Source organism: Oceanobacillus halophilus, assembly GCF_003628505.1.
Classification (GTDB): Bacteria; Bacillota; Bacilli; order Bacillales; family Amphibacillaceae; genus Oceanobacillus; species Oceanobacillus halophilus.
In genome coordinates, this window is the sequence record NZ_RBZP01000019.1 from 1 (window position 1) to 57,671 (window position 57,671).

Consider the following 57,671-nt stretch of genomic DNA (forward strand, 5'->3'; position numbering starts at 1 on the left):
TCTATCAACCGCACCAATCCTTCTATCAACCGCACCAATCCTTCTATCAACCGCACCAATCCTTCTATCAACCGCACCAATCCTTCTATCAACCGCACCAATCCTTCTATCAACCGCACCAATCCTTCTATCAACCGCACCAATCCTTCTATCAACCGCACCAATCCTTCTATCAACCGCACCAATCCTTCTATCAACCGCACCTCTCCTTCTATCAACCGCACCTCTCCTTCTATCAACCGCACCAATCCTTCTATCAACCACACCTCTCCTTCTATCAATCGCCTCCAAGCTTCCACCCATAAACAACCCTTTGCCCCATTCTATTCTAAGCAAAATATCCGTTAGCGCTTATGCAAATAAAAAAATACAGCACCCTATGACACAGGGTGCTGTATTTTCTCGACCTTCTATGAGAGAACGAAGGGAAAATTTCCTCCTCGTCCCACTATTTAATTGATTTCGCTAAATCATTTGCTGAAATATCACTCTTGGAATATCCACTTAAATGAATAGTAAAATGGAAATCATCATTTAATAATTGGTATTTCTCCAATACACCTGGTCCACAGCTTGTTGAGCCAAGGCCATTTTGCTGGTGGTCTATATTAAACACAACATAGTCTTGTTCTACTAAGTCTGTTGTATGACGCGCATTTTCTAGATTTTCCGTTGTATAGTGATGGGCACTAAAATTGAATAAATCTCCAGCCGCTAATAGTCCAGCGCCTGATGGATTGGTTAGCGATACCCATTTTACATCCGTACGGTTTCCGTTTTCCTGTGGTACCACGTAAGGTGTGAACAATTCCTTAACCGTTCTGGACCATTTGCCGAATCGATTGGCTAGTTTGCTGTCTGCATATGATTCACCAGGTCCGCGACCGTACCAATCTACTTGATTAAATGAGTTTTTCACATTCATTTGTAACCCAACTTTCGGCAAGGTAATCGAACCTTTTCCTAACTTCTTGCCAGTTACATCTAAGGTTACAAAGCCATTTTTGGATACGTGATACGTAAGCGTTGTTTCAAATCCCCAATCAAATCCTGCTGGGGCGATTTTTTTCTTCACGGTTATAATCACTGCATCTTTCGCTGGTGTAAACTCGTAGTTAAAATCAGTCAAACGTTGTTGCATCCGGTGCACACCATGGTCTTCCCACTCTTTTTTCTCCATTCGTGTGCTGAATTCCTCTTGGCCAATCCGGTCATTATCGGTTGTTGCCCGCCAGAAATTCATAGAAGGACCTTTTTCAAGAATTTCTAACCCTTGATATTTCCAGGAGTCGATTTCTCCATTCGTTTGATTAAATAGTAATTGGAAAGAATCTCCTAAAATTTGTAATTGATTGGTGTCTTTCATCGTTTCGACACGTACTGGTGAACTAGTGTCCGCTCGCAACGACGCATCCCCCTGCCCTAAGGAAGAGACTGGTAACAAGAACTGTTCCCAAGCTACTTCATGTCCTGCTTTTGCCCATTTTGTATCTGCCTTTTCGATAAGGCTTATGGTTAGCCAATAATCAGTTTTCGGCTCCGGTTCTACAGAAACAGGAAGTTCAACCACTTTGCTTGTCCCTGCTTGTATTTCTGGTAAATCAAATGTTCCGGAATACGCTAATTCCCCATCTTTATGGACAGACCAAGTGCCTGCCAAATGACGTAAATCAGAGAAATCATAGTTATTTTGAATGTTAATGATTCCTTTTTCAAGGTCCGTAGCTTCCATCTTCACTGGCTCAATGACCTTTTTGTACTCCGTCAATGCAGGTGATGGCGTGCGGTCTGGCATCACCATTCCATCAATGACAAAGTTCGAATCATGTGGAATTTCTCCAAAGTCACCCCCATAGGCGAAGTACTCCTCCCCTTCAGCAGTATAACTTCGAATTCCATGATCCATCCATTCCCAAACAAAACCACCTTGCAAACGGTCATATTTGTAGAAAGTATCAAAGTATTCCTTAAAGCCTCCAGGGCCATTTCCCATCGCATGAGCAAATTCACATAGGATATGCGGCTGTTTCAAATCATTTCTATCACCGAGTGGCTCTAAAATATCCACGGATGTATACATGGTCGAGAACATATCCGCTGCCACATGTAATTCCTGAGGATTATTATCCGTCTTCGTCATGATGGCACGGGTTTCGCCCTCATAATGAATTAATCTTGTGTCATCTCTTTGTTTGGCCCATTCTGACATTTTCACTAGATTAGGACCGAAACCAGATTCATTTCCCAAGGACCAGATGATAATGGAAGCATGATTCTTATCGCGCTCCACCATCCGCTTCATTCGATCTAAGTATGCCTCTTCCCAGTCAGGGTCTTCACTTAACTGATTCCAATTATCTGTTAATGAAAAACCATGACATTCTAAATCTGCTTCATCAATTACGTATAATCCATATTCATCACAAAGTTCATAGAAACGAGGGTCATCTGTATAATGAGCTGTCCGTACCGCATTAAGATTATGCTGTTTCATCAATTCAATATCTTTTCTCATCCAATCGATCGGTACGGCTCTTCCTAAATCCGGGTGATGTTCATGACGATTCACCCCTTTAAATAGGATAGGTACACCATTCACTTGAATTAAACCATCTTTTAATTCTACTTGCCTGAATCCAACTTTTGTTGGGATAGCTTCTATTAGCTCATCCTTTTCATCTTTTAATAGGATGAGCAGATGGTATAGATATGGTGTTTCTGCCGTCCATTTGTTTGGTGCTGTAACAGGAATACTTGCAGTTAGCTTCTGTTCGTCCTTATCCACAACCACTTCTACGCTTGACTCCGTTACAGCTTGATAATTAGCATCTAATAGTTGATACTCTAGATTATAGTGGAAAGCATCATCTAGTTTAGAATGAACTTCCGTTTCCACTTGCAACATTGCATTTTCATAGCTCTCATCAAATATTGTTTTTACAAAATAATCGTACACATGAACATTTGGTCTTCTTAATAAATAAACATCGCGAAAGATTCCACTTAACCACCACATGTCCTGATCTTCAATATAGCTTGTAGCTGACCATTGGTACACTCGAACAGAGATCGTATTTTTCCCTTCACGTAGATAGGAAGTAACGTCAAATTCACTGGCTAACCTGCTGCCGGTGCTATATCCAACAAGTTCTCCATTCACCCAAACGTGAAAAGCACTATCTACCCCTTCAAAACGGAGGATTGTTAACTCATCCAGCAGCTCTTTGGTTACATAAAACTCTCTGCGATAAGACCCTGTCGGATTTTCACTAGGAATATGTGGGGGATCTACTGGAAACGGATATTTAACATTTGTATAATGCGGGTTTCCATACCCATTCATTTGCCAGTTGGATGGTACTTGAAGTTCATCCCACCCACTCACATCATACGTATCTTCATAAAAACCATCGGGTGCTAATTCTGGAGTTTCCGCGTAATGGAACTTCCATAGTCCATTTAGTAATTGGAATCCATAAGCAGATCCTCTCTGGTACGTGAGTGCATCTTGTTTTGTAGCATATGACATAAAATAAGAACGTTCTTTTAATCGATTCTTTTCTAATACTGATAATAATTGAAAATCATTTAGATGTGACATAATAACCTCCATATCCTTCTCTATGATGATAACGCAACCATTTATATTTTTAATCACCCCTATTGCGTAATTAAAAGATTAATAGTAAACTAATATTAACTTAATTAAATTAATTAATAAAGGTGATTTGTTTATTTATTATACTATCAATCGTACGAATTATCAATACTAATGAACAACTAGGAGGTCCAAATGAAAACGGAATCAAAATTAATAAAAGAATTTCAATCTATTTTTCATACAACACAATCACCAAGAGTCTTCTTTGCTCCCGGCAGAATAAACCTAATCGGGGAACACACGGATTACAATGGCGGTCATGTATTCCCTGCGTCCATTTCTTATGGCACATACGCTCTTGGAGCCACACGGAATGATCAAAAGTTGCGTTTTTACTCCCTTAATTTTCCTGAAAAAGGGATAATTGAATGCGACCTGCAAGACTTAGATTATAAGGAAGAAAATGACTGGGCGAACTATCCAAAAGGCATGTTTTTACTGTTAAAACAGGCTGGGTACACGATTTCAAATGGAGCTGATATCTTATTTCACGGTAATATTCCTAATGGCGCTGGGCTATCATCTTCTGCCTCCATTGAACTTGTTACCGGTGCTCTTGTGGAAGGGTTGTACAACCAAACAATCGATAGCCTGGAAATGATAAAACTTGGACAAAAGGTGGAGAATGATTATATTGGTGTTAACAGTGGCATTATGGATCAATTTGCCATCGGAATGGGAAAAAAGGATCATGCCATTTTGCTGAACTGTGACACACTCGACTATCATTACGCCCCTATTAACTTAGCTGATCATGTCATCATGATTATTAATACGAATAAAAAACGCTCATTAGCCGGTTCCAAATATAATGAACGGCGCCGTGAATGTGAAGCAGCATTAACCGATTTACAAAAAGAATTAAACATTCATAGTTTAGGAGAATTATCCAAAGGAGAATTTGAACGTAAGAAGCATTTGATCACGAATAAAGTAAACCAGAAACGAGCAAAACATGCCGTTTATGAAAACGCCCGTACACTGGAAGCGTTTGATAAATTACAACAAGGTGACTTAGATGCCTTTGGAAAACTAATGAATTGTTCTCACATTTCTTTAAGAGATGATTATGAAGTAACAGGAAAAGAACTCGACACGATAGCGGAAGCGGCTTGGGACCAGGAGGGTGTTTTAGGTGCGCGCATGACAGGTGCTGGTTTCGGAGGATGTGCCATTGCCATCGTTGAAAGAGACAAGGCAGAAGCATTTGAGAAAAATGTGAATGCCATTTATAGAGAAGAAGTTGGTTATGAAGCAACCTTTTATACTGCTGCTATTGGAGATGGAACAAAGGAAATTACGGAAGCAACTGGAGGTTTGTTACAATGAGTATTCTCGTTTTAGGCGGGGCTGGTTATATCGGATCCCACGCGGTTTATCAATTGATTGATCAAGGGGAACATGTATTTGTCATCGATAACTTGGAAACCGGACATAAAGAAGCCCTTCATCCGGATGCAAGCTTTTATGAAGGGGATATTCGCGATATCGACTTTGTTCGCTCTGTATTTGCCAAAGAATCGATTGATGCAGTCATCCACTTTGCAGCAAATTCCCTTGTAGGCGAGTCGATGCAAAAGCCACTCCAATACTTTGACAATAATGTTTATGGAACACAAGTACTGCTGCAAGCGATGGTGGAAGCAGGAGTAAAACACATTGTCTTCTCCTCCACTGCTGCAACATATGGGGAACCAGAATCCGTACCGATAATGGAAAGCCTACCAACGAAACCGACTAGTACGTATGGTGAAACCAAACTTACCATGGAAAAAATGATGAAATGGACCGAACAAGCACACGGTATCAAGTACGTTTCCTTACGTTATTTTAATGTTGCCGGTGCGAGGGGAACAGCCGAAATTGGTGAAGACCATCGCCCGGAATCGCATCTCGTTCCCATTATTTTGCAAACTGCCTTACAGCAGCGAAAAGAAATGACGATTTTCGGTGAGGATTATGACACACCCGATGGTACCTGTATTCGTGATTATGTCCATGTGGAAGATTTAATCGATGCCCATCTGTTAGCATTAACATATTTAAGAAACGGTGGAACCAGTAACATCTTTAACCTTGGAAGCAACCAAGGGTTCTCCGTGAAAGAAATGATTCAAACCGCTGAAAAAGTAACTGGTAAAGAAATTCCCGTACAAATTGGCAAGCGTCGCCCAGGTGATCCAAGCACATTAATCGCAAGTTCAGAAAAAGCGAAACAGATTCTTGGTTGGAATCCAACACGCACATCTATAACGAAAATTATAGAAGATGCCTGGAACTGGCATTCTTCACATCCAACAGGATACGGAAGGAATGACTTATCATGATTTATTCCTATTTGGAAGGGCTCATTTTGCAAGGATTAGAGAAGAAATTAATTGAAAAAGCGGATATATATTATGTCCGAAATCAAGTGATGTCTCTATTAGAATTAACATCCTATCCAGATACAGTCGAGAATCCAGTGATAGACACCATCCCCAATCTCCTGGAACACATCATTGGGTATGCAACCGAACAAGGGATTTTTGAAGAAGTTTTGGATGACAAGGAAATCTTAACTGCCAATATCATGAATTGTTTTGTTGCCAGACCATCTGTGATCAATGAACAATTCTATCAAAAATACAAAGCATCTCCGAAAGAAGCAACGGATTATTTTTATGAGCTAAGTAAAAATAGCAACTATATTCAAATGAACCGAATCGCGAAAAATATCTCCTATAAAGCAGAAACGCCGTATGGGGAAATGGATATTACGATCAATCTGTCAAAACCAGAAAAAGATCCGGAACAAATCAAGCGGGAACGCGAAGTAAAACAAACGGTGAAATACCCAAAATGCTTGCTTTGCAAAGAAAACGAAGGATATACAGGCAGAACCGGTCATCCAGCAAGGGCCAATCATCGAATCATTCAGGTAGAACTTTTAGGGGAGAATTGGTATTTACAGTATTCCCCCTATGTATACTACAACGAACATAGTATTTTACTTTCAGAAAAACATCGTAACATGAAGATTGACCGGTCCGCATTTGAAAGACTGCTCACATTTACCGATAAATTTCCACATTATTTTATCGGTTCCAATGCAGACCTGCCCATTGTGGGCGGATCGATTTTAAGTCATGACCATTACCAAAGCGGAAGATATGAATTTGCGATGACCAAAGCAGAAGATGCCTTTCCTTTTAAATTAAATAACTTTCCTGAAGTTACGGCATCTGTGGTGAAGTGGCCGATGTCTGTTGTTCGGCTCAAGAGTGTGGAGATAACAGATCTAGTAAATGCAGCCGATCATGTTTTAAACATATGGAGAGATTATTCTGATCCAGAAGCGGACGTACTCGCATCTACAGATGGCACAGCTCATAACACCATCACCCCGATTGGCAGATTTCGAGATGGCAAATTCGAGCTTGACCTTGTTTTAAGGAATAACCGAACATCGCAGGAACATCCTATGGGAATTTTCCATCCACACGCGGATGTCCATCATATTAAGAAGGAAAATATCGGATTGATAGAGGTCATGGGACTAGCGGTATTACCTCCTAGATTAAAAGACGAGTTAGAGGAAATCAGGAAATATTTGTTAGGAGAAGCAAGCAATGTAGCCGACTATCATCAAGATTGGGCAGTACAGCTGAAGGATAAATACAGGGTTATTCCTAACGAACAAGAAGCAAGTGAAATCCTAAAGAAAGAACTCGGAAGCAAATTTGTAAAAGTATTGGAAGACGCTGGCGTATTTAAAGACAATAAAGCCTTCGAAAGATTTATTGATAGATTAAACTAGATTAATCTATCAGAAAAACGAAAAGCAGTCAAACCTCTTATCCTACAGGTTCAACTGCTTTTCGTTTTTCGTACATTTAAACCGAAACAGACTGCTGATCAAACAATTCTACTAACAGCAGAGAGACTGCACCAAGTAATGTGGCATCATCGCCAAGACTCGAAACCCTGACCTCTGTCTTTTTCGCCTCTGACGTCAATGCCCTTTCTTCGATAGTTTGACATATTTTTGGATACATAAACTCCTGACTCTTCATCACCCCACCACCGAGCACAATTCTGCTTGGATTAAATAAATGAATAATATTGGTTAAGCCAATCCCAATAATTTCACCGGTTTGCTGTAAGAATCTTACAGCATCCTTGTTTTCCGCTTTAGCCATTTCATAAATCTTTTCTCCAGCCAAACCGTCTTTCAGGTTTGCCTGCTTTTTAAATCTCTCCGCAATGGCTTCTCCACTCACAAATGTCTGCAGGCAGCCTGGGTTTCCGCATTCACACTTCTCCCCGTGCAAATCAATGGTCATATGACCGAATTCGCCAGCGATATCCTGTGCTCCGTGATATAACTTCCCATTCATGACAACACCTGCACCGACACCAGTACCAAAATTAACGGCAACCATATTATCCACATCACTATTTCCGCCAAACCATGATTCACCAAGGGCCATAGCACGAGCGTCATTTTCCACTTTGACCGTTAAATCAAACGCATCTTCCAGGGTATCCTTAATAGGAATATCTTTCAAATCTAAGTTTGGTGCAACTAGGGATGTTCCTGTTTCTACTTCTATCACCCCGTGCATCGCAATCCCTATCCCTATGATTTTTTCACTAATTCCTTCAACAAGGTCCATAATAGATTCGATGCATTCTATTAAAATAGAAAGAAATTGCTCATTCGTAATTGGTTTCGTTAAAGGATACGATGCCGACCTTGCAAGAATTTTCCCCGCTAAATCAGTTAGCACGCATTCAACTGATCCAGGACCAGCGTCAACTCCAATCACATAATAAGCTTCACTGTTGATGTGAAGCATCGTTGGTTTACGTCCACCGTTCGATTCTCCAAGCTTGCTTTCCCTTACCAAGCCTTCTTCCAACAGTTCTTTTACAATACTACTCACTGTTGGAGGAGTTAACCTTGACTCCTTCGCAATTTGCGCTCTGGATATTGGTTCAGAAGTACGAATTTTATTCAAAACGATCGATTTATTCACTGATTTCATTAATTGAAAAGAACCACGTTGCATGGCCAGTCCTCCATTATTTTCATTTACTATAAACTATTATAACACCGTCCGTCATACGCATGAAAACATTCTGCCAATAACGAACGATGTGATAAAGAATTATTTTCTTTTATGGTAAAGCTCTTTTTGTATTGGTTGTTTCATTTTTACCTTGACAGTTGATAGAAACTGTTTATAATCTGAATTCAGATTAATATGCTTAACTCTCGCTACGGAAATACACTACGCTTTCCGCGGGGAGCTGGTGAGCCTCCTTCGTGCTGACGCACTACGTAGTCTCACCGATGCTCTTCTTCCCGCAGGAGTCTCCGTGTATTTCCTCCGCTTAGTTCCTGCTCTGCTTGGTTTCAACTTGGAAATTTCTTTTTTTACGGCAAAACTCCCCTAAACGTGACATTATGGACTATAGTTTTAAAAATATTTAGAGCATGTAACATAGCGGAGGCAGAATACGGAGACTCCTGTGGGAATAGCACGTGTCCGAAGACCCCGCAGGAAGTGGTTTTCTTCCGAGGAGGCTGAGGCCGTGCCCACGGAAAGCGAAGTATTCTGCCGGAGCGAATGATCGCACAAATCAATCATAAGTGTAAGCGAGAGCTACATTACTCTGATTTAAAGATATCAACAGTCTATACAAAATCTGAAATAACGTCACCTTACAAACAACAATCTGTTAGAAAAGAGCCTATGGCAAAGAACTCTTTACCCTTTAACAGAACCTGTCATTCCTTCCACAAAGTATTTTTGCAGGAAGAAGAATATTAAAGCTGTCGGAATCGTACCAATAACAATCGCTGTATAAATAATACCGAAATCTGGAGAATACCCTGAACCTAGATTGGAAATTAACAGTGGTATTGTCTGAACATCCGGGGATTGTAAGATAACCAACGGCCACAAGAAATTATTCCAGTTGTTCATGAAGGAGATAATCCCAGCAGCAGCAAACGTATTCTTCATCGAAGGCATGTAAATTCGGAAAAATATCCCAATCTCACTCAACCCATCTATTCTTCCCGCTTCGATTAAATCCTTCGTAAACATTTTTGTATTTTGTCTAAAGAAGAATATAAAGAAGGCGGTCGATACATAAGGCAGAATAACAGCATACAATGTGTCGATTCCGAATGCCGGAAATACTTGAGATACATCTCCAAACAACCTAAATAAAGGTACCATTAAGGCTGCGAAAGGTATCATCATAGAAAGCAATAAGATATTAAATACAATATCTTTTCCTTTACTTCTATAAATTTCAAATCCATAACCTGCTAAAGAAGAGACTACTAAACATAAAACCGTAGCAACAATAGCAATAAAGAATGAATTAAATAAGGCAGAGCCAACATTATAACTTTCAAAGAGATTACGAAGATTTTCTAATAGATTGGAACCAGGTAATAAGCGGCCTTGTGAGATATCAGACGATTTATTGGTCATACTTATTAACATCCACGCAAACGGGAAAAGGGAAACGATTGCCGCAATACTTAAGATTCCATATGTGAAAATAGACTTTAATTTATTCATTTTCTTTCACCACCCAGTCTAAATTGAATAACAGCAAATATTACTGTCAGAACAACAATAATAAACGAAACTGCTGCTGCATACCCAAAGTCTGGTGTATACTCAAAGGAAAGATTATATATATATTGCGAAATAGTTAATGTTTCGTTCCCCGGACCACCTTTGGTAATATTCATTGGTTCATCAAATAGTTGAAGGGTTCCAATCGTAGATGTAATCCCTGTAAAGAGAATGATAGGCTTCAACATAGGAACGGTAATGTAAAAGAATTGTTGGATTGGGTTTGCCCCGTCAATTTTAGCTGCTTCATAAACGGAATTATCCACGTTCTGCAGACCAGCCAAATAGAAAATCATATTATAGCCTGTCCAACGCCATGTTATCGCAATGATAATAAGTACTTTTGCCCAAAACGGATCCATTAACCACTCGATGGGTTCTGAAATAAATGATAGATTTAATAAAAATTGATTCACTAAACCATCGGTAGAAAATAAGTATTTAAATATAACAGAATAGGCTACCAGTGAAATAACACTAGGTAGGAAAATAGCCGTTCTAAAAAACCCTTTAAATTTCAATTTAGGATTATTAAGTAAAACAGAAAAGAACATTGCCAATAAGATCATGATTGGAACTTGGAAAATCAAATAGATAAACGTATTTCTAATTGCAATTAGTGCCACTGGGTCGTTGAATAATCGAATATAGTTATCCAAACCAATGAATTGCAAATTTGCTCCCATCCCTGATTTAAAAGATAGAATAAAAGCCTGTATCATCGGATAAAAGTAAAATAGAGTAATAAATATAGTAGCAATAAGGATAAATACCCAACCTATGATACTTTTACTCTTTCTTAGATTCATGTTGTCTCACTCCAAACCTTTCAAATTAAATAAAGTCTTGAGCACCATCCATCTTAGTCTTAAGGTACCCAAGACAATATTTGAAACATTAATTTAACTGAGCTTCTGCTTGTTTCTGGGCATCTTCTAAAACTTCTTCTAACGCTTTACCACTTCTGTAATTTTGCAACTCTCCGATAAGGATATCTGTGCTCGCATACGTATGCATTCCATAATTGACATTTGGAATTTCCATCATCCATTTCACAAAATCAGCATTTATATTTTGTCCTGCAAAGAACTCATCTTCCTGATTAAATGCTTCTCCTTCTAATGCTGGTAAATAAGTACCAATAGCTCCAATCTCAGTAACTAAATCTTGGTAAAGAGCTGTATCGGAACCAAAAGTGCTAGCCAAAAATTCTGCTGCCTGTTCTTTACCAGGGATATTTAACACATAGAAAGAACTTCCACCTACGTTAGACGCATTTACTGCACCATCAACAGAAAGTCGTGGAATAGGAACAACGGTCCAGTTCCCAGATTGAGATTCTTCCGCTTTGACACTTGGAGTCATCCAGTTCCCAGTTGCCACACTGACTATATCTCCACTATTAAATGCAGCAATTCTGGAGCTCCAATCACTATTAGTATGGGCAATATCTTCGTCTAGCATGGTTTTGAATACACGAAGAGCCTCCCCTACCGCTTCATTTCCAGCCATATTAACGGTTTCACCATCTTCATCCGTAAACCAAGTACCTGCTGTTTGAATCATATGTCTGAGATGATCCGGATCATTTGGATTCAAAGAAATCATTTTTTTGCCAGTCTTTTCTGTTATGTCTTTGCCAATTTCGATATACTCATCCCACGTGATATTCGTTAAATCTTCTGGAGTATATCCCGCTTCTTCTAAATAATCGGTTCTCAAGTATAACCCAGTGACACCTGTGTCAAATGGAATTCCATACTGTTTCCCATCAAAACTTGTCGGTGCTTTTTTATATTCTGCAAAATCATCTATGTTCACGTGTTCAGACATGTCATAAAAAGCATCTGGATACGCTTGTAAAAAGCTTTGCGCCCGATAATCTTCAATTAAAACAATGTTAGGCATACCATTCATTGTTCCCGAACTTAAGCCTGTATTTAATTTCTGAACGATATCTTTTTGTGCATTATCAATGATATCCAATTGAAAATCTCCAGCTTCTTGTACATATTGCTCCTCCGCTAATTCTAATGCAGCAATATTAAATAATGGATCCCATGCCCAAGCCGTTATTGCATCAGGATCACCTCCATCATCACTAGCGCCATCTGCACTTCCACCTGAACAAGCTGACAAAACCATTGTTAATAAAACCGCAGCGAACAAAATTTTCCACTTTTTCATATAAAAACCCCCTAAATTTTAAAATTGTAATATATCAAATTATTTAACTATCTAATAGAAAATCTTCTCTAGTTCCTACACCTCCAACATTCAAATCTATTACCAGAAACATTCATCTCCAAAACATATAGCAAACGGTTTCAACAAATCCGAAAATTAACAAATAGTTTGCGTTAAGAGATTGTTAATTAATTTAATTAACTTTTATATTACCGATAAAATCCCAGAATGTCAATACTGTTAATAGCAAAATTTATATTAAAATTTTAATGTTTTTTGGGGACGCGGGGACAGGTTCCTCGTCCCATATTTGTAGTGCTATTTGCGCTTTCTATTATGCCGCTCGCTCTTTCTATCAACCGACCCACTCCCTCTATCAACCGCACCGATCCCTCTATCAACCGACTCACTCGCTCTATCAACCGACTCACTCGCTCTATCAACCGACCCGCTCCCTCTATCAACCGCCTCACTCGCTCTATCAACCGACTCACTCGCTCTATCAACCGACTCGCTCGCTCTATCAACCGCCTCACTCTCTATATCAACCGCCTCACTCTCTATATCAACCGCCTCACTCTCTATATCAACCGACTCACTCTCTATATCAACCGCCTCACTCTCTATATCAACCGCCTCACTCTCTATATCAACCGCCTCACTCTCTATATCAACCGACTCACTCTCTATATCAACCGACTCGTTCCCTCTATCAACCGCCTCGATCCCTCTATCAACCGCCCAGCTCTCTCTATCAACCGCCCAGCTCTCTCTATCAACCGCCCAGCTCTCTCTATCAACCGCCCAGCTCTCTCTATCAACCGCCCAGCTCTCTCTATCAACCGCCTCGATCCCTCTATCAACCGCCCCAACCTCGGGACGACTAACCTGTCCCCGCGTCCCAACTCACACCATATTTTAAAAAAATTATTTAAAATACACCATTGACACTCTGTTAAGTTTTTGGTAAATTAAAAATTAACAGAAAACAAGCTGACTGCTTAATCTAATTGACTCTATTGCTGAAATAGAGCAATCCCTTAGATAAAACCAGTTGTATTTTCAGGAGGACGCTCTACGACTCTCCTGTTTATATTGCTGGTTTTTTTAAGGAAAAAATACGAGGAGGTAATGACAATGGAACATTTATTGGAGTTAGACAAGAAGCATTTTATTCATCCAACATCATCTATTCAGCAGCAACAGGAAAAGGGTGCGAAGATTATTGTAGAGAAAGGGGAAGGGATTTATTTAACGGATAAAAATGGTAGCGTTTACATGGACGTGATGTCGTCTTTATGGAATGTGAATGTTGGTCATGGAAGAGAAGAACTTGCAGAAGCCGCTGCGGAGCAAATGAAAAAGCTTGCTTTCAGTTCTGCTTTTTCAACGTTCAGCCATGAGCCTGCCATAAAGCTCGCGGAAAAAATTGCCTCTCTTGCTCCCAAAGGCTTGAATGCGGTGTTTTTCACATCTGGTGGGTCAGAGTCCAATGATACGGCATTTAAACTGGTCCGTCATTATTGGAGAATACAGGATCAACCAAATCGCAGAAAGATTATCTCATTGAAACGGGGATATCATGGTGTTGCTGCTGCTTCGACAAGTGCTACTGGTATTCCTGAGTTTTGGAATATGGCAGGACAGATGATGACAGATTTTCACCATGCGGATACACCGTATGAAAACGGGACAGATAAAGCGATTGTTTCTCTTCGTCAGTTAATTGAAGCAGAAGGACCTGAGACAATTGCTGCCTTTATTGCTGAACCTGTGCAAGGTGCTGGCGGTGTCTTAATTCCTCCTTCCGATTTCTTTAAAGAAGTCCGAAACGTTTGTGATGAATACGGAATTTTGCTTATTGCGGATGAAGTCATTACCGGATTTGGCCGTACCGGGAAAATGTTTGGCGTGGAAAACTGGGGTGTTACACCAGACTTAATGTCCTTTGCAAAAGGGGTAACAAGTGGGTATGTGCCACTGGGAGGCGTCATCGTTTCCAATCATATCCATGACGTTTTAAAGGAAAAGTCAAAAGGGACATTATTTCATGGCTATACCTATAGCGGACATCCAACCGCAGCCGCTGTGGCATTAAAAAATTTGGAGATCATTGAAAAGGAAGAACTAGTGGAAAACTCCAGAAAAATGGGAGAGGAATTGCTAAAGGGCTTTCAGAAACTGAAAGAAGAAATTGACATAGTGGGTAATGTTCGGACGATCGGTCTATTAGGTGCTGTCGAACTGGTTCAAGACCCTAAAACAAATAAACGTTTCTCTCCCGACTATCAAGTGGCTGCGAAAGTGATAGAGGCACTTCACCAACGAGGCGTTATCTGCAGGGCAGTAACTTATGAAGGGACCGATATTATTTGCTTTTCACCGCCATTAATTATCAATCCATCACAAATCGATTCACTGCTAGAGAGATTAAAAGGAGCAATTAAAGAAGTAAAAGAAGGGCTTACAACCGTTTAAACCATAAAAATTTAAAATGGAGGGAACCGGATGAGAGAGGATCAAAAATTATTAAAAATCCTTGGTAATAAAGATGTAATTGCACTGGCTTTTGGTGCGATGATTGGTTGGGGATGGGTTGTAACAACAGGATTGTGGATCACAGAAGCTGGATCACTTGGTGCCATTTTAGCATTTGTCATTGGCGGTATTCTTGTATTACTAGTTGGGCTTACTTATGCGGAGCTTGCTTCGGCACTTCCGCTTGCTGGCGGAGAACATGTATATACATTCAAGGCAATGGGAAGAGTTGCCTCATTTATCGCTACATGGGCCATTATATTCGGATACGTATCGGTTATTGCATTCGAGGCCGTTGCATTGCCAACAGTTTTTGAGTATTTGGTACCTAACTTTAGTCAGGGGTATTTATACACGATTGCCGGTTGGGATGTAACGATTACTTGGGCCGGGGCTGGTATTTTAGGATCGATTATCATTGCCTGGATTAATTATCGTGGAATAAAATTCACCTCTGCAATTACGATGATTTTTACCTTAATGATTTTATTAGCCGGTGTCATGCTGATTACCGGAAGCACTGTTTCAGGAACCACAGAGAATATGCAACCATTATTTGAAAATGGGATGGCAGGTATTTTAACTGTCGTAATCATGACCCCTTTTATGTTTGTTGGATTTGATGTTATTCCACAAGCAGCAGAAGAAATTAATTTACCGCAAAAGCGGATCGGACAGTTGTTACTTTTCGCTGTTTCTTTAGCCGTCGTTTGGTATATTGCCATTATATTTGGTGTTTCACGAGTTTTAAGTCCTGCCCAGCTTGGGGAATCAGAATTAGTAACGGCTGATGCCATGGCGACTGCTTTTGGTGGAAGTCAAATGATGGGCAATGTCCTTGTTCTTGGTGGAATTGGCGGGATTTTAACTAGTTGGTTAGGGTTTTATGTAGGCGGAAGTCGAGCAATATATGCACTTGCTAGAGCTGGAATGCTTCCTAAATCACTAGGAGAGCTTCACCCGAGATACAAAACCCCACATAAAGCGATTCTTTTAATCGCCGTTTTATCCACTGCTGCTCCATTATTAGGTCGACCTGCCCTTGTATGGTTTGTTGACGCAGGAGGACTTGGCTTAGTAGTTGCATGGGCAATGGTTGCTATTTCGTTTATCATATTGCGGAAAAAAGCGCCAGACATGAAACGGCCATTTAAACTTCCAGGCGGCAGCCTTCTCGGTTGGATTGCAGCCATTATGGCCATCGGAGTAACCACCCTTTATTTACCAGGCATGCCATCTTCCTTAGGCGGCCCAGAATGGATCATCGTCGGCCTTTGGGTCATTCTCGGAATAATTCTATACAATATATCCATGGCGAAATATGGAAGATCACACGCCGACAAACACATGAAAGATGAAATTGACCGGATTGCTTAGGGACACGGGGACAGGTTCCTCGTCCCATCTGTTCTTAGCTCTGAAGCAAACTTACACAATTAAGTGCAGCCCGCATTAATATGCATCGGCTGCACTTTTTGTTTGACTATCTTTATCCAAAAACAGGGGCGGTTCTCAAAAAATTAACCAACAAGAACCGTCCCTACTCACCACGTTTGCTAATTAATGTTGTTATCATAAAATTTCACCATACTGTTCATAAGTTCTTCGTCAAGATCAAACAAAATTTTTTTATCTAGGTTATCATTCAAATATGATTCCTTTAATTCACTAGTAAACTCTTCATCTAAAGAATTAAAATATTCATCGGATTTTCTATTAAACTCCTCCTTATATTCACGTGATCTATCAGAGTAATAAATATAATCATGTCCTCTATCTTCATATTTCACAAAACTAAATCTATGATTGTTCTTATAATGGTCATAAAAAACGTCAAAGCCCTTTTCTTGTGAAATCATCTCATCATCTGCACTGTGTATAATCATCACCCCTGCCTCTGTGTTTTCAAATCCATTAATACAGTTATAGGAGGCATACCTTCCAAGCTTAATTTTCTCATATAAAGAAATGTATGGTAGAAGAATACTAATTCCATCACCAGCAATTTTTTTACCTTCTTCCTCAATTATATCCATAGATTTGTTAAAGCCCGCGACCATAACAATTGCTTTCACATCTGGATGAAGATTTAAAACACTTCCATCAGAATATCCGCCCCAACTATGCCCAAACAGCATGATGGGTAAATCATCAAAGTCAGATGTTTGTTTCACGTATTGAATTGCATAATCTAAATCTATTAAACCTTGTGGAATTCCTTTTACAGAACTCCCCTCACTTTCATCATTTCCTGTTGCATCGTAAGCAAAAACAACATATCCATTAGAAGCAAAGTAGTCTGCTACATCCATATATGAGTTATGCCCTCCGCCGCCCAGACCATGCGAGATAACTACAACGCCTTTGATATTCTCAAGGTTTCTATAATATTTATAACCAACAAGTTTCTGCTCTCGATTTGATGTAAATGTATGTTTTTGCATATTTAACCCAACAAATTCATCAATGCTTCTAGCCATTGGCGCATATGTTTCATAGCGATCACCAAAATTATCTTCATATATCATTGCTGCAAGACCAAAGGGTATTAAAAACAGTAGGACAATTATGACTACAATAAAAGTAACAATAAATTTTCGTTTCCTAGTATGCATTTATTCTTACCTCCTTCTAGTATAATCTCAACTACAAATTTCTGATTATCTACGTGTTACATTAACCCTCACTTCACAACACTTTAAATACTTCTAATTTAATTTTACAATAAATGTACATTTAATTTACTTTCCTTATGTGACTTCTTATTGAACAAAAGGGACACGGGGACAGGTTCCTCGTCCCCCTCCTTGCCTTAACATTTTTGATAAAAAATAAAAATTCAATTACATAAAAAAACTGCAGCACTCAATATTTTAGAGTGCTGCTTATTTACATCACACATGATAAATCCCACTACTGGGACAAGGAACCTGTCCCTCCGTCCCCCTTATAATTAACTCCACTACCGGGACAAGGAACCTGTCCCTCCGTCCCCCAGTTATCACGTACCTCTAGCGATAGTTAAAATAGTTGAAGTCGGCGTGGTGTTTTTGCCCACTAAGGTCTTGTGCTGCGATTCCTACAAATGTTCCGGTGAATCGGATGTAGTCTGCGTCGTCATCGGAGAGATGACTGATGTCGATTTTAGGTCCGATTTCTTGAAATGGCCCATTTCCATCGGCAAACGAGAACTGAAGGTACTGATTCTCAATATTGGCTTTTAATTTGGTGGATGGAGCAGTTAGAGCAATATCCTTCTCTAACAGTTCATCGTATTTTCCATGTTTGGTTTCGATAATTCCGATACATTTACCATGTTCCTCATGATCCGTAACTCGAAGGTACACGTAATCATCGGTATCATAATAAACCATCAGACCTGCCATTTGTTGAAAATGTTCGGGATTATACTCCACTTCTGTTTCTACATCAGCGGAAAAGCTTTCTAGCCTGCGCGCGAGAAGACTTTGATGGTGGGTAGATTGCATCGATTCCCCACCTTTTAGTCGTAAATAACCAGGACGTTCAGAAAGCGAAATCCAGTCTTCTGAGAATGTTCTTCTCAATGAATTCCAGTATTTTTTCAAACTTGTTTCACTAAAGTCATCATAATTACTTTCCGGTTCCCATGGATGTGCCGGTAAATCGGGCGCCTCTACTTCCATTTGTGGGTGCGGGCCACCTTCTACTCGAAGCCAGTCATCCTCTGTCCAATAACATTTTTGAATGGCTGTTTCCCGACCTAAGATACATTTATTATCAACAACTGGTCGTCCGACTAAATGAGCCATATACCACTCGCCATTCTGTGTTTCTACTAAACTTCCATGGCCAGCTTTTTGCAATTCACTCCTATCATCCTGATCAGATGTCAGAACTGGATTGGTTGGATCAATTTCATAGGCACCGAATAGAGATTTAGACCTCGCTACCGTAGCTGCATGTGTGTACCAAGTTCCACCCTCTGCAGTGATTAAATAATAGTAGCCATTTCGTTTGTAAATATGCGGAGCCTCTGTTAACCCTAAACTGGACCCCTTGAAAATATTTTTCACCGGACCTACCAGTTTCTTCTCTTCTACAGAAAACTCCTGGATGGCAATACCAGCAAAGGAATTGGTTCCTTTTCGGTGATCCCAAATCATATTCAGTAACCACTTGCTGCCATCGTCTTCGTGAAATAGAGATGGATCAAACCCACTGCTATTTAAGTAGACCGGTTCCGACCATGGACCTTCTATATTTTCAGCTGTAACCAGGTAATTATGGGTATCTTTAAAAGCTCCCATTCTGCTTTTTACATCGGTATAAATTAGATAAAAAATTCCATCCGAATAACTTAGACAAGGAGCCCAAACCCCACCCGAATCAATATTTCCAATCATATTTAATTGTGACTCACGTGTCAGTGGATAGGTTAGAAGTCTCCAGTTCACCATATCCTTAGAATGATAGATTTGTACTCCAGGAAACCATTCAAACGTGGAAACAGCGATGTAATAGTCATCTCCTACCCGTAAAATAGATGGATCTGGATGATAGCCCGGAAGTACCGGATTGATGATTTTCCCCATGAATATCTTCCTTTCTATGGAAGGCCTGGAGATTTAAAGAACAAGAAAATTTCCAGGCCTAGTTAAAATGATTTCTATCTTTGCTTAAGCATTTTGTGCATGACGTGCTTGTAAATCTTTAATGATTTGAGGATATCTCTTATCTAAATCATAGAATAACATCATTACTAGGATTAAGATGGTGATACCTAGTGGAATGTAGACAAAAATAGATTGGATAGATAAGATTGCTGCATCGGTTTGAACAGCACTACCACCAACATAGCCACCAAAGGCAAGTACCCAACCGATGATTGCTGTACCTAGACCACTACCAAGTTTTATCCCCATACTACCTCCACTGTATACCATTCCTTCGTTACGAATACCTGTTTTCCATTCGCCGTACTCGATGGTATCTCCAAGTAAAGCAAACATACTTCCATTAATCGGTGCTTTCCCGATACCTCTAATAATCGTTCCAGCTACGATAAGGGTAACACTAGTCAAATCGATTAACATAACTAAATAACCAACAATGGTAATTAATTCTCCGACAATAATAGCATTCTTTTTACCAAATCGTTTCGTAATCGGGGCAACCACAACCATACCTACCAGGATGAAAACAGTGTAAGCTGTTGTAACTAAACCAACCAATAACGTATTATCCAAAATATACTCTGCGTAATAAACAACTGCACCTGAGTTTAGCGCATTGAAAATATAAGTAAGTAAAATAAACGCTGTTGCAAGACCCCAATATTTATTTTTTCCAAGTGTTTTCAAACTGTCTTTCAATGGAACGGCTTGAACCTGTTGTTTCTTATCTACTGGTTTCACTCGCTCTTTCGTGGTTTTAAAACAGAAAATGAATAAAGAACTACCAATCACACCAAAGATTAGGAAAGTTAGAACCCAGCCAAACTGTTGTCCGCCAAATAGATTAGCCATTGGCAATGTTAAGTTACTAACAATTAACGTACCAACTAATGCAAGACTCATACGAAATACATTTAACACGGAACGTTGATACTGGTCCTGAGTGATTAAGGAATTCATCGTACCATACGGAACATTTAATCCAGTATAAACAAGGCAGACAATATTGTATGTAACCGCAATATAAATAACTTGCCAAAGTGTGCTAACATTAGGAACCATAAACAATAGTACTGCTGAAATAGCAAACGGAATAGCTAGCCATAACAGCCACGGACGAGCTTTCCCGTGTTTGGATTTCGTTTTATCAATGACATATCCCATCAACACATCGGAAACACCATCAAAAACACGAGAGAATAGCATAATTGAACCGACAATCCCTGCTGCAATTCCAATAATATCTGTGTAATAGTATACGATAAAGGTCGTCATCGCTGTCCAAATAAAGTTACTCGCTAAGTCACCTGTACCGTACCCAATTTTTTCCTTGAGCCCGATATTTTCGCCCACGACTTTTGGTGCTTGTTCGGGGATGGAATCCACTTGCAAATTTTTAGCCATCTTGTTTCCTCCTCAATTGTTGTAGAGTTTGTTTTTCTTTGCTACATTTATTTCAAAACTTTTTCACCGGCTTCTTCTGCCAGCGCTTTCTTACCTGCTTCCAACGTCTCTATAATCCGGTCGACATCATAGATACTCCCGCGCCATGTTCCTCCACTTGCGGATTGCAAGGCCGCCCATAGACGGGTATCATCAGGAAGATTTGGGTCTGGCTGCAGTTCCGGATGCTTGCTCCGTTGATTTAACTGTTTTGTCGCTTCTTCTATGGAAACTCGATTGTTTTCCGTTCCAACAAAATTAACGGTACCAACCAATTCCTGGCAATCGACAACGATTTCAATGACGTCGCCATCCCGCAGTTTTCCAATTGGACCATCATCCAACGCTTCTGGTCCTACATGTCCAATACACGCTCCGGTCGAAACACCTGAGAACCGAGCATCGGTAATCAGAGATACATGTTTTCCGAATGGTAAATATTTTAGTGCGGATGTCAGCTGGTACGTCTCTTCCATACCTGTTCCAGAAGGGCCGCCTCCCATGACAACCATGATGTCACCAGCTTCAATTCCGCCTGTTTTTATCGCTTTAATCGCTGCTTTTTCTGAGTTAAAGACTTTGGCAACGCCTGTATGACGATACACTCCATCTTCCCCAATCACAGATGGATCAATGGAAGTAGATTTAATGACAGAACCCTCCGGCGCAATATTTCCAGTTGGGAATGTAACCGTTGACGTTAATCCTCTTTCTTTTGCTCGTTCCGGATTCATAATCACCTCATCTGGATTGACTCCGTCTGCGTCGATTAAACGTTTTCTCATTTGCGTACGACGTTCCGATTGTTCCCACCAGTCTAAGTTTTCCCCAAGCGTATTTCCAGTCACTGTTAGTACATCTTCATGCAGAAGACCTAACTTGCGCAAGTGAAGCATAACTTCCGGAACACCTCCAGCTAGGAATACGCGAACGGTTGGATGTGGATCAGGTCCATTTGGCAGTACGTTGACCAATCGTGGCGTTTTCTTGTTAATTCGTACCCAATCTTCTACAGTAGGAATGGTGCAATTTGCAGCATGTGCAATCGCTGGTATATGAAGCAATAGATTCGTAGACCCTCCAAATGCCGCATGAAGAACCATGGCATTTTCTATCGCTTTATCTGTCAAAATATCCTTCGTCGTAATTCCGTTTTTCTCCATTTCAAGCGTAGCACGTGCAGATTGTCTTGCCATTTCGGCCCATATTTGCTGACCAGACGGGGCTAGCGCGGCGTGTGTCACGGACATTCCAAGTGCTTCTGCCACTACTTGCGAGGTGGCTGCCGTACCTAGAAATTGACATCCACCACCTGGAGTAGCACACGCCACACAGCCAAGTTCTGCTGCTTCTTTCAAAGTAAGTTCATTATTCGAAAATCTGGCACCAATGGTTTGAACTTTCCCAGCGTCCTCCCCATTAGTTGGTGGCAAGGTTACGCCACCAGGGACGATAATCGTTGGCAAATCATGCATAGCTGCAAGGGCAATCGTCATCGCTGGCAATCCCTTATCACAAGTTGCAACTCCCATGACCGCCTCACGCGTTGGCAGCGAACGAATGAGTCGTCGATAAACGATAGCTGCATCATTTCGATAAGGAAAAGAGTCAAACATTCCTAATGTTCCTTGTGAACGTCCATCACATGGATCGGTAACAAATCCGGCAAATGGAACCCCTTTCGTTTTTCGGATTTCTTCCGCAGCTTCTTGCATTAACAGGTCTACTTCCCAGTGTCCGGTGTGATACCCTAACGCTAAGGGACTGCCATTATGGTCGCGCATCCCGCCTTTGGTTCCAAGAATGAGGACTTGTGTTCCAATGAGATCCTTTGGCTTCCATCCCATTCCTACGTTTTGGGAAAGTCCAAATAAGTCCCCGCTTGGTGCCTCCTCGAGCATTTGCGGAGTAAGCGGCAAAGTTCCAATTGGCCCACTGGCATGTGTTCTTACTTTATATAAAGATGAATCTTCTTCACCAAAAATTTCGTTCAATGACATAATATCTCTCCATTTTTATAAATTTTTTCTCATCGATTATCTCACAGTTGTTGTGGAGATTACCTCAGCTAACTCCAATATTTCTCTCACTTCTTCTATTTTTTCTTCAGAAAGTGGTTTGGTAGGAGGCTGAACATAAGTTGATATAGTCATTCCACACAGTCTCATTGCTTCTTTCACTACATTGACAAATGGACTGTCAACTTGATATAGAAGTGGAAGGACAGACAATCGTTTATGTAAAGAAACCGCTTTCTTAAGATCCCCCTGAAGGAATGATTGATAAATACCTACTGATAATTCAGGGGCAAAGTTTCCACTTGCTGTGATGCTTCCATCCCCACCGAGCTGTAATGTATTTAATAAATGATTATCAAAACCACAGAACACGGAAAAGTTCGGATGTTGCTTCTTCACTTTTAGAATCATCTCGTTAATATGTCCAATCGAATCAACGGTTTCTTTAATTCCAACAATATTACGATGCTGATCAACTAGACGAAGAACGAAATCGGCCGTCAAGTCCTGTCCCGTTCGATCAGGGAAATTATAGAGTATAATAGGAAGTTCGATAGACTGTGCAATATCACTATAGTAGTTAAATAGATTTTCCTCGGATAAATTCCAATAATATGGATTAACGATAACGACCCCATCTGCTCCCACTTGTTCCGCATGCTGACTTAAAGCAATGGTTTCACGTGTACTCGTACTACCCGTTCCAATTAGTACGGGAACCCGATTATTCACATAACGTACGGTAAATGCTGCAACTTCTTTTCTTTCTTCTACGGACATTTGGGAAAATTCTCCACCAGTTCCTAGAAAAAATAACCCATCTACACCGGAATCAATTAATGAATCCATGACGTACGCCATCTCTTCTTGGCTGAATTCACCATTCTCATTAAAGATGGTAGATACAGGTGGAAAAATCCCTTTAAATTTAACAGTTTTTGGCATATGACTGACATCCTTTTCTTCTCATTTAATTGGTATGTGTTCTTCTTTTACTGTTTCACATCAGACCTTTCTGAACGATACAGATTTGGCGAAGATGATGAGGAGATTTATTGTCTCCTGTATGTATGTTACTTATATTTTGTTCGACATTATAAAACTAATGTTGATTTTTATCATACTTTATTTACATTTTTATTAATTTGTTTTATAATATAAAACACAGTTCTGTTATTTCGTAACATAAATGAATCATAACACATTTTTTCTGATGTGAAAAGCCTTTCACATGTGAACATTATTCGACATAGTCAAATTAGTTTGAACCAAAGCAACAGAGGATTGCTTTTCAACAGGGGTTATACTAAGATTAATTTGTAAGAGGTTATTTATTATAGTGTTCGGTTTTATAATATCAAACAGTTAGGAAGAGTTGATTATGCCTATTATTCAGTCGGTAGAACGCGCCCTTAAGATTTTAGATTTATTTGATGACCATACGAAAGAGCTTAAAATCACAACAATTAGCGAAAGGATGGGATTGCATAAAAGCACCGTTCATTCTCTTTTAAAAACACTTCAGGAATATCGCTACATCGAACAAAACCCAGAAAATGGGCAGTACAGACTTGGAATCAAGCTGGTAGAACGAGGAAACTTAGTCATTAGTTCCATGGATTTACGAAAACTTGCCAGAAAACACCTGACCATTTTAGCGGAAAAAACCGGGCAAACATGCCACCTTGGGGTATTAGATGGAAAAGCCGGAGTGTACATTGATAAGGAAGTAGGGGAAAAAGCAGTCATCCGTTATTCACGAGTCGGCCGTAGAATCCCCCTACATGCAACAGCTATCGGGAAAATTCTACTAGCCTACCAAAAACCAGAAAAACTCTGGGATTTACTGGACGCCTACGAATATGTGCAAATAACAGAAAAAACCATTCGTAATGAAGAAGAGTGTATGACAGAACTGGAAAAAGTCCGGGACCAAGGATATGCGGTGGACAACCAAGAAAACGAACCAGGCGTTCGCTGCATCGCAGTTCCCATCATAAACAAAGATCAAGAAGTACTTGGCGCCCTAAGCATCTCCACCCTAATCGCCAACGTCAGCGACCAAAAACTAGATTACTATATCGACCTATTAAAACAAACAGGCAAAACCCTATCAGAAGAAACACAGTACTTAGGCGTATAGAGAAAGGGGACACGAACTTGTCCGCCTGGGGGGGGACACGGGGACAGGTTCCTCGTCCCACCCTGCCTTCATATTTTTCTATAAAGAATCGCGAATTCAACAACATGAAAAAGCAGCACCTGTATAAGTATGCAGTTGCTGCTTTTTTCTTTGAAGGTGCCTGGCACTCCCCGAATATTGTCGAATATAGATTGTTCTTATGTTAGAGTCATATTCTCATCTTGATCAAACGTTTGTTTGAAAGAACTCTTACAATGTATTCCTAATCTGGTGGGACGAGGAACCTGTCCCTCTGTCCCCATCAAACAATAAAATACAATACAAACAACAAGCTCAACACATACATAATCGGGTGAACTTCTTTCCAGCGTTTTTGTGCGAGGAAGGATAATGGATATAGGATAAAACCAAATGCAATCCCGTTTGCGACACTGGATGTTAAGGGCATCATAATAATTGTTAGAAAGGCTGGGATGACGATCTCTAGACGATTCCAGTTGATGTTTTTAATGTCCATTGCCATTAATCCACCTACGATAATTAATGCAGCGGCCGTTACTTCTGTCGTTATGACCGATAGAATCGGTGAAAAGAATAAGGCAATGGCAAAGCAAATGGCAATCACAACTGAGGTGAATCCAGTCCTTCCCCCAACTGCAATCCCGGAAGAAGACTCCACACTTGTTGCCGGTGTGGTTGTTCCTAGTACCGCACCAATCGCACCAGCAGAAGAATCGGCAAGAAGGGCACGTCCAATTTTAGGAATCTCATTATTTTTCATGATTCCCGCTTGACTGGTCAGCGCAATTAATGCTCCCGCTGTATCAAAAAAGGCCACAAATAGAAACGTAAAGACAACTGCTAACATTTCCGGAGTAAACACCTCATGTAAATGAGGGAACACCGCACCAAATGTCGGCGCGAGACTTGGAATGGTTCCAATAATGGATGATGGAATCTGCGTTAAGCCGACCACCATGCCAATGATGGTGGTAATGACCATCCCATAGAAAATCGCCCCATTTATTCCACGAACCAGCATCAAAATAGTTACGACAAGGCCCACTACCGCTAAAGCAACTTTCGGTGAAGTCAAATCTCCCATTGTTACAAAAGTATCCGGATTGGAAACAATAATCCCTGCATTTTTAAAGCCAATAAAAGCAATAAAGAAGCCAATTCCCGCAGCAATCGCATGCTTCAGATCTTCGGGAATGGCATTGATAATTTTTTCCCTGATCTTCATTAAACTTAAAATCATAAAAATAATTCCTGCGATAAAAACGCCCGTTAAAGCAACTTCCCATTCAATTCCCATCCCCATACAAACAGAAAAGGTAAAGAAGGAGTTCAGCCCCATACTTGGCGCAATAGCAATCGGATAATTCGCTAACAAACCAATCAGCAGTGAGCCAAGAATTGCCGTGAGCGCCGTAGCCGTAAACACTGCTCCCCTATCCATCCCGGCCTGACTGAGTATAAGTGGATTAACAACTAAAATATAAGCAACCGAAAGAAACGTCGTGATTCCCGCTAACGTCTCTTGTCGAAAAGAAGTGTTTCGTTCGGTAAATTGAAAAAAGTTTTTCATGGTGTGGTTGTCCCCTCTTTGTTTAAATTCTATGCATAAAAAAACTTTGGCCAACTATCTGCATGCCAAAGTAAGGTAATCATAGTATAGTAGATTGGAACATCCCTATTCTATTTCATCCCTTGTAGACAAGCTATTTATGGTAGCTGGTAGAAACGTCCAATCCGTATTATTGGACTTATACAAGAAAAATCTATTCAGTTTAACTAAAGATAATAGAAAAATAGTAACACATCTGCACGAGGGGAATCAAGAAGAGATTGTCGAGTTTTGTTGAAAATTGTTGTTTGTATTGGAACAAACCACCAAGTTGGGAAACTAATTGTAAAACTCCCCTAAATTTCGACAACTTTATGTAAAATTTCCCAATAAGTTATGATATTGTACTAATAGACAATATGTTATATTTTGGAGGAGAGTTAGTATGCATGCTGAACTAGGTAATCTGATTAAATTAGAAAGAATTAAGCAAAACATGAAGCAGATTACTTTGGCTAAGGGTATTTGCTCTACATCTTATCTTAGTAAAATAGAAAACGGCACCGCAAAAGCCAGTGAGGAAGTGATACATCTACTTTTAAATAAACTTAATATTGAATTACCCACGCAAACGAAGTTAGATAAGGAAACAGAAGAAGAATTTGTAGATAAGATAATGAACATCTATAAGGAAGTAACCACTAATAGGGATAACAACTATATTAAGGAAAGCCTCGATTATCTCATTAATTTAAATGCATCATCGTTTAGCAAATCAACGTTCTATTCATTAAATCTAGTTATTTTACGACTGCAACTAGTTTTAAAGGATTCTGAGTTGATCCAGTCTTACATAGAGTATTTAGAAACCGAAAGCGCTAATTTCACCAAGTTACAACTATACCTATTTCACAAAATCAAAGGAATTTATCACTATCAGAATCAAGATATTAAGAACTCCATAGAATCCTTTTTACATGCGCTGAATATAAGAAAAGACATAGTTATACCTGATTGGGACGAGGCAGACTTAAATTACATGCTAGGCCTTTCTTATATGGTTGATGTGAACATTGTGAAGGCCATTGAAGTGACCAAAAAATCACTAGAATACTTTAAAGACTCATTTCTTATTAATCGATCCATCGATTGTTATCTCGTTTTAGGAATTGCTTATAAGAATGGGCATTTATTTCAAGAAGCCTTAGAAACATTCGAATTAGCGTTAGAAATTGTGGAGAAGTTTCATCTTTGCAATTACAAAGGGAAGATCCTTCAAAATATTGGATCATTATATTCAACCCAGGATTCAAACAAAGCCATTTCCTATTATAAGCAAAGCTTTGAATTAAAGAAGGATCCCAGTGAAAAAATGATTTCCATTCTTTCTATTATTATGGAATACCATAAATTAAATGAGTATGATTTGGCTCGAGAATGGGTTGATAAAGGCATCGAAATGATAAACAACGATGATATTAGAGAGGACTTAAAACAGCATCTTTTCATCTATCAACCATTAATCTTAAACAACCATATCAATGAGGATACCCTATCACATGCAATAGACTTCTTTGAAAGTATTAAAGACCACAAAAACTGTTATAAATATAGCATCATGCTTGCTGATTCCTTTTTTAATAATGGAAAGTATAAATCAGCATCGATTCACTATCAAAAAGCAAATTCCTATATGTTAAAAACATTAAATGTAAAAACAAAGGAGGAAATCTAATGTTAAAAAAAATTATCATTACATTAATTGCAGTACTAACCATTGTAAGTTTATATTCATTAGGAAATGTAGGTATGGAAACCGCTATGGATGAACTACCTGATATCCTAAGCATAGATTTAGATCTGCATATATTCTAAAAGTATATGGCTTGATAAACTTCTTTAAACTACTACCTGGGAATGGATATTACATTCTTGTCTAGAAGACTACTTGATCCTAAAACTAGACTGGAAGTAATAACCTTCCCATCCTCTTTTTTAAGCATTCCGCTTCAACTATTCTCACTATACAATACGTCATAACAACGTTCTTATGGGGGTTATTCCCAATTTTCATAAACTGTATTGAAATCCTTCTCCTTTCTATTTTAAGAATCTTTTTTAAAAATTTTTACTTTTACCATGACGATAACTTACATTTACTATAGATTGTTGAATACTTAAATTCAGAATACAGCTATATATCCGCTACAGAAATACACTACGCTTTCCACGGGCGCTGCTGAGCCTACTTCGGAGCGTTACTAGTAGACGCAGGTGCAGTTATGCTTTTTCCGCGAGTTTTATAGAGGGAGGCTGAAGCCGTGCCCGCGAACCGCAAGTATTCTGCCGGAGCGAAGGACTGCAGAAAACATTCATAAGTGAAAGGCGAGAGCTAACTGTTCTTAATTAAATAAATCAACAATTTCTATCAAGCAACAAACTCTACGGAAAAAACCATTTCTAAAGATAAAATAAATTCCACTTTATTAAATGAACAAAGAAATGAAATCTCAACCCCAGAATCTATATAGTTTCCCCCTATCTCCTCCAAGGAAACAGGAAAATCATTTAGTCAAAATTCCACAAAAAATACCGATTGGTTTCCCAACCTAAACTTCTATAATCTTCCATTTACATATGCTAGCATTAATAGTGTAAGGAGGAGGTGAAAAAAAACAATGCTAGCATTTTTAAGATTAGTAGGGCAATTAGGATCCAAAGCTGCAAAATGGGCTTGGGATAATAAAGGAAGAGTCCTTGAATGGCTTCGAGATGGAATGTCATTTAGTTGGATCGTTGACAAGATTGAGGACATTGTAAACTAACCTTTATCGGAATTTTAAGGGAATGATTAAGAAGAAAAGTTGGAATCTTACAAATTTAAAGGAGGAATTTTCATATGGTAACTTTTTTAAGATTAGTAGCACAATTAGGTTCTAAAGCTGCAAAGTGGGCTTGGGATAACAAAGGTAGAGTGCTTGATTGGATTCGCAACGGTATGGCATTTGATTGGATTATTGACAAAATCAACAGCATTGTTAACTAATTCTTGGTTTTACTTCTCAAGGATAGAGTCGTGACCTCTATCACTACCATTAATAAAGGAGGAATTTTCATATGGTAACTTTTTTAAGATTAGTAGCACAATTAGGTTCTAAAGCTGCAAAGTGGGCTTGGGATAACAAAGGTAGAGTGCTTGATTGGATTCGTAACGGTATGGCATTTGATTGGATTATTGATAAAATCAACAGCATTGTTAACTAATTCTCGGTTTTACTTCTCAAGGATAGAGTCGTGACCTCTATCACTACCATTAATAAGGGAGGAATTTTCAAATGGCTACATTTCTAAGATTAGTAGCACAGTTAGGATCTAAAGCTGCAAAGTGGGCTTGGAATAACAAAGGTAGAGTGCTTGATTGGATTCGCAACGGTATGGCAATTGAATGGATTATTGATAAAATCAACAGCATTATTAACTAATTCTTTTTTTAACTTTAAAGGGATAGAGTCGTGACCTCTATCCCTTTCATTAAGGTACAAAGCAATCATCCGGAATGGGATAACAAAGGAAAAATGATTGACTCATCCAATGGACAAGTTGGATTATTAACAAAATCAACAGCATTGTTAAGTGATTCCTTAGTTCATTACTTTCCCTATTATTATATGTCCTAAACCTAGATTGATGACTGCTTATACATACCTACTATTATTCTATATCAAGTTTTTTCATTTTGTCTAGCTCTTTACTTCTATTCTTTTTTAATGATTTACGCCCGCGACTCCATTGTTCTATAAGAAAGATCATCCCTACAACTAGAAGTATGAGAAAGGCAATGATACTTTCTATACGATTGGTGATGAACATCCATGTCATTCCAGTAAGAAAGAGAACGGGAACAATAGCCCCCCAGTACACACTATGACGAGTGGAGAGAAAATACTGTACAGCACATGCAATAATCACGAGAAAGAAAATCATGAATTCACCCATTACTTATCGATCCTTTCGGTTTTATATTTTTCAATGATACTTTTGGCATCGTCTAGGCTGATACGATCCTCGATTGCTAATTGTTTTACATAACTAATTAATGGTTCTTTTTCTAAGCTTTCACTTAGTTCCATCTTTTGAATGATTCGATCTAACCTGGTTCTTACTGTAGGATAAGAAACTTCATAGCTTTTTGCGATTTTCTTTAATGAACCTGAATTTAAAACAAATTTCCGAATAAACTCTGCATCTTCTAAATCTAAAGATAAGATCCAAGCAGGTACATCTTTTTTATCCATTTCCTAACCTCCTTACATTTTTTATCTTACCACACACTTTAACAAAAGTGAACATATCTTTTATAAAAAACTAAATAAAATTAAAATATTTATTAAAAAAGTTAAAAATAACATGGAAATATTGTTTAATATATGTTAAGTTATGAAATAATCAAACAAATAAATGGAGGTAGTTCAAATGAAAAGAACTGGAGAAATGTTATTTTCTATTATCGGAGTGGTGATGTTTATTTTTCTACTGATGGGAAGTATCCTACTATTTGGAAGCGTTCAGAGTAACGCAGAAACAAAAGATTTGGTACAACAATTTATTCAGGATGAGCAGATAACCGCTGTATCCGTTGATCAAGTGGTTGCCTTTTTAGAGAATGGTACATTGTATTTTGTTATTGTCTCGCTGATCAGCATTATCCTAGGTGTTGTTTCCATCATCCTATTAAAAAGAAATCAAACACCTGAAACGGCAGGAAAACTTTTAATAATCACTGGCATATTCAGTACTTTACTGACATTGTTTTTGGGAATTTTTGGAGGAGTAGCTTTCCTGATTGCAGGAATCATGATTATCGCGCGTGGTAAGAAAATGGCTGCTGCTCATTCTTAACAAACTATAATCTATCATAAGAAGGTGATTGAAGTGTTTACTATCTGTTTGAAAGAATTTACATCCTTATTTAAAAGCATTCGATCCATTATCATCATTGCTGTTCTTTTTGGTGTAACAACAGGAGCCGCAAAGCTGATTAGCCAGTTTGAAGCACAACTAATGGAATTTGGGTTAGGAGATAATGCATATGTTGGCGGATTAATGGTCATTCTTTTTCTAGCGTCCCCACTCTTTGTTACAAGCCTGTCCCATAGTGTGATTAATAAAGAAGTGTATGCAAGAACGATTCGATTCCTAGCTACGAAAACATCTAGAGAAAATATAATTATCGGGAAATTTTTAGGTAATTTATTATTCTGGGTAGCGTGCTTATTTATTTCGCTGTTACTGGTTATACCGTTTTCTCATTACTTTTATTACATCGATTTTATTCAATCGGTCATCTTTGTCTCTTATTTCATTGGGTTAACGATTTTACTTTCCACGATTATCAGCAATCCAGCCATTACGATGTTCTTAGGGATTACGATATCCATCGTTTTACCGGTCATTGGTTTATGGAGCATTGGAACAGAAAATATCTTTATAAAGGGAATTAGCTATATCACACCCTATTTTTACTACACCCAAGAAGAGACCTTTTTCACTTATTTCGTAGCACTATTCACCTGCCTATTCATTGCGCTAAGTTTATTAATCTTTAGAAAGAGGGATTTATAATGCAGGCCATTACCACTCATAATCTAACCAAAAAATATGGAAAGAAGACCGTTGTGAACCATATTAATTTAAGTGTAAAAAAAGGTATTATCTTTGGATTTCTAGGTAGGAATGGAGCTGGTAAATCGACTTTTATCAATATGATGACCGGCCTCGCCAAACCGACAAGTGGTTCATTCGAAATACTAGGGCATCAAGAGAGTGCCAGGAAGGATATTCAGCGGAAAATGGGGGTCTTACCTGACTATTCCTCCTTTTATGAGAACGATACTGCTTTAGATCACTTAACGTACTTTAGTAAAATCTTGCAATTATCATTATCGAAAGAAGAGTTACGACAGACCTTAATTAAAGTTGGATTAGAAGATGCAGCAAATGTAAAAATCAAAAATTTCTCGTTTGGAATGAAGAAGAAGTTAGGAATTGCCCAAGCCATCATGAACCAACCAGAAATTTTATTTCTAGATGAACCAACATCTGGCGTTGATGCAAATTCCGTTCTAACAATCCATGCCCTAATTAAAGAGATAGCATCCACTGGCACAACTATTTTCTTAACATCCCATAATCTTGACGAAGTGGAAAAATTATGTGATGAAGTGGCGATTATGAATAAGGGAGTTATCCAAACAAAAGGAAATATGGATCAGTTAAGAGCCCAATATCAACAAAATATAGCAATCTATATAAAGCATAGTATTCTTTCAGAGAATCAACAAATAGACTTAAAGAAGGAGTTAAGCTTTTTAGCAGAAAGCTCGAATATCACCTCGACCTATTCAGAACTTTTTGTTAAGGATGAAAAAGTGATTCCTGAGATTAATCGAATACTTGTTAACAACCTAATCGATGTTTATCGAATAGAAGTAGATCAACCATCACTAGAAGAGATTTTTCTTCATTTAGGAGAAGATAGGGAAAGTGCTTGAAGCTTTCCTTTATTCTTCTCTTAAAATCTATAAAAAATACGGTTAGATAAGGAGGACGGTATAAGTGTATCAAATAAAAGAACCGACGCAGAGAATTTCACCAAAGACCATAAAGGTTTGGAGAATTACCGATACATTAAGTATCATAGGATTTCTATGTTTGTTAGGATTTCTTCTATTTTTACACAATTATTATAGTTGGTCACCTTGGATCGAATACGTAATCTATGGGTTTCTCGCTCTCACGGCTGTATCAGCAATTATGGAACTGCTTATTATCCCTGTCTATAAACAGAAAACCTGGAGGTACGAAATCGATCATCATTGCATCCAATTAAAGCATGGTGGTGCTATCAAGAAAACCCATATGGTTATACCAATGGACAAAGTGTATTATGTGGACACCTATCAAGGACCCCTCTTACAAAAATACCAATTATCCACTATCAAAATTGGTACAGTAGGCTATGTTCATGAAATCCCTGGTATACCAGTGGAAGAAGCTACCGAAATACGCAATTACATCGCATACTTAGCAGGAATTTCCAAAATGGATTTAGAAAAGGAAGAGAAAAATGGAAAATAACGTTTTACATGAAAATAGGGAACCTATAAGAAAGTTACATCCGCTATGGATGTTCGCGGAATTTCTCAAATCAATAAAAGGCTTGTTTTTCTTTTTTATTTTTCTATCTGTTGTTTTAGGTTTTTCTTCTCATTCTATCTTTTCAATATATGGTTTCATAGGCATTTGTCTATTTCTTTGTTATCAAATTGTATCCATTCTTTTGGAGTGGAAGCATTTTGGATATTCGATTCAAGATGATGAGCTATTTATTAAAAAAGGAAGATTCCTTACCATTAAACGGTACTTTCCAATAAATCGCATTCAAAGTTTGAATCAGAGTACACCTTTTTTCCATCGATTATTTGGCTTAACCTCCTTATTAATCGATGCCGGTTCTAGTGACAAGGACAGCTCTATTAAATTAGAAATGATTAGCATACAAGATGCCAATGATATTAAAAAGCAACTTTCCAAGCTTGGAAATGGAACTATCGATATAACGGAAGAGGATCATACAAATGAAGAAACAGCACTTGAAGACACCAAACAGAAACTAAAAAAGCATTATGAAATAAGCGTAAAAGAAATCCTTGTCGCTTCTCTTACTTCACTACGATTACTGTTCTTTCTCACATTGGTTTATTCGGTTTACTCAGAAATAAGCCATTTCTTTTCGATTGATCAATACGTAGATCAGTTCATCGATATTTTCTTATCATCTTGGTTCCTAACCATTACTGGCATTGTTCTTTTATTGGTTCTATCGATGCTATATGGAGTATTAAAGACATATATCCAATATGGCGGATTTACCGTTGCATCTGATTCAAACCATATTTATATTGCCAAAGGAAAAATAAATACAACCTACTCTTCCATAGCAAAAGACCGAATCCAAGCACTAACGATGAACAGTAGTTTTGTCCATAAATTACTACATATCGTTCAGGTAAAAATGATTAGTGCTACCGATACAGAAGATGAAGTCATTCAAGCATCCAATGTACTATTTCCATTTATACATAAGTATCGTGCAAGAAATCTAATCGCCGAAGTTACGCAGGAATTTCATATTAAAAATAATATGATGAGAATTCCAAGGTCTTCTATCCTTGTCAAACTACTAAGAACAATGATCTTATGGTTACTAATTCCAGTTTTCCTTTATTATTTTTATCCTGGATTCTGGTATATTGCCACCATCATCTTCGCTCTGACCATTTTGTCACAAATAGTAAGTGGATTATATAGCAGTTATTCCATAAATGGCTCCTTTATGCAAATCGAAAAAGGTGCCCTCTCAACAAAGTTTTTTATCACAAATAGAGATAAAATAGAACGACTCATCGTAACCGAAACAGCCATTCAACGAAAACTAGGTTTAGCCTCCATGAAAATCATCTCACGAGCCAAACCAACCAAAACCACAACCATACACGACATACCAAAAGAAGCAGCAAATCGTTACTATGAATGGTATTTGGAAGGGACACGGGGACAGGTTCCTCGTCCCCCTTCCTGTCTTGCATTTATTGATAAAAATTAGTAATTTCAGTAAGTAAAGCAGCACCTGCACACGAATGTAGGTGCTGCTTTTTTCTCATTTTTAGCCTTCTCCCTCGTGCAGGTGCCTGGCACTCCCCGATTTTTGTCGAATATAGATCGTCCTATTATCACTCTGGTGCAAACGTTTGTTTGATCCTTCGTACAATACAATTTCCATTCTGGGACGAGGAACCTGTCCCTCTGTCCCATTAAATCAATAATATGAATTGTTTGTAAGAAATACGAACCTGAATACTAAATAAATACTGGTAAAGACTAATCTCAAAAGAGAAGGAGATTATTTCTGTTATGTTCGGACTTATTATTGCGATTATTCTTTTTAATATTGTTGCTTTTAGCCTGGTAAAACGACTAACTAAAAGTCAAATGGTACATATGTGGTTATTTACGGCCTTCTTTCATCTTATTGTGGATCTTTATTTAGGTTTTAAATATGAAGGTTATTGGTATTTTAATCAAGGAATGGAGTGGTTGGATTTGCCAGCCATACTTTTATTATCTCCACCTGCAATCCTGTTGTTTTTAGATAGATATCCATTTCACGAACTTCTTTTAAAGCGTTTTTTTTATATTGTAGGATGGTCCCTAATAATAGTGGTTTATGAAGCCATTTCTTTGCTTCCAGAACCTTGGGGATTTTTTCATTATGGATGGTGGAAGTTAGTATATTCAGCCATCCTATACCCACTACTATTCAGCATTGCATTGTTTTATTATAAATGGATTGGTCGTATTGAGGAAAAAGAGAAAGAATAAATTCTTCTAGAAACTAACTATAATTTTTTTCCCAAGGAGTAGCAGTAAATGAACAATTATAGCAATGATAATACAGTAAGGCGTTATAAAGCCCATGTAAGTGTAGTTGGAACAACCCAACTACATTTACGTAACCCTTATATAATCGCATGGTGGTCTGCTGCATTCCCGGGATTTGGTCACCTTCTTTTGTCTAAATATCTTAGGGGATATACCCTTTTTTTGTGGGAGATTCTCGTGAATAATATGTCTCATTTGAATCATGCCATTATGTATTCTTTTACCGGAAATATTAAAATGGCGATTGAGATCATTGAACCGAGATGGCTTCTTTTATATCTTCCCGTCTATATTTTTGGTATTTGGGACAGTTACAGGACCTCCGTGGATATGAACAAAGTCTATATATTAGCAGAACGGGAAGATGCAACTTTTAATTCCTATGTCCTTGGGGGAGTGGAAATTAATTATCTAGACAAAAGAAGTCCGATAATGGCAATATTATGGTCCTTTCTTACACCAGGGTTGGGGCAATTATATATCCACCGAGTCATCACGGCAATTTTTGTAATGGCATTTACAATTATTTTTGTGTACTTCTCCAATTTTCTAATCGCTATTCACCTCCTTTTCCTAGGAGAGATTGGACAAGCGACAGAAACACTTAATCCGCAGTGGTTTTTGTTTCTTCCTTCCCACATCGGCTTTGCTGTGTATGATGCATACGTGAATACCGTGGAAAACAATAAACTATACGAAAGTGAACAACGAAATTTTCTAAAGAAGAACTATCAGCAATTTCGTCTAAAAATAACTGCATCACAAGAGGTGAAATAAGTTGCAAATCTTCTCTACTTTTGAGCACTCATCCTATCTCGAGTTAGCGATTACCTCTATAGAGAAAGCAGGAATACAAAAAGAAAATATTCTTGCTGTACCGCTTATGAACCGAGTTCAAGAAAGGAAATTATTTGATACACTTCATCGCGCTGACGGTATTAGTTTATTTGATAAAGGAGCGGCCATTGGAACAGCATTTTCTGTTATTGGAACGAGTATTGGTTTTGTACTAGAATGGGGGCCGATTTTTTGGGGATTAATAGGTGGTGCAACTGGATTTATCATTGGATTTATAATAGATTTCATCTTTTATAAAATCATACATAAAAGAAAAAGGATATTAGAAGGAAAACATTCCGAAGTAATCTTAGTGATCAACTGCCCTAATGAACTGACAGAAAAAGTAGAACAGCTGTTATGGGACCATCTTGCATTAGGAGTAGCAAAAATAGATGGATAAGGGACATGGGGACAGGTTCCTCGTCCCCCTTCCTGTTTTGCTTTTTTTGACAAAAATTAGTAATTTCACTAAGTAAAGCAGCACCTGCACACGGATGCAGATGCTGCTTTTTTCTCATTTTTAACCTTCTCCCCCTCGTGCAAGTGCCATCCTGCAGGTGCCTGGCACTCCTCGATTTTTGTCGAATATAGACCGTCTTATTTTCACGCTGTTTCAAACGTTTGTTTGGCCCTTCGTACAATACCATTTCCATTCTGGGACGAGGAACCTGTCCCTCTGTCCCCTCTGTCCTACTTACTGATAAACCAATTGTTGGACGACTTCTTTGTCTGTGTGATCTTTTCCGTCTTTGTATACGACTTTTTCTGGTGTGATGCAGTTGCTTACTGGGCAAACGTTTAGGCACAGGTGGCAACCTACGCATTTGTCTTCGAGAATGATTGGTTTTCTGTTTTGGCTATCCCATTCGATGGCTTGATGAGAACCGTCATAACAGGAAATATAGCATCTACCGCACCCAAGACATTTGTCCATGTCAACGGTTGGGATAATCATAAAGGATCGGTCTAAGTCCTCAGATGGAACGATATTGTCCACGGCAATTCCAACCAACTCCTCCAGCCTGTCAACGCCGCGTTCATCCATATAATGACTTAGTCCACTAATTAGATCATCGACAATTCGGTAGCCATATTGCATAACAGATGTCGTTACTTGTAGATTTCGGCAACCGAGAAGAATGAATTCAATTGCATCCTGCCAGGTCTCAATACCACCCATTCCACTAAGTTCTAAGTCTTTCAACTCTTCACATTGCGCTAATTCTGTAATAAACCGAAGTGCAATAGGTTTAGCTGCATTCCCAGAATAACCGGAGACAGATGATTTTCCATTGACAACCGGTTTCCCTGTCAAATTGTCCAAATCAAGATTCGTCAAACTTTTTATTGTATTAATAGCAGAAACACTTTTCGCTCCGCCTTTCGCTGCAGCAATGGCAGGAACGGACATTTTCGTAATATTTGGCGTCATCTTCGCAACCACCGGAAGATGCGTACTTTCAACAACTGCCCGCGTATATTTTTCTACGAGTTCTGGACTTTGACCAACATCTGCCCCCATGTCATGGCTGGTCATTTGCGGACAGGAAAAATTCAGTTCAATGATATCTGCTCCTGCCTCGGTAACGGCCTTTGCCAATGTTCGCCATTCCTCTTCATTAGAACCCATGATGCTGACACCAATTACCTTGGTTGGATAGGATTCCTTCAATTTTTTAATTTCAATGACATTCTTTTCCAAAGGCAATTCAGAAATCTGTTCCATGTTCTTAAATCCAGTCCAAGAGGAAGGTTCATTGGATATAATATCAAACCTCGGGGAACACTCATTCATCCCTTCTATCCCAACTGTTTTATAAAAAATTCCCGCCCAACCTGCATCGAATGCCTTAGAAATCTGCTCCGCATTATTACACACAGGAGAGGATGATAAAAAGAACGGATTTTCACAATGTACACCCAAAAAATCAATGGATAAATCTTTTTTCATGTCGGTTCCAACTCCTATTCATTAAAAGTATTCATCATTTTTGCAGCTGCTTCTTTTCCTTCTGCAACAGCCTGTACAACCGTGTCGCCGCCATTCACCATATCGCCACCAGTAAAGATGCCTGCCGCTTGCTTCCAGGCTTCCGCTTCATCGCGTGTCGTTTGTCCTACTGCTAAAATGACGGTATCTGCTTCCAATTCCATCGTTGATCCGTTCGTTACATGTTCAAAACGGACACGTTCTACCTTTTCATCGCCAATAAAGGCAACAGGCATGAACTCGGAAATAAGTGGAATCCCCATTTGAAAGTCATACATTTTTTCCTTTTGCGTAGCTGGGGCATGTTCCAGGCTTTCTACAAATACATCATAGATGGAATCAGCGCCTAAAAGCTTACAGGTTGCCGCACTATCCATGGCAACGTCACCACCACCAATAATTACGACATTACCAAGGGAGGAATAACTTTCTTTGTTTTCCCTTGCTTTGGATAAAAAGTCTATGGCCGGAAAAATTCCATCTAAATTAGATCCAGGAATATTCAATGTTTTTGCTTCCCATGTTCCTACACCAACAAAAACACCGTCGTATTTTTCCTTCATTTGCTCCAACTCTTCCGATGTCACCTTATGATTCAGTTCAAATTTCACGCCCAATTTTTCCAGCTGGCTGATATCATGATCAACGACTGTTTCCGGAAGACGGTATGGCGGAATCTCATAGCGCAGCATGCCACCAGGCTGACTATGTTCATCAAAAATGGTAACATCTACACCCTGTTTGGAAAGTTCGGCAGCACATGCTAGACTTGCAGGCCCCGCACCAATACAAGCAACGCTTTTCCCACTGTATGTATCTGTTTGGCTTAAATAGGTTTTATCCATTTTGCGCTCATATTCTGTTGCAAATTGCTGCAACTTCCCAATTTGTATCGGACTATCAATACCACATCGACTACAAGCTGCTTCACAAAGCTTTTCGTGTGGACAAATAAGAGCACAACTTGCACCTAGAATATTATTTTCACGGATGATTTCTGCTGCTCCGTTTACATTTTTAAAACGTATACTTCGGATGAACTGATCTGGAGCTGTACCAGAAGGACAGCCATACTTACATGGGGCATCCTCGCATAGCAAGCACCTTGAAGCTTCTTCCATCGCCATACGGAAATCAAACGCTTCCACTTGTTCTGGCTCATACTCGACTGTTGGATTTACTACCATAACGATAACCTCCTAATTTTCCTCAAATTCATGTATGCTGTTTGAATACTTCACTTTATAAACTGAGCTGCTTCTTTCTCATCTGGAACATGTGTATCACGGGATTGATGGTAGTGTTGTGGGGCAAGCTTCCGGTACCAGTCGGAGAATTTTTTCCCAAGCTCTGCACATAGAAAGCCAAGTAACGCACCACTCAAAAGGGACAATAGTAGTACAAACCATCCCCCGCTAATAGCAAAAGTGGAAAAACAGCCAACAAAAATTCCAGGCGTGTAATTCATCAATCGTACTTTTCCAAGTAAACACATGATACTGGTTACAATCCCACTAAAAATCGCCGCACCCCCAGGAATATCGACCACACCAGATAAACCGAGGATCAACAGACCACAGGCAACCCCTGTGGTATTGCAAAGCATGGCTTTCCCCATGGCTTTCCCACCACCTGTTCCAACGGCAAAAAACGTGGTACACCCAGCAAACCCAGCCCAGGTTAACATCCCAAACAGCGGGGCAATAAAAGACCATATCCCACACAACAAGCCGGTAGCTAAAACACTAGCCATTCTTACCTCCTCCTAAAACTATAATGTGAAATAACAAACAAACTTACAAACTCCTAAACTCAATTTATAAACAAGAAAGCATTCAGTTACATAACCCAATTGTAAAGGCTTAACCAATATCGGTAAATATGTTTGTTCAACGTTTCACAAATGTTTCTTAACTAACCACTAACGGTACCAACAGTAAAAAGAGGAAAAACCGGGGGACGCGGGGACAGGTTCCTCGTCCCAGGCTGTCTATCAACCGACATGACCTTTTTATCAACCGACTTGTCCATTCTATCAACCGCCTTACTCTTTCTATCAACCGCATCACTCTTTCTATCAACCGCCTTACTCTTTCTATCAACCGCCTCACTCTTTCTATCAACCGCATCACTCTTTCTATCAACCGCATCACTCTTTCTATCAACCGCATCACTCTTTCTATCAACCGACTCACTCTTTCTATCAACCGACTCACTCTTTCTATCAACCGACTCACTCTTTCTATCAACCGACTCACTCTTTCTATCAACCGACTCACTCTTTCTATCAACCGACTCACTCTTTCTATCAACCGACTCACTCTTTCTATCAACCGACTCACTCTTTCTATCAACCGCCTCGCTCTTTCAACCCCCTCACTCTTTCTATCAACCGCCTTACTCTTTCTATCAACCGACTTACTCTTTCTATCAACCGACTTACTCTTTCTATCAACCGACTTACTCTTTCTATCAACCGCCTTACTCTTTCTATCAACCGCCTCTCTCCCTCTATCAACCGACTCAATCTTTCTATCAACCGCCTCGCTCTTTCTATCAACCGCCTCGCTCTTTCTATCAACCGCCTCGCTCTTTCTATCAACCGACTCAATCCCTCTATCAACCGACTCAATCCCTCTATCAACCGACTCAATCCCTCTATCAACCGACTCAATCCCTCTATCAACCGCCTCAATCCTCAACATACCGGGGGACGAGGAACCTGTCCCTCCGTCCCCCGAAAAATTTAATCCCACCTTCCTCTTGTTTTGTTCGATTATATTTATGAAAGGGAGGTGAGAAACATGGCAACAGCAGCTCTAAAGAATTCCACGATGCAGTTGGTTTTTAACGATGGAAACGATTTGGAAACTGGTTTACCAGTGTACAAGTACAAAACATTCAGCAACATCAAGACTACTGCTACTCCGGACCAGTTACATGCCGTAGCTACAACGATTGCTAGTCTACAGGAGAGACCACTTTTCAACGTGGTTCGTAAAGACAATTCCGATATTATCGGCGAATAACAGATTAAAGGATTTACGAATTCATATGGAAAGGAGGGAAATCCATGAAAAAACTAGAACTTAAATTTAAAAACGAGGATGGCAAAACCGTCACCTACTCCATCGAAAATCCAATAGAACCAGTAGAAGCTTCAACGGTTAGTGCAGCAATGGATGAGATTATTTCACAAAATGCTTTCACATCCAATGGCGGAGATTTAACAGCAAAATACAGCGCACGCGTTGTAGAAAATATTGTAGAGGACATTGACTTAGGATTATAAATTACATGAAGTAGACCAGCAGCCCAGATTGCTGGTCTATTTTTTCTAAGCAAACTAGAAAGGAGGCTACGTCATGGAAGCATGGGTAACATTCATCACCGAAGTAGGTTTTCCCATAGCGGTAACATTTTATCTACTCCACCGAATCGAAGGAAAACTAAACCAGCTGATCGAATCGATTCACAGTCTACCAGACAAAATGTAGAGGGGACATGGGGACAGGTTCATTGTCCCTATTTTCCATCTTACCTGGGACGAGGAACCTGTCCCTCCGTCCCCCTCAAGGCTAAAAATTACCTATATAAAAAGAGGATTAAATAGATTTTTGTCGAATAAAGTAAATATGCAATGGAAGGCATTGCATTTCCATTGCAAAAAATAAAGGAGAAAGGATTGAAGTAATGAAAGAAAAGAACGAATCCATTAAAAAGGTTTTGGAATTTTCCCAATCGAAAACCAATAGGAAACAGTTTCGACATGATTATCCTATTCCTAAAGAAATAAGAGATGAAATGATGACGGAAATTTATGCTGACTTCACGAAATATGTTACCCTTTGTCATTATGATCAACTTCACCCACAGCTTCATGAGTTCAGTGAGGAGCATCAAACCAAACCTGATAAAAGAGGTGCGCTGGAATATAATCTATTTTGGTCTATCATAAACTATCTTGCAGATGAAAATTCGGAAAGTAGTTGTGTGGAGGACTATATTGCAGAAAATTACCTTCATCTAAAGACAAAACCTTTAATAACCTCCTGGTTGCGAGAGTGGGACAAGGCAATACCTAAATTTTATTATGTTGGCTACAAATACAATGATCGTTCCTTCGTTGTCGTTGACATGCTGGAAAATAAAACATTGGATGTAATCGTATATAATCAAGACGCAGTTCCCCCTAAAAAAGGCGAAATCGTCATGGGTATATTGATTCCAGAAGGGGATGCATTATATTTCCCAATCATTGATTTTTATCATTTTGATTTTACAGCTAGAGAAGAAATAGGAAGGCATATCCTCTACTACTTCGAAAAGTATTTAAAAGACTTCACGCTAAGAGAAGCATTTTTCCACGTTCTATCCGCAGCATTGCAAGTCGAGCAATATTTCTCCAAAGAACATACATCTTCCCAATAAATGCTTGTTTAAGCAAACCAAAAAGGTTCTGAGCCCAGAAGCGAAGCCAGAACCTTTTTTGCTTTATGTGGACAAAGGGACAGGTCCCTCTGTCCCCTGGCCTCCCACTTATATTTTAATAATTGCTTTTGTAATACCGTGCCGAGGATAATTTGCTAGTACTTCTGGTACTTCTTCTAATGAGAGCGTATGCGAGATTAGTGATAAGACGTCCAGTTTTTCTTGGCCAAGCAAATGGACGGAGTCTTGCAGTGTAAAGGGATTGATAAAGGAACCATGAATGTTTAATTCTTTACGAAAGATGTCATAAGCCGCAATGTTAATGGCTGTTGTTGGAGATGGGACACCGAACAGCAGAACCTCAGCGCCTTTTGCAGCACTGCCAATAGCTGTTTCAATGGTTTCTTTCCTACCAACACATTCAATAACTAAATCATAATCCCCTATAAACTCATTCCTGTTTGTATACGTTTGATCAGCACCTAAAGCCAGTAATTGCTCATGTTTTTTCGTATCTATCTCACAAACGTCGATTTGATATGGGTTTTTCAAGCGAACGGTTTGTAAGAACAAGGACCCTATGAAACCACCGCCGATAATTAACACTTTGGAGTAGGGTTTAATGCCCTTAATTTGGTCAAATCCATGCAGGACACAACTCAAAGGCTCCACTAAGGCTCCTGCTTTAAGTGGTATCGTATTTGGCAGTTTCAGACAGTTCGCTTCTGGAACAGCACAATATTCCGCCATTCCTCCATTTCTTGTAACGCCAATGGCAGATAGATTATCACAAAGCTGGACACGACCTTGTCTGCAATAATCACACTTCCCACAATAACTATTCGGATCAACCGCTACATGATCGCCAACCTGAATCGTCGTAACTTCCTCACCTACCGCAACCACTTCCCCTGAAAATTCGTGGCCCAATGTAATTGGTGGCGTCACTTCCGCCGATCCTGGTTCCCCATGAAAGATATGAACATCCGTACCACAAATACCACAATACTTCACATTAACTAAGACTTCATCTTGATGAATAGTAGGTTGTTCCACCTCTTGCACACTCATTTTTTCTTTTTCAGTTAAAACTAAGGCTTTCATCGTCATCCTCCTCGTGAAAAATAGGGCCGGTTCTAGTTGATCGTTTATAAGGATGATAATCGAACCATCTCTATTTAACTATCAATTGTCTGTAGATTTACTTAGAAAACGTTATCAATAAACATTTTAATACATCATGCTTAAATTGAACAGGGGGACACGGGGACAGGTTCCTCGTCCCAATCTACACCTGTCATAAATAGACTGCTATTTTAGTAGAGAAAGTTACACGAAAAAACAGCACCCGTTATGGTGTGCTGTTTTTTTAATATATATTACAAAAGCATTTTCCTGTTAACAAACGTTTGTTTGAGTCTCCATTCTATATAAAATGAGCTCAAATACTGGGACGAGGAACCTGTCCCTCTGTCCCCTTCTACCTGGACGAGGAACCTTCGTCCCCTTCACCTTGAAAGGCTTTTTTTGCTTCTTCTACTGGTTCGGTTATGTCGTCGACTACTTCTTTCGTTGAGTTTCTGAATTCACTTAATGTTTGACCGACTGCTTTTCCGAGTTGTGGAAGTTTGGATGGTCCGAATATAATCAATGCAATCACTAAAATAATAATTAAACCAGGTACTCCGATATTCATCATTTTGTTCCCCTCCTTTTTTTATTAGACTAATGCTCCTGCGCCTTCTTTTAAGTATTTAATCATGCCTTCTGTTGCGTGGTAAGTAAGTGCCGCTGCCGTAGTTGTCGGGTTTGTAACACCAAAATGAGGGAATGCAGAGGCTCCACATACAAATAGATTGTCCATATCCCACATTTGTAGATATTTATTTACAGCTGAGTTCGAAGAGTCTACCCCCATAATAGCTCCGCCTCCATTATGTTGGTATGCAAGGCCGCCACTAAAATGTTCAGCAGCAGGGGCTGGCAGTATATGAGTAGCACCCATTTTTTCTAGTATTTCAATTTGTTTAGCTTGAATAAATTTATGAATTTCCATATCATTTTCGGAATAGTCCCACGTTATCCGAATCAATGGATCTCCATTTTCATCTTTATACGTTGGATCTAAATCTAGATAATAATCTTTGTAGGGCAATGTTGCCTTTTGACTGACTAGTGACAAAGCACGATTATGATAGAATAAAGACTGCTTTTTAAACTCCTTTCCCCACTGCGGTGTATCCGGAGAGGTTAGGTTTGTTGCTATAGGTGCATTCCCAGAAAAACGAATTTCAATTTCTCCCCCATGAAGAAAGTTTAGGTTACTATGATCAAATAAATCACCAGTATAATCAGTGAATGACATTCCGTATGCACCAGTTGTAGCATAATTATTGAACTTTTGATCATCAAACAAACCGGTAGTTGAAGTTCCAAAGTGGTGATCGGTAAAGTTTTTTCCTATTACTCCTGTTCCCGTTTCAGGATTATATGGTTCTCCAATTTCCGATAATAACAACAACCGAACATTATTAAACACAAAACTAGTTAAGACAACCAAATCCGCTGGTTGTTCAAATTCTTCTCCTGTTCTCGTATCTTGGTATAGTACACCTGTCGCCTTTCCATTTTCATGCAAAACCCGAATAACTTTTGCGTGTGTTCGAAGGTTAAACTTCCCAGTTTTTTGAGCTGTAGGGATAACCGTTACAACAGGATCTGCCTTTGCTCCATATTCGCAATAATTAGGTGTACAAAATGCACAGTATTGACAAGCATTTAGTTTTTCTCCATCAGGATTGGTGTATGCTTGAGAAACAGTACCTGTTGGAATCATAAATGGTTTATATCCCATTTCCTTCACTACTTTTTCAAACATGCGAATTCCTTCATTCTTTTTAAGCGGAGGATTCGGATAAGGATTAGAACGTTCTGGATAATTTGGGTCTGGTTCTCCAGAAATACCTGCCATTTGTTCAAACATATCAAAATGCGGTTCTAACTCATCATACGTAATACCCCAATCTTGAAGCGTCATATTTTCAGGTATTTTATCTTCACCGTACTTTTCAATGGTTTTCGAACGAATTTCAAAATCATATGGATAATATCGATGTGTCTGTGCTCCCCAGTGACTTCCTCCACCACCGACACCTTCACCTACTACTGCCATTCCTTGATCCCGAATGGGTACAGCTTCGTCGTCGAGCGTGTTTCTTACTGTATAACTTTCACTTTTTAAACTCTGAGTCCCCCCTCCCCTATGCGTATACCGCAACTCATCATGCGTATGCAAATAATCCTTCAAATTCTTCTCTTTCCCTTTATCCAATCCCACAACATTAAATCCCGCTTTCGTCAGTTCTGCAGCAACAATACCTCCCATCCAACCGACACCAACGGTTACAACATCCACTTTGTCTAATTTTTTCGCCATGGTATTCCCTCCTGTATTCTATCTTTACATATGATCACTTAAGCTTATCGGTTCTTTTTTCACAAATTCTTTGGACTCAACCACATCAATGTAAGACATATAAGCACCTGGGAACTCTTTCATCTTCCAACCTTCCATATTCTTGTTGCCACCATACAACGGATCACAGTAGCAACCTTCTAGGGTTAACTGTCTTAATAGCGCAAAGAATTCACCGGACGTAACAAGACTCATTTTTATATCGCCACTTTCAAATTCTTGCAATAGCGCAATTTGATCCTCCTCGGCTAAAGCGTTGAACGTATCATCATGCCTTTCCTGACTAATTTCATTTAATTTTCGTACTCCCTGAAGCATGATGTCGCCACGGGATAATGGTGTTTGGCCATTGGTGAATGGTCTCACTCGGTAATCATCTACATTGCTCCCCCAAGGCCCAGCCAACTGCTTATCGATAAAATAAGGAGCACCAAGTCCTATCGCCCCAGGACCTAGGTCATCTTCCGGAAAAATCACCTCTGTAGCTGCAGCTAATGCTTCAAAATCTTCCTTTCTCGTGAAAAACTGCATGGCTTCGGTATAATCCGGCATTTCTTTTGGCTCAGCTGGCTCCGGCTGCTCGGTAACCGTTTCCACCTTTTCAGTTGACTCCTCGAGATTTGGATTGATAAATGCACCAATACTCCCACCAATGATAAACCCACCAACCGTCAATCCAGTTCCTTGAATAAAATTTCTTCGAGAAATTTTTTTCTCTAGTTGCTCTTCCAGCTTGTTATCCTTGTTGTTATCAGTCATTCTCATACTCCCCTTCTTTGTCTTTTTATCGACCAGCCAGATAACAAAATACTAATCTCAAACAATAGGAATAATGGGAAAATAATTAATAAATCACTAACAAGATCAGGTGGGGTAATCGAAACACCCACAACAACTAAAATAAAATACGCATATTTTCTTACCTTCTTCAGCTTACGAGGGTCAATGATTCCTAGTTTTGATAAAAATAAAACGACAACCGGCATTTCAAAAACAATGCTAACGGGAAAAACGATATTAAATAGAAAGGTAAAATATTGACTGATGCCATACGTTTCAATTACACCAATAGATTGATTAATAGAACCCATAAATTCCAGAACGATGGGAAACAAGACCAAGAAACTAAACGACACCCCTAATATAAATAAGAAAAAAGATAGTGGGATATAGAAGATCGTGCCTTTGGCTTCCTGTTCCGTTAATCCTGGCTTGATAAATGCCCATACTTCATATAAAAAAACAGGTAATGTAAATAAAATACTAACCAGAAGTGCACATTTAATATAAATCATAAAGCCATCTGTAAAACTAAACACATTCCACGTCACCGTATTTGGCAACGTATATTCACTAATAAGTGTCAACATAGGGGGTGCGACGATAAAACCAGCAATCATCGTAACCATAAAAAAAGCAGCAACAACAATTAGTCGCTTTCTTAACTCTGTTAAATGCTCCACCAACGACATTTCCTGTTCCATGTTTATCACCTATTTTTCTAAATTCCTTTTTGTAAACCCTTACATTTTTCTGGTAAGAAAAATACTAAAAATCCTTGAGTGAAACGTAATAGTATCATCGACTCAAAACTAACCCTAACTCGTGTTAATAACCTACACCCTCCCCCACAACTAGTTCAAAAGTTTGTTATTAGCAATATATTTAGAACAACCATAAATTATGTCTAAAATTTTGGGACACGGGGACAGGTTCCTCGTCCCCCCACCCAACAAGCAAAAATATATAAACTCCAAAAAAAACGCAGCACCCCTTCATCCAAAGAGTGCTGCATTATACGTTTTCTATTAAATTCACTAAGTGACAATCTAGTGAAAGGAGTGCAGATAAATCCATATGGAGATGGGGGACGGTGAACCTGTCCCCTCGTCCCCCTACTCACATAATGCGATTGCGCCTAATACTCCTTGTTCATCTTCGAGGCTTGGGGCGACGATTAATTCGTTGACGTTTTCTACTTGTAAGTAGCCGTTTAGTAGTTCCATGAATTGCTGGCGGATCATGCTGTATAGTTTTTCTTGTTTCATGACACCGCCGCCTAAAATGATTTTTTCAGGCTGCAGGACGACAAAGTAGTTCATTATGGCTTGTGCTAGATAATATGCTTCGATTTCCCAAACTTTTTCGTTATCTACAAGCTCGATTCCTTTTTTGCTGTAACGTTTTTCAATTGCTGTTCCGGAGGCGAGTCCTTCGATACAGGAACCGTGACTGGGGCATGCTCCTTCAAAGGGATCTTCTTCATGTTTTTGGACCAAAATATGCCCCATTTCGGAATGGTTTCTCCCCTGGAATACTTTTCCATCTTGAACCAAACCTGCACCAATACCTGTCCCGACCGTAATATAAAGGCAACTGTCAACGCCACGGCTGACTCCATAATTGTACTCGCCTAGGCATGCAGCATTCACATCGGTATCTAAATAAACAGGTACCGAGTAGTCTGCCTGAAATTTCTTCAGTAATGGATAATTCCTCCATTTTGTTTTTGGTGTGTTTAAAATGTTTCCGTATGTATCACTATGCCGATTCAAATCAACAGGGCCAAATGTACCTACGCCAAGAGCCGTAATATCATGTTGATCAAAAAACGCCTTTGCTTCAGCCAGTGTTGCATCCGGATCTCCGGTTGGAAAGCTAACCTTATCGAGAACTTTCCCATTTTCATCACCAACCGCACATACAAACTTTGTACCACCAGCTTCTATACCGCCAATTAACATCCTTCTACCTCCTATCAAACTAGGCATAGCAACCAGTCGAATGACCGGCTGCACTCACCTGTCCAATTACTTCTTCACTGTTAAAACACTGTCTTGTCCAGCAGTTACCTGACTTTTATCCATAACCGTTATTTCACTCATGTCATCGGTGTTGGTAATAATGACCGGAGTTACCGTACTCTTTGCCTTTTCCCCAATCACGTTCCGATCAAAGCTAATCAACTTATCTCCTTGTTTCACACGATCGCCTTCCGAAACATGAGCAGTGAAACCTTCTCCATCTAAACTAACGGTTTCCAAACCAATATGGATTAAGATTTCTGCTCCATTGTCTGCTAGCAGACCAACAGCATGCTTCGTTGGAAATACTTGCATTATTTTCCCATCAACCGGTGCTACTGCTTCTCCATTCGTTGGTTTTATCGCGAAACCGTCCCCCATCATTTTTTGTGAAAAGACCGGGTCTGGTACGTCCTCAAGGGCTACGAATTCCCCTGTTACCGGAGCCACTAGTGACACTTCTGTTACTTCTTCTTTCTTTTTAAATAATTTCCCAAACATTGTTCCATCTCCAATCTATCATAATTAATAGGCAAATACTCGTTTCTGACTCCATTTCTTTACATCCATCTCCAGCTTTCCTTCCGTTGCAGTGAAGGTAATGCCTTTCGCCTCTGGGTCATCAAAAACTCTGGAAGTAAATACTTCTTCTCCATTATTTACGAAAATTTCCATGGAAGACGTATCTTTGAACATACGTAGACTGTGAAGCGTTTCTACCACGCATTGCCTTTTCTCAACAAAACCCTTACCGTCAAAGGCTCCTCGTTCAAAAGTCAACACTTTCGCTACCGCATCATAGCTAATTCTGCTCGTTTCCCCCATCGTTATGGAAAAACGTTTCGCACGCCAATCCTTGGTAACAACCTCTAGTTCGAACACACTTCCATCGACACCAGGGAGCTCTACTTCTGAACCATCTAGTACCACATTCGTATGGCGGACCTCATCTTCTCTCAGTAGTTCCAGTTCCTTTACTGGGTGCTGAAGCAATTTTCCATTTTTCCATTCCAGCTCTCTAGGAATAGTTAACGCATGGATCCATTCGTGCTTTACAGTTGGCTGAACGCCATCTTCTTCTGAGTTACCCATCCATCCAAATAAGATTTTGCGGCCTTTTCCATCCTCCATCGTTTGCGGAGCATAGAAATCAAACCCTCTATCTAATTCATCAAATTCGCCATGTTCTAAGGAAAGAGTCTCGTAATCCATTTTTCCTGCAAAATAGCCGGATTGGTAAATATTTTGATACCTCAATCCGTCTGCTTCCAAGCCTTGTGGACAGACAATCAATACGTCCTTTCCATTCACTTCCAGTAAATCCGGACACTCCCACATGTAGCCGAAATCCTCAAGATGATGGTGGTAACTTCCAGCAATTGGGCCTTCAAACTGCCAATCCATCAGGTCTGAAGAAGTAAATAGCACTGCTTCTCCTTGTTCACTTTCCGTTTGTGCCCCTACAATCATGTACCATTTTTCACCATGGTAAAACACTTTCGGATCACGAAAATGGGCCGTATAGCCAGCTGGAACATGAATGACAGGTCCTTTTTTCTCAAAATGAACACCATCTTCAGATATCGCTAAGCATTGATAGGATTCCCGATTTCCTTCCTCATCTTTGACATTTCCTGTATAAAATACATACAATTTCTCGTCCAACACAACCGCACTGCCTGAATAACAGCCATTTTTGTCGTACCACATATCTGGTGCCAAGGCAATCGGAGCTTCTTCCCAATGCACCAAATCATCGGAAACATAATGTCCCCAAAACTTCGCACCATGATCTGTTTCAAACGGATTCCATTGGTAAAACACATGATATTTCCCTTTGAAAAAAACCAAGCCATTTGGATCATTTAACAGACCAACTGGAGGCATGATGTGATAGTGCAGGCGATAGGGATCCCTTGCTACTACTTCTCGATGGGTTTCTACTCGTTCATAAGCCATCTCTTGTTTTACAAATTTTGTCATATTCCAAAACTCCTTAATTGCACGTATGCAAGAAGACTTTCGTGATTTCTTTATGAAAATGAGGCTGGGTCATAACTAAAGTGTTTAACTTAGAAAACGAACAATGTGCTAAATAGCGGAGGAAATATACGTAGACTCCTGCGGGAAGAAGAGCATCGGTGAGACTGCGTAGTGCGTCAGCACGAAGGAGGCTCACCAGCTCCCCGCGGAAAGCGAAGTATATTTCCGGAGCGGTATTTATGCACCCACCCACAAATCATGTTCAGTTTTTCCAATGAAAAAACACTTTTGTCCCAGCCTCATCTTCTTTTAATTTTCCTTCTTCATTTGCTTGTCTGAAAACCCAAATAACCAAGTAAGGGCAAAAGCAACGCCAATCGCAATGACATTAACTAGTAGATATTGCAAGATTTGGCCATTCAAGTAAAGGAGTGTTCCTGGAATAACTGTAATAGCCATCCCTGTCCCTTTCAGACCTAAGATAGAGGCTGCAAAACCACCAGCAGCTCCACCAATTAATCCCATAAAGAATGGTTTCACATATCGTAAATTAACCCCAAAAATAGCTGGCTCGGTAATCCCTAGAAATGCAGATAGAGAGGATGGGAATGCCAACGCTTTTAGTTTGGTTGATTTTGTTTTCATCGCAACTGCTAGCGTCGCTCCACCTTGTGCTGCGATCGATGCTGTAATGATTGCATTGAACGGGTTGTTTCCAAATTTCTCCAGTAATTGAATTTCTAGTAGGTTGAAAATATGGTGAACCCCAGTTATCACGATTAGCTGATGCAAGAATCCGATGAGAAGCCCAGCTATACCCAATGGCAATTCAAGTACTGTAAGTGTTCCTTGTAAAATATATTCTTCCACTACATGGAAAATCGGCCCAATGACAAATAATGCCGCGAAAATCATGATTAATAAGGTTAAAAATGGTGTTAAGATTAAGTCCAATGCTTCTGGAACGCGCTTCCTGATCCAACGTTCTAACTTGGCACCAAGAATACCAGCAATAAACGCAGGAAGCACAGATCCTTGATAACCAACTACAGGAATAAATCCGAAAAATAATAGTGGATCTGCACCTTCTGCCACTCCCCAGGCATTCGGCAATACTGGACTAACGAGCATTAAACCAAGCACCATTCCGATAATAGGTGTTCCACCAAACACGCGGAAGGTAGACCATGCAACCAATGCTGGTAAGAAGACAAATGCCGTATCGGTTAAAATTTCCGTAAATAATAAGAAGTTTTCGGATATGTCATTTGGTGTCAGACCAAATAGCGCCAACACCTGCTCTTGCATAAGTAAACCGCGGAGTCCCATAAATAAGCCAGTTGCCACAAGAACCGGAATAATTGGGACAAACACGTCTCCTAATGTACGGATGGAACGCTGCAATCTATTTCCCTGTTTGCCAGCTTCTTTTTTCTGCTCTTCTTTCGAAACACTATTTACATCTAATTTTTCTACCTCTTCATAAATTCGATTGACCGTCCCTGTTCCAAAAATAACTTGGTACTGACCAGAGTTGAAAAACGCACCTTTCACTTTTTGGATGTTTTCCACCTGATCTTTTTTAATCTTTTCTTCATCGTTCACGATAAAGCGTAATCGAGTCGCACAATGTGTGACAGATGATACATTATCCGTTCCACCAATTGCTTCAATCAGTTCTTTCGCAATTTTCTTGTTTTCGGACATTCTTCTCACTCCTTGATGTATAAATTTTCTCAGTGGAATCGATTCCACATTGTATAAAATAGAAAGATATTCCTATAATATTTTATTCTATGAATATCTGGAATCGATTCCACATCGACCATAGTGTATGGTGGAATCGATTCCAGAAATATCATACACTATTTCGTTCAATTAGTCTATAATCTAAAACAATTTTTTTCTGGAAAACTTTGGAGTTAATATGAGCCAAAATTTGCTTCGCCGCTTCCTCTCCTGCCTTCTCATTTTGATAATCCACCGTCATGAGTGGTGGATCCACATATTGGGAAATCTCAGAAGCCCCAATTCCAGCAATGGCCATATCCGTGGGTACTTTTACGCCATGCTTTTTCAAATAACTCATTGCCCCAATCGCTAATCGGTCGGTTACCGCAAACGTCGCAGTAGGAAGCACCTGTGAACGGGTCATGATTTTTTCCATTGCCTCATACCCTGAATCTATATCGAAAATCCCTTGTTGAATCCATTCTTCCTCGACAGGAAAACCATGGGCAGCCATTTCATCATAGTAACCTTTTTTCCGTAGATACCCTACGGCCCGGTCGGTTTCATCCACTCCAATAAAAGCAATTTTCTTATGGCCTTTATTAATAAAATATCGGGTTAAGTCCCGTGCCACATGGTAATCATCATATGTCACATGAACGATATCCTCCGCCTCCTGGCCAATCATGACAATCGGAATGTCCATTTTTTTCATTTTTTGAAGCAGTTCCGGTTCCGTATTCGTCGCAATCAGCACCATTCCATCGACTTGACGTACCTTCAGTAAATCCAGGTATTCCATTTCCTTCTCTTTATCATGGTCGGTATTCGCTAACAGAATTTGATACCCATGCTTGGATAGCTCTCTCCCAAGGCCAGTGACAATTCTGCTGGGAGTCTCTGTTTGAATCGTTGGCAAAATCACACCAATAACCTTGGTCTTTTTCGTCCGTAACGATTTCGCATATTCACTTGGCACATATCCCGTTTCCTCAATAACCTTCTCCACCCGTTTTCTCGCATCCTCACTCACATACCCAGAATGATTCAATACCCGAGAAACCGTAGAACGAGATACCCCAGCCCTCTCCGCAATATCCTTAATCGTAACCAAAACCCAACACCTCCTAACAAAATCATTTTATCACATAGCGGGACACGGGGACAGGTTCACTGTCCCGATTCTCTGGGACAGTGAACCTGTCCCCGTGTCCCCTCACATTGTGCGCGTAATTCGCATGCTGCACACTTTCCTTTGCGGCTTCTTTTTATATGTTTGACGATGACAAAGAGAGCATATCCGATTATGATGCCACCTAGCAGAATATCAATTAGCATGGAAATCATCTTCTTTCTTATTGGAGTGTTGCAGAAAGGTCCAGCACTTTAGGCAAAACCAAGCAGCCTGCCTCCTTGATAAATCACCACAGCGACTAAGTAGGCCACAAGGAGAGCATAAAGAACAGAGAAAAACGTCCATTTTCTGGAATCTGTTTCTTTTCGAATCGTTGCTACTGTTGCCAGACAGGGAATATACAACAAGATAAACACTAAAAAGCTGTAGGCAGACAGTGGAGTAAAGGCCTCAGCCACCGCTCCTTTCAAATTCCCCAGTTCACTTGTATGATAGACAATGTACATAGTGGATACAACGGATTCTTTGGCTAAAAATCCTGTAATTAAAGCTGCTCCTGCCTGCCATGTTCCAAATCCGAGCGGAATAAACAGCGGTGCAATTAGTCCACCAATCATCGCCAAAAAACTATGCTCCATGTCCACATTCCATGCCCCGGGTCCAGTTACCGACAATAGCCAGATGAAAACCGCACCACCAAAGATGAAGGTTCCCGCTTTTTTTATGAATCCCTTCCCTTTATCCCAAGTGCTTCGTAGTAATGAAGGGAGATAGGGGATGCTATAGGCTGGCAGTTCAATCAAGAAAACGGATTGTTCATTTTTTAAAATCGTGCTTGAAAATACTCTCGCCAGTATTAGCGCCACCACCACGCCTAGTACGTAGAGCGATAACACAACAAGTGCCTGATGACTAGCAAAAAAGGTTCCCGCAAAAATGGCGTAAATCGGGAGTCTCGCCGAACACGACATGAGTGGTGTCAAAAGAATGGTGAGCAGTCGTTCCTTTGGCTGTTCAATCGTTCGTGCTGCCATGACGCCAGGAACATTGCAGCCAAATCCGATAATCATCGGAATAAATGCTTTCCCATTGAGCCCAACCTTTTCCATTGTACGGTCCATCAACAGCGTTACCCTCGCCATATAACCGGAATCTTCCAAAAGCGAGATAAAGAAGAATAGAATCATAATTTGCGGAACAAACACGAGTACCCCGCCAACTCCAGGAAGGATTCCATCCAAAATAAGCCTATGTATAAAGTTCGAGGCACCTAAAAATTCAAGTATTCCCGCTATCCCAACCGTTAGCGGACCTGATAGGAGCGCATCCAGCAAATCAGATAACGGGAAACCTAGCCAATTAAATGTCACCATGAAAATGAGGTATAGTAAAAACAAAAATAGTGGGATGCCCAAATATTTATTCGTTACGATTCGGTCCACTTTTTCGGTCAAGTTCTGTTCTCCTGTTTCCCCTTTTGTTAACGATTGATCAAGGATATCTTGAATATACGCTCTTCGACTAGAGGCGATTACGTCTGAAATATCCCGGTGCTGATACTGCTCGTACACCCGCCCCTCCGTTTCTCTATATATCTGTTTTAAAAAGGTAGCGGATACATCATCATCCAGATACTCCTGTACAGCCTGATTTCCATCCAAATACTGAATCGCAAGCCAGCGCAGAGACGGAGATGCATGATTCTTCTCTTGCAAAAATTGCACCATTTTTTCAATTCCTGACTCCAATACCGCTCCATAATTTAAAAATAAGGGCTTATTGCTCTGCTTTGCATCTTTAGTCAGGCCTTCCTCCAGTACATCACAGCCTTTATTCTTTTTGGCAACTATTGGATATACCCGGCTACCCAGATTAGCGGATAAATGACCGCAGTCTAGCGCAATTCCACGGCGCTTTGCCATATCCACCCGATTCAATGCAATTGTCATTGGCACTCCTAATTCAAGCAGCTGAACGGTTAAATGCATGCTACGTTCCAACTGCGACGCATCTACAATATGTAAAATGGAAGAATAAGAATCTTCCAGCAGAAAATTAGTTACTACCTTTTCATCCATTGAAATGGGATTTAGAGAGTGAACCCCCGGCAAATCAATGATATCTGCCTGATTGTTTTTTAATTTACCAACCTTTTTCTCTACCGTTACCCCACTCCAGTTTCCGACATATTCATAGGAACCAGTCAACTGATTGAATAACGTGGTCTTCCCTGTATTTGGATTCCCAACCAGCGCAATTTGTTTCATGGCCGTTCCACACGAATACAGGAAGCCTCATGCAGTCGGATGCCAACATGTTGCCCATTGCTTTCGATGACACACGGACCACCAAACGGCATAGCTGACTTGATTTGTATCTCGGACCCAATTCGAAAGCCCAAATCTCCCAACCGCCTCCGAACAATGGGGTTTAAACAAGACAAATCCTGAATAACCGCTGTTTGACCCTGATGTAAATTCGATAAGACCATTCCGCATTCCTCCAGTAACCAGCAAATATATTCTCTAATTGATATTGATAACTATTATCAATTATAATACAAAACACGGCACAAAGGGACATAAAACCAAAGTGTAATAAAATGGACATAAATCAGTGGACAGAGGGACAGGTTCCTTGTCCCGTTTCACCGGGACGAGGAACCTGTCCCTCCGTCCCAACCCTCGTCCCTAAAAAAAGGCCCATCCAAAATTGGACAGGACCCAAAAACACTACACGTGGGAAACCACAAATTCTGCTTTCCCATTTACTTCATATTCTTCTACTCCATAAGGAAGGACAAAGTGACTCCCTTTCTCTATGTCAAACGTTTTGCCATTCAGCTTCACCGTCGCATTCCCAGATATCACGCTAACTTGAAGGAAGTCGTGCTCCATCTTAAGGGAAGCTTGTCCATCCAAA

General features: G+C 39.7%; 60 protein-coding genes and 1 riboswitch (1 of these 61 running past the window's edge). Of the genes, 26 read left to right on the top strand and 34 right to left on the bottom strand.

Translation table 11 applies throughout. The annotated features are described in order from the left end of the window. The first annotated feature begins 66 nt into the window (after positions 1-66). Positions 67-348 carry a hypothetical protein gene (locus tag D8M06_RS20465; protein ID WP_421904630.1) on the top strand — a complete coding sequence of 94 codons (282 nt, stop codon included), beginning with the start codon at positions 67-69 and terminating at the stop codon, positions 346-348. A 100-nt stretch (positions 349-448) separates the two neighbouring features. Here D8M06_RS20465 and lacZ read toward each other — a convergent pair whose 3' ends face one another. Next, positions 449-3,601, bottom strand: coding sequence for a beta-galactosidase, LacZ type (lacZ, locus tag D8M06_RS16150; protein ID WP_121205621.1), 3,153 nt, complete (start codon positions 3,599-3,601; stop codon positions 449-451). Between the two features lie 192 nt (positions 3,602-3,793). Here lacZ and D8M06_RS16155 point away from each other — a divergent pair, with 192 nt between their 5' ends. The 3 genes from D8M06_RS16155 to galT are packed head-to-tail and all read left to right on the top strand — an operon-like array spanning position 3,794 to position 7,460. Beyond that, positions 3,794-4,990 (top strand): galactokinase, encoded by a 1,197-nt coding sequence (locus D8M06_RS16155; protein WP_121205622.1) that lies wholly within the window; start codon positions 3,794-3,796, stop codon positions 4,988-4,990. After that, complete coding sequence (galE, locus tag D8M06_RS16160) at positions 4,987-5,988, top strand: UDP-glucose 4-epimerase GalE (RefSeq protein ID WP_121205623.1); 1,002 nt, start codon at positions 4,987-4,989, stop codon at positions 5,986-5,988. The genes D8M06_RS16155 and galE overlap by 4 nt, the downstream gene beginning before the upstream one ends. Then, positions 5,985-7,460: a UDP-glucose--hexose-1-phosphate uridylyltransferase gene (galT, locus tag D8M06_RS16165; protein WP_121205624.1), complete on the top strand. Its 1,476-nt coding sequence runs from the start codon at positions 5,985-5,987 to the stop codon at positions 7,458-7,460. Before galE ends, galT begins: the two co-directional genes overlap by 4 nt. A 76-nt stretch (positions 7,461-7,536) precedes the next feature. Here galT and D8M06_RS16170 read toward each other — a convergent pair whose 3' ends face one another. The 6 genes from D8M06_RS16170 to D8M06_RS19890 form a co-directional block, all read right to left on the bottom strand. Continuing rightward, positions 7,537-8,715 carry an ROK family transcriptional regulator gene (locus D8M06_RS16170; protein ID WP_121205625.1) on the bottom strand — a complete coding sequence of 393 codons (1,179 nt, stop codon included), beginning with the start codon at positions 8,713-8,715 and terminating at the stop codon, positions 7,537-7,539. Between the two features lie 702 nt (positions 8,716-9,417). Beyond that, entirely contained in the window at positions 9,418-10,245 is an 828-nt protein-coding gene (locus tag D8M06_RS16175) for a carbohydrate ABC transporter permease (protein WP_121205626.1), read from the bottom strand. Further along, positions 10,242-11,114 (bottom strand): carbohydrate ABC transporter permease, encoded by an 873-nt coding sequence (locus D8M06_RS16180; protein WP_121205627.1) that lies wholly within the window; start codon positions 11,112-11,114, stop codon positions 10,242-10,244. The genes D8M06_RS16175 and D8M06_RS16180 overlap by 4 nt, the downstream gene beginning before the upstream one ends. An 88-nt stretch (positions 11,115-11,202) precedes the next feature. Then, on the bottom strand, positions 11,203-12,492 hold the full coding sequence (locus D8M06_RS16185; RefSeq protein WP_121205628.1) for an ABC transporter substrate-binding protein: 1,290 nt from the start codon (positions 12,490-12,492) through the stop codon (positions 11,203-11,205). 266 nt (positions 12,493-12,758) lie between these two features. Further along, a complete protein-coding gene (locus D8M06_RS19740) occupies positions 12,759-13,019 on the bottom strand; it encodes a hypothetical protein (protein WP_147404985.1) in 261 nt (86 codons plus the stop codon). 159 nt (positions 13,020-13,178) lie between these two features. Continuing rightward, positions 13,179-13,355 carry a hypothetical protein gene (locus D8M06_RS19890; RefSeq protein WP_158591806.1) on the bottom strand — a complete coding sequence of 59 codons (177 nt, stop codon included), beginning with the start codon at positions 13,353-13,355 and terminating at the stop codon, positions 13,179-13,181. Between the two features lie 274 nt (positions 13,356-13,629). On the opposite strand from D8M06_RS19890, the gene D8M06_RS16190 reads away from it, so the two are divergent. Continuing rightward, positions 13,630-14,970: an aminotransferase family protein gene (locus D8M06_RS16190; protein ID WP_194074646.1), complete on the top strand. Its 1,341-nt coding sequence runs from the start codon at positions 13,630-13,632 to the stop codon at positions 14,968-14,970. A gap of 30 nt (positions 14,971-15,000) precedes the next feature. Next, positions 15,001-16,407, top strand: a complete 1,407-nt coding sequence (locus D8M06_RS16195) for an APC family permease (RefSeq protein WP_121205630.1) — start codon at positions 15,001-15,003, stop codon at positions 16,405-16,407. Positions 16,408-16,586: 179 nt separating this feature from the next. Here the strand turns inward: D8M06_RS16195 and D8M06_RS16200 are convergent, their stop codons facing one another. From D8M06_RS16200 to dapA, 5 genes are all read right to left on the bottom strand, one after another. Then, complete coding sequence (locus D8M06_RS16200) at positions 16,587-17,645, bottom strand: alpha/beta hydrolase family protein (RefSeq protein ID WP_121205631.1); 1,059 nt, start codon at positions 17,643-17,645, stop codon at positions 16,587-16,589. A gap of 396 nt (positions 17,646-18,041) precedes the next feature. Beyond that, complete coding sequence (locus D8M06_RS16205; RefSeq protein ID WP_121205632.1) at positions 18,042-19,604, bottom strand: glycoside hydrolase family 43 protein; 1,563 nt, start codon at positions 19,602-19,604, stop codon at positions 18,042-18,044. A gap of 84 nt (positions 19,605-19,688) precedes the next feature. Further along, on the bottom strand, positions 19,689-21,089 hold the full coding sequence (locus tag D8M06_RS16210; protein WP_121205633.1) for an MFS transporter: 1,401 nt from the start codon (positions 21,087-21,089) through the stop codon (positions 19,689-19,691). A 47-nt stretch (positions 21,090-21,136) separates the two neighbouring features. Further along, the gene (locus D8M06_RS16215) at positions 21,137-23,128 is read right to left on the bottom strand and encodes a YjhG/YagF family D-xylonate dehydratase (protein ID WP_121205634.1); all 1,992 of its coding nucleotides are present in this window, start codon (positions 23,126-23,128) and stop codon (positions 21,137-21,139) included. Between the two features lie 36 nt (positions 23,129-23,164). Further along, positions 23,165-24,091, bottom strand: coding sequence for a 4-hydroxy-tetrahydrodipicolinate synthase (dapA, locus tag D8M06_RS16220; protein WP_121205635.1), 927 nt, complete (start codon positions 24,089-24,091; stop codon positions 23,165-23,167). A 436-nt stretch (positions 24,092-24,527) separates the two neighbouring features. On the opposite strand from dapA, the gene D8M06_RS16225 reads away from it, so the two are divergent. Next, positions 24,528-25,289, top strand: coding sequence for an IclR family transcriptional regulator (locus D8M06_RS16225; protein ID WP_121205636.1), 762 nt, complete (start codon positions 24,528-24,530; stop codon positions 25,287-25,289). 301 nt (positions 25,290-25,590) lie between these two features. Here D8M06_RS16225 and D8M06_RS16235 read toward each other — a convergent pair whose 3' ends face one another. After that, positions 25,591-26,880: an NCS2 family permease gene (locus tag D8M06_RS16235; RefSeq protein WP_121205638.1), complete on the bottom strand. Its 1,290-nt coding sequence runs from the start codon at positions 26,878-26,880 to the stop codon at positions 25,591-25,593. A gap of 105 nt (positions 26,881-26,985) precedes the next feature. Next, positions 26,986-27,086, bottom strand: a riboswitch (purine riboswitch). A gap of 218 nt (positions 27,087-27,304) precedes the next feature. Between D8M06_RS16235 and D8M06_RS16240 the strand changes: the two genes are divergently transcribed. The 7 genes from D8M06_RS16240 to D8M06_RS19900 all read left to right on the top strand — a co-directional run bounded on the left by D8M06_RS16240 (position 27,305) and on the right by D8M06_RS19900 (position 30,536). Beyond that, complete coding sequence (locus D8M06_RS16240) at positions 27,305-28,594, top strand: helix-turn-helix domain-containing protein (RefSeq protein ID WP_121205639.1); 1,290 nt, start codon at positions 27,305-27,307, stop codon at positions 28,592-28,594. Then, positions 28,594-28,734 carry a hypothetical protein gene (locus D8M06_RS19895; RefSeq protein WP_158591807.1) on the top strand — a complete coding sequence of 47 codons (141 nt, stop codon included), beginning with the start codon at positions 28,594-28,596 and terminating at the stop codon, positions 28,732-28,734. Before D8M06_RS16240 ends, D8M06_RS19895 begins: the two co-directional genes overlap by 1 nt. Positions 28,735-29,537: 803 nt before the next feature. Then, positions 29,538-29,684 (top strand): aureocin A53 family class IId bacteriocin, encoded by a 147-nt coding sequence (locus tag D8M06_RS16245; RefSeq protein ID WP_121205640.1) that lies wholly within the window; start codon positions 29,538-29,540, stop codon positions 29,682-29,684. A 74-nt stretch (positions 29,685-29,758) separates the two neighbouring features. Continuing rightward, positions 29,759-29,905, top strand: coding sequence for an aureocin A53 family class IId bacteriocin (locus D8M06_RS16250; RefSeq protein WP_121205641.1), 147 nt, complete (start codon positions 29,759-29,761; stop codon positions 29,903-29,905). 71 nt (positions 29,906-29,976) lie between these two features. After that, positions 29,977-30,123, top strand: coding sequence for an aureocin A53 family class IId bacteriocin (locus D8M06_RS16255; protein ID WP_121205641.1), 147 nt, complete (start codon positions 29,977-29,979; stop codon positions 30,121-30,123). Positions 30,124-30,194: 71 nt separating this feature from the next. Then, complete coding sequence (locus D8M06_RS16260; protein WP_121205642.1) at positions 30,195-30,341, top strand: aureocin A53 family class IId bacteriocin; 147 nt, start codon at positions 30,195-30,197, stop codon at positions 30,339-30,341. 30 nt (positions 30,342-30,371) lie between these two features. Next, positions 30,372-30,536: a hypothetical protein gene (locus tag D8M06_RS19900; RefSeq protein ID WP_158591808.1), complete on the top strand. Its 165-nt coding sequence runs from the start codon at positions 30,372-30,374 to the stop codon at positions 30,534-30,536. Between the two features lie 34 nt (positions 30,537-30,570). On the opposite strand, the gene D8M06_RS16265 is transcribed toward D8M06_RS19900, so the two are convergent. Together D8M06_RS16265 and D8M06_RS16270 are read right to left on the bottom strand one after the other, a co-directional pair. Beyond that, entirely contained in the window at positions 30,571-30,855 is a 285-nt protein-coding gene (locus tag D8M06_RS16265) for a hypothetical protein (RefSeq protein WP_121205643.1), read from the bottom strand. Further along, positions 30,855-31,154 carry a DUF2089 family protein gene (locus D8M06_RS16270; protein ID WP_121205644.1) on the bottom strand — a complete coding sequence of 100 codons (300 nt, stop codon included), beginning with the start codon at positions 31,152-31,154 and terminating at the stop codon, positions 30,855-30,857. The genes D8M06_RS16265 and D8M06_RS16270 overlap by 1 nt, the downstream gene beginning before the upstream one ends. Positions 31,155-31,332: 178 nt before the next feature. Here D8M06_RS16270 and D8M06_RS16275 point away from each other — a divergent pair, with 178 nt between their 5' ends. From D8M06_RS16275 to D8M06_RS16310, 8 genes are all read left to right on the top strand, one after another. After that, positions 31,333-31,758 carry a DUF4064 domain-containing protein gene (locus D8M06_RS16275; RefSeq protein ID WP_158591809.1) on the top strand — a complete coding sequence of 142 codons (426 nt, stop codon included), beginning with the start codon at positions 31,333-31,335 and terminating at the stop codon, positions 31,756-31,758. A 33-nt stretch (positions 31,759-31,791) separates the two neighbouring features. Continuing rightward, positions 31,792-32,481 carry an ABC transporter permease gene (locus D8M06_RS16280; RefSeq protein ID WP_121205646.1) on the top strand — a complete coding sequence of 230 codons (690 nt, stop codon included), beginning with the start codon at positions 31,792-31,794 and terminating at the stop codon, positions 32,479-32,481. Then, complete coding sequence (locus D8M06_RS16285) at positions 32,481-33,410, top strand: ABC transporter ATP-binding protein (protein ID WP_121205647.1); 930 nt, start codon at positions 32,481-32,483, stop codon at positions 33,408-33,410. The genes D8M06_RS16280 and D8M06_RS16285 overlap by 1 nt, the downstream gene beginning before the upstream one ends. Before the next feature lie 64 nt (positions 33,411-33,474). Continuing rightward, entirely contained in the window at positions 33,475-33,996 is a 522-nt protein-coding gene (locus D8M06_RS16290) for a PH domain-containing protein (RefSeq protein WP_121205648.1), read from the top strand. Next, positions 33,986-35,524: a PH domain-containing protein gene (locus D8M06_RS16295; RefSeq protein ID WP_121205649.1), complete on the top strand. Its 1,539-nt coding sequence runs from the start codon at positions 33,986-33,988 to the stop codon at positions 35,522-35,524. Before D8M06_RS16290 ends, D8M06_RS16295 begins: the two co-directional genes overlap by 11 nt. A 308-nt stretch (positions 35,525-35,832) precedes the next feature. Beyond that, positions 35,833-36,300, top strand: a complete 468-nt coding sequence (locus tag D8M06_RS16300) for a hypothetical protein (protein ID WP_121205650.1) — start codon at positions 35,833-35,835, stop codon at positions 36,298-36,300. Between the two features lie 48 nt (positions 36,301-36,348). Further along, complete coding sequence (locus D8M06_RS16305) at positions 36,349-37,137, top strand: hypothetical protein (RefSeq protein ID WP_121205651.1); 789 nt, start codon at positions 36,349-36,351, stop codon at positions 37,135-37,137. A 1-nt stretch (position 37,138) separates the two neighbouring features. Continuing rightward, on the top strand, positions 37,139-37,600 hold the full coding sequence (locus D8M06_RS16310; protein WP_121205652.1) for a hypothetical protein: 462 nt from the start codon (positions 37,139-37,141) through the stop codon (positions 37,598-37,600). Positions 37,601-37,894: 294 nt separating this feature from the next. On the opposite strand, the gene preA is transcribed toward D8M06_RS16310, so the two are convergent. The 5 genes from preA to D8M06_RS19750 all read right to left on the bottom strand — a co-directional run bounded on the left by preA (position 37,895) and on the right by D8M06_RS19750 (position 41,876). After that, a complete protein-coding gene (gene preA, locus D8M06_RS16315) occupies positions 37,895-39,151 on the bottom strand; it encodes an NAD-dependent dihydropyrimidine dehydrogenase subunit PreA (RefSeq protein ID WP_121205653.1) in 1,257 nt (418 codons plus the stop codon). Between the two features lie 14 nt (positions 39,152-39,165). Beyond that, positions 39,166-40,377 (bottom strand): FAD-dependent oxidoreductase, encoded by a 1,212-nt coding sequence (locus D8M06_RS16320; protein ID WP_121205654.1) that lies wholly within the window; start codon positions 40,375-40,377, stop codon positions 39,166-39,168. A 50-nt stretch (positions 40,378-40,427) separates the two neighbouring features. Continuing rightward, positions 40,428-40,943: a DUF1097 domain-containing protein gene (locus D8M06_RS16325; protein ID WP_121205655.1), complete on the bottom strand. Its 516-nt coding sequence runs from the start codon at positions 40,941-40,943 to the stop codon at positions 40,428-40,430. A 157-nt stretch (positions 40,944-41,100) separates the two neighbouring features. Continuing rightward, positions 41,101-41,544: a hypothetical protein gene (locus tag D8M06_RS19745; RefSeq protein ID WP_147404986.1), complete on the bottom strand. Its 444-nt coding sequence runs from the start codon at positions 41,542-41,544 to the stop codon at positions 41,101-41,103. After that, complete coding sequence (locus D8M06_RS19750) at positions 41,541-41,876, bottom strand: hypothetical protein (protein WP_147404987.1); 336 nt, start codon at positions 41,874-41,876, stop codon at positions 41,541-41,543. Before D8M06_RS19750 ends, D8M06_RS19745 begins: the two co-directional genes overlap by 4 nt. Positions 41,877-41,994: 118 nt before the next feature. Here D8M06_RS19750 and D8M06_RS16335 point away from each other — a divergent pair, with 118 nt between their 5' ends. The 4 genes from D8M06_RS16335 (at position 41,995) to D8M06_RS16350 (ending at position 43,621) form a co-directional block, all read left to right on the top strand. Continuing rightward, positions 41,995-42,219, top strand: a complete 225-nt coding sequence (locus tag D8M06_RS16335) for a DUF1659 domain-containing protein (RefSeq protein WP_121205657.1) — start codon at positions 41,995-41,997, stop codon at positions 42,217-42,219. A 44-nt stretch (positions 42,220-42,263) separates the two neighbouring features. Further along, a complete protein-coding gene (locus D8M06_RS16340; protein WP_121205658.1) occupies positions 42,264-42,482 on the top strand; it encodes a DUF2922 domain-containing protein in 219 nt (72 codons plus the stop codon). A gap of 73 nt (positions 42,483-42,555) precedes the next feature. Beyond that, on the top strand, positions 42,556-42,687 hold the full coding sequence (locus D8M06_RS16345) for a YvrJ family protein (protein WP_121205659.1): 132 nt from the start codon (positions 42,556-42,558) through the stop codon (positions 42,685-42,687). Between the two features lie 196 nt (positions 42,688-42,883). After that, positions 42,884-43,621 (top strand): hypothetical protein, encoded by a 738-nt coding sequence (locus D8M06_RS16350; RefSeq protein ID WP_121205660.1) that lies wholly within the window; start codon positions 42,884-42,886, stop codon positions 43,619-43,621. 108 nt (positions 43,622-43,729) lie between these two features. Here D8M06_RS16350 and D8M06_RS16355 read toward each other — a convergent pair whose 3' ends face one another. The 14 genes from D8M06_RS16355 to manA form a co-directional block, all read right to left on the bottom strand. Next, on the bottom strand, positions 43,730-44,725 hold the full coding sequence (locus tag D8M06_RS16355) for a zinc-dependent alcohol dehydrogenase family protein (RefSeq protein ID WP_121205661.1): 996 nt from the start codon (positions 44,723-44,725) through the stop codon (positions 43,730-43,732). A 376-nt stretch (positions 44,726-45,101) separates the two neighbouring features. Beyond that, the gene (gene tatA, locus D8M06_RS16360; protein ID WP_121205662.1) at positions 45,102-45,320 is read right to left on the bottom strand and encodes a twin-arginine translocase TatA/TatE family subunit; all 219 of its coding nucleotides are present in this window, start codon (positions 45,318-45,320) and stop codon (positions 45,102-45,104) included. 21 nt (positions 45,321-45,341) lie between these two features. Beyond that, positions 45,342-47,057 (bottom strand): GMC family oxidoreductase, encoded by a 1,716-nt coding sequence (locus D8M06_RS16365; protein WP_121205663.1) that lies wholly within the window; start codon positions 47,055-47,057, stop codon positions 45,342-45,344. 24 nt (positions 47,058-47,081) lie between these two features. Continuing rightward, the gene (locus D8M06_RS16370; RefSeq protein ID WP_158591810.1) at positions 47,082-47,855 is read right to left on the bottom strand and encodes a gluconate 2-dehydrogenase subunit 3 family protein; all 774 of its coding nucleotides are present in this window, start codon (positions 47,853-47,855) and stop codon (positions 47,082-47,084) included. 2 nt (positions 47,856-47,857) lie between these two features. Further along, positions 47,858-48,580, bottom strand: a complete 723-nt coding sequence (tatC, locus tag D8M06_RS16375; RefSeq protein WP_121205665.1) for a twin-arginine translocase subunit TatC — start codon at positions 48,578-48,580, stop codon at positions 47,858-47,860. A 411-nt stretch (positions 48,581-48,991) separates the two neighbouring features. Then, positions 48,992-49,840 carry an ROK family protein gene (locus D8M06_RS16380; RefSeq protein ID WP_121205666.1) on the bottom strand — a complete coding sequence of 283 codons (849 nt, stop codon included), beginning with the start codon at positions 49,838-49,840 and terminating at the stop codon, positions 48,992-48,994. A gap of 66 nt (positions 49,841-49,906) precedes the next feature. Next, positions 49,907-50,401 carry a PTS sugar transporter subunit IIA gene (locus tag D8M06_RS16385; RefSeq protein WP_121205667.1) on the bottom strand — a complete coding sequence of 165 codons (495 nt, stop codon included), beginning with the start codon at positions 50,399-50,401 and terminating at the stop codon, positions 49,907-49,909. A 24-nt stretch (positions 50,402-50,425) separates the two neighbouring features. Beyond that, positions 50,426-51,883 (bottom strand): glycoside hydrolase family 32 protein, encoded by a 1,458-nt coding sequence (locus tag D8M06_RS16390; protein WP_121205668.1) that lies wholly within the window; start codon positions 51,881-51,883, stop codon positions 50,426-50,428. A 309-nt stretch (positions 51,884-52,192) separates the two neighbouring features. Continuing rightward, positions 52,193-53,590, bottom strand: coding sequence for a sucrose-specific PTS transporter subunit IIBC (locus D8M06_RS16395; RefSeq protein WP_121205669.1), 1,398 nt, complete (start codon positions 53,588-53,590; stop codon positions 52,193-52,195). Between the two features lie 151 nt (positions 53,591-53,741). After that, positions 53,742-54,728 (bottom strand): LacI family DNA-binding transcriptional regulator, encoded by a 987-nt coding sequence (locus D8M06_RS16400; protein ID WP_121205670.1) that lies wholly within the window; start codon positions 54,726-54,728, stop codon positions 53,742-53,744. Positions 54,729-54,784: 56 nt separating this feature from the next. Continuing rightward, on the bottom strand, positions 54,785-54,952 hold the full coding sequence (locus tag D8M06_RS20470; RefSeq protein WP_121205671.1) for a FeoB-associated Cys-rich membrane protein: 168 nt from the start codon (positions 54,950-54,952) through the stop codon (positions 54,785-54,787). Positions 54,953-55,000: 48 nt separating this feature from the next. Continuing rightward, positions 55,001-57,016 carry a ferrous iron transport protein B gene (gene feoB, locus D8M06_RS16410; RefSeq protein WP_121205672.1) on the bottom strand — a complete coding sequence of 672 codons (2,016 nt, stop codon included), beginning with the start codon at positions 57,014-57,016 and terminating at the stop codon, positions 55,001-55,003. Next, positions 57,013-57,240, bottom strand: coding sequence for a FeoA family protein (locus D8M06_RS16415; RefSeq protein ID WP_121205673.1), 228 nt, complete (start codon positions 57,238-57,240; stop codon positions 57,013-57,015). The genes feoB and D8M06_RS16415 overlap by 4 nt, the downstream gene beginning before the upstream one ends. A 241-nt stretch (positions 57,241-57,481) precedes the next feature. Next, positions 57,482-57,671, bottom strand: partial view of a mannose-6-phosphate isomerase, class I gene (gene manA, locus D8M06_RS16420; protein ID WP_121205674.1) — the 3' end only. Its footprint extends 767 nt past the window's final position; the window shows 190 of its 957 coding nt (coding positions 768-957); its start codon lies beyond the right edge, outside the window — the gene reads right to left on this strand; the stop codon is at positions 57,482-57,484.

Bases quoted from the DNA above. Each gene is read 5' to 3' on its own strand.
- D8M06_RS16195 (WP_121205630.1), top strand. From the start codon at position 15,001: ATGAGAGAGGATCAAAAATTATTAAAAATCCTTGGTAATAAAGATGTA.
- D8M06_RS16350 (WP_121205660.1), top strand. From the start codon at position 42,884: ATGAAAGAAAAGAACGAATCCATTAAAAAGGTTTTGGAATTTTCCCAA.
- D8M06_RS16390 (WP_121205668.1), bottom strand. From the start codon at position 51,883: ATGACAAAATTTGTAAAACAAGAGATGGCTTATGAACGAGTAGAAACC.
- D8M06_RS16340 (WP_121205658.1), top strand. From the start codon at position 42,264: ATGAAAAAACTAGAACTTAAATTTAAAAACGAGGATGGCAAAACCGTC.
- D8M06_RS16260 (WP_121205642.1), top strand. From the start codon at position 30,195: ATGGCTACATTTCTAAGATTAGTAGCACAGTTAGGATCTAAAGCTGCA.
- D8M06_RS16225 (WP_121205636.1), top strand. From the start codon at position 24,528: ATGCCTATTATTCAGTCGGTAGAACGCGCCCTTAAGATTTTAGATTTA.
- D8M06_RS16200 (WP_121205631.1), bottom strand. From the start codon at position 17,645: ATGCATACTAGGAAACGAAAATTTATTGTTACTTTTATTGTAGTCATA.
- preA (WP_121205653.1), bottom strand. From the start codon at position 39,151: ATGAAAAAAGATTTATCCATTGATTTTTTGGGTGTACATTGTGAAAAT.
- D8M06_RS16270 (WP_121205644.1), bottom strand. From the start codon at position 31,154: ATGGATAAAAAAGATGTACCTGCTTGGATCTTATCTTTAGATTTAGAA.
- D8M06_RS16155 (WP_121205622.1), top strand. From the start codon at position 3,794: ATGAAAACGGAATCAAAATTAATAAAAGAATTTCAATCTATTTTTCAT.
- D8M06_RS16185 (WP_121205628.1), bottom strand. From the start codon at position 12,492: ATGAAAAAGTGGAAAATTTTGTTCGCTGCGGTTTTATTAACAATGGTT.
- D8M06_RS16175 (WP_121205626.1), bottom strand. From the start codon at position 10,245: ATGAATAAATTAAAGTCTATTTTCACATATGGAATCTTAAGTATTGCG.
- D8M06_RS16380 (WP_121205666.1), bottom strand. From the start codon at position 49,840: ATGTTAATTGGCGGTATAGAAGCTGGTGGTACAAAGTTTGTATGTGCG.
- D8M06_RS16170 (WP_121205625.1), bottom strand. From the start codon at position 8,715: ATGCAACGTGGTTCTTTTCAATTAATGAAATCAGTGAATAAATCGATC.
- dapA (WP_121205635.1), bottom strand. From the start codon at position 24,091: ATGCCAAAAACTGTTAAATTTAAAGGGATTTTTCCACCTGTATCTACC.
- D8M06_RS16385 (WP_121205667.1), bottom strand. From the start codon at position 50,401: ATGTTTGGGAAATTATTTAAAAAGAAAGAAGAAGTAACAGAAGTGTCA.
- D8M06_RS16370 (WP_158591810.1), bottom strand. From the start codon at position 47,855: ATGACTGATAACAACAAGGATAACAAGCTGGAAGAGCAACTAGAGAAA.
- galE (WP_121205623.1), top strand. From the start codon at position 4,987: ATGAGTATTCTCGTTTTAGGCGGGGCTGGTTATATCGGATCCCACGCG.
- D8M06_RS16215 (WP_121205634.1), bottom strand. From the start codon at position 23,128: ATGTCATTGAACGAAATTTTTGGTGAAGAAGATTCATCTTTATATAAA.
- D8M06_RS16295 (WP_121205649.1), top strand. From the start codon at position 33,986: ATGGAAAATAACGTTTTACATGAAAATAGGGAACCTATAAGAAAGTTA.
- D8M06_RS20470 (WP_121205671.1), bottom strand. From the start codon at position 54,952: ATGCTAATTGATATTCTGCTAGGTGGCATCATAATCGGATATGCTCTC.
- feoB (WP_121205672.1), bottom strand. From the start codon at position 57,016: ATGAAACAAATTGCGCTGGTTGGGAATCCAAATACAGGGAAGACCACG.
- D8M06_RS16300 (WP_121205650.1), top strand. From the start codon at position 35,833: ATGTTCGGACTTATTATTGCGATTATTCTTTTTAATATTGTTGCTTTT.
- D8M06_RS16190 (WP_194074646.1), top strand. From the start codon at position 13,630: ATGGAACATTTATTGGAGTTAGACAAGAAGCATTTTATTCATCCAACA.
- D8M06_RS16255 (WP_121205641.1), top strand. From the start codon at position 29,977: ATGGTAACTTTTTTAAGATTAGTAGCACAATTAGGTTCTAAAGCTGCA.
- D8M06_RS16395 (WP_121205669.1), bottom strand. From the start codon at position 53,590: ATGTCCGAAAACAAGAAAATTGCGAAAGAACTGATTGAAGCAATTGGT.
- D8M06_RS16305 (WP_121205651.1), top strand. From the start codon at position 36,349: ATGAACAATTATAGCAATGATAATACAGTAAGGCGTTATAAAGCCCAT.
- D8M06_RS16325 (WP_121205655.1), bottom strand. From the start codon at position 40,943: ATGGCTAGTGTTTTAGCTACCGGCTTGTTGTGTGGGATATGGTCTTTT.
- D8M06_RS19895 (WP_158591807.1), top strand. From the start codon at position 28,594: ATGTTAAAAAAAATTATCATTACATTAATTGCAGTACTAACCATTGTA.
- D8M06_RS16355 (WP_121205661.1), bottom strand. From the start codon at position 44,725: ATGAAAGCCTTAGTTTTAACTGAAAAAGAAAAAATGAGTGTGCAAGAG.
- D8M06_RS16205 (WP_121205632.1), bottom strand. From the start codon at position 19,604: ATGGGGAAAATCATCAATCCGGTACTTCCGGGCTATCATCCAGATCCA.
- D8M06_RS16245 (WP_121205640.1), top strand. From the start codon at position 29,538: ATGCTAGCATTTTTAAGATTAGTAGGGCAATTAGGATCCAAAGCTGCA.
- D8M06_RS16240 (WP_121205639.1), top strand. From the start codon at position 27,305: ATGCATGCTGAACTAGGTAATCTGATTAAATTAGAAAGAATTAAGCAA.
- D8M06_RS16250 (WP_121205641.1), top strand. From the start codon at position 29,759: ATGGTAACTTTTTTAAGATTAGTAGCACAATTAGGTTCTAAAGCTGCA.
- D8M06_RS16415 (WP_121205673.1), bottom strand. From the start codon at position 57,240: ATGGTCTTATCGAATTTACATCAGGGTCAAACAGCGGTTATTCAGGAT.
- D8M06_RS16180 (WP_121205627.1), bottom strand. From the start codon at position 11,114: ATGAATCTAAGAAAGAGTAAAAGTATCATAGGTTGGGTATTTATCCTT.
- D8M06_RS16275 (WP_158591809.1), top strand. From the start codon at position 31,333: ATGAAAAGAACTGGAGAAATGTTATTTTCTATTATCGGAGTGGTGATG.
- D8M06_RS16345 (WP_121205659.1), top strand. From the start codon at position 42,556: ATGGAAGCATGGGTAACATTCATCACCGAAGTAGGTTTTCCCATAGCG.
- D8M06_RS16320 (WP_121205654.1), bottom strand. From the start codon at position 40,377: ATGGTAGTAAATCCAACAGTCGAGTATGAGCCAGAACAAGTGGAAGCG.
- D8M06_RS16235 (WP_121205638.1), bottom strand. From the start codon at position 26,880: ATGAAAAACTTTTTTCAATTTACCGAACGAAACACTTCTTTTCGACAA.
- galT (WP_121205624.1), top strand. From the start codon at position 5,985: ATGATTTATTCCTATTTGGAAGGGCTCATTTTGCAAGGATTAGAGAAG.
- D8M06_RS16210 (WP_121205633.1), bottom strand. From the start codon at position 21,089: ATGGCTAAAAATTTGCAAGTGGATTCCATCCCCGAACAAGCACCAAAA.
- lacZ (WP_121205621.1), bottom strand. From the start codon at position 3,601: ATGTCACATCTAAATGATTTTCAATTATTATCAGTATTAGAAAAGAAT.
- tatC (WP_121205665.1), bottom strand. From the start codon at position 48,580: ATGGAACAGGAAATGTCGTTGGTGGAGCATTTAACAGAGTTAAGAAAG.
- D8M06_RS16265 (WP_121205643.1), bottom strand. From the start codon at position 30,855: ATGGGTGAATTCATGATTTTCTTTCTCGTGATTATTGCATGTGCTGTA.
- tatA (WP_121205662.1), bottom strand. From the start codon at position 45,320: ATGATGAATATCGGAGTACCTGGTTTAATTATTATTTTAGTGATTGCA.
- D8M06_RS16285 (WP_121205647.1), top strand. From the start codon at position 32,481: ATGCAGGCCATTACCACTCATAATCTAACCAAAAAATATGGAAAGAAG.
- D8M06_RS16335 (WP_121205657.1), top strand. From the start codon at position 41,995: ATGGCAACAGCAGCTCTAAAGAATTCCACGATGCAGTTGGTTTTTAAC.
- D8M06_RS16365 (WP_121205663.1), bottom strand. From the start codon at position 47,057: ATGGCGAAAAAATTAGACAAAGTGGATGTTGTAACCGTTGGTGTCGGT.